Genomic DNA, 57,145 nt, shown 5'->3' on the forward strand with positions numbered 1-57,145 from the left:
CCCGGATCAATTGCTTAACGTCTTCACCTCATCAGGCTCATAACCCCAAGGTCAGAGGTTCAAATCCTCTCCCCGCAACCAATATCACAAAAAAAACATCCGATCCTCAAACAGGCCACCGATCCGTTCGATAAACGATCAAACCTCTGCAGGCTCGCATACGACCCCATGACTTCTCTAGGTAGGCGGCATAGTGACCGCGAACGGCACCGCGATGACCTAAGGGTTGTTAGCAAGCCGTGTCACCGTAAGCGTTGCATCTGACCCCCTATTTGGCGTCTTCCAGCATGTGCATGCAACGTCTATATTGGCGCTACGCGCCAATACGGAAACTCATAATTATGTCCTTTCGGCTCACACCTGCCTTTCGAGATCGCCATGGAATACAGCAGCAGCCCGCTTAACTGCAGATGGTTTCGCTGGAAACATCGAAGCAGACTTCAACTAAATGTACTTTCCCACAAAGGGTCGATATCAATGACGAGCATTGGAGATTGAAGGTTTTTTGTAAATGAGGTGGGATCTTGTAATTGGAGGTCTGGGATTATGCCTTAGTGCGGTGGCCCTCAAGCCGATTTTGTTTCCCCCGCCACCTGATTGCAAACCAATTATGGCGCAGTTGACTTTCGCAGAGCAAGACAAAGGCTCCGCAAGGGTTTCGCTAAACGCTGCCCAACAAAAGCTCAAACAGCTTAGAAGTGATCAATCTGCGAATTCTTCGAAAAAATCTCGGGTCGAAGGTTTCTTACAGGAGCAAGACTTCGCTGATGAAATGAGAGCCTATGCGCACGCACTGTCATCCGTTGCTTCTGACTTCGATGAGCGTTTCGAAATTTTCCAGCCAATTACTGATAAGACATTCATAAATGTGGCGCGTGATCGACCTCAGCTCGTCAACGATTTCAAAACTGCACTCGCAGCAAAGAAGTGATTCCGGATACTTCCCGCGCTGCCCGTGAAAAACGTCTCGTATTCATGGAATTCGGTTACGAACCAATAGATTACCGGGTTTTTGACGCACTGCCTCGATATCCCGGTGAAGCTCGCGCTGTGGCTGATTGGTTGTTGCAAGCCGCCGGCGATCCAGGGCCTCATTCCAACTGGATGTGGAGGGATGGTAGCTGGAGCAACACCTATCGCGCATTTGGTGCGGATGAAGAGTTGTCTGAGTTAAATGCCAATCTCAGATAGTTGCGGATGAAATAACTCAGCAGGTATTGTTGATTGACCAGTTGGAAGAAAGGGTAAGAACGCAAACTGGAACTGAAAATGCAATGCAGACCCTCCTCGAAGAGTTTGAATGCTTCCTCGAATAGGATGCTGGATCTACTGCTTTGGTGTTAGTGCTCATTGTCCGGCCCAGTCCGATCCTTGGTAACAGCGCCAGTCGCTGCGTTATAGTATCCTGAAAGCGGATATCCGTCGGGTCAGCAAAGTGGATTGTTCGTCAAGTTCAGACGCGCGCGCAACCTACCACCAGGCGTATCATTCTTTCCGCCAGCGTCTTATCACATCCCCAAAAGTAAATTCGCGCCAAGGTTGCCATTGTCGTACTTGGCGATACAACTTCTATGTCCTTGACAATACCTTCAACAGTAATCGTCTGATCGTTGTCTGCTGCTAAGATTTCTTTCAACGTCTTTAAAAACTGGTACAAGAAACCTTGGATTGTGTGGTGAGTAGTCCGTGGCATGTATTGCGTTTTCCTTGTTGCGAGCAGCCAGTGCTCACTAAATCTGCCTAAATAAATTAGGAATTCCTCCGCCAACATTTAGGCGAAATATGTCGACGAACTTGCAATCCTCCCGCTCTGATTGCAAGGCCACCTCGGCATAACTACCGCGTCGGATGAAAATCTGCTTTGAGATCTTGTTAACTTTCAGTTTCGCACCCGCAGCGATTGACCGCATCCCACCCCTGCTTTTGGCCCACCCGGCGGAACCGGATGAGGTCTTCAAGCTGTTCCCGGTGCTCAGGAAAATAGGGAATCGGCGCGGCAGGGATTTGTCAGGGGCAACCCTTGTGGGAACAAAGGCGGAGTGGTGTTTGGCGCGCCATTTCCTTTGTCATGGAGGCCGTCTTTAAGAAATGACAATTCCAAACCGGGTTCGGGGTGAAAAAAGCAGAAAAAAATTCTGTAAATTCAAGCGTCTTCCATGAGCTACGGGAAACCCCCAATACCGGGACATGGAGCAATTCGTTAACTGTAACTCATTGATCGGATCACTTCGAACGATACCACTTTTCCCCTGTGAGGGGCTGGCTACATACCCCCTCGGCCGGCCCCTCAGCAAACGGCTTCGAACCGTTCCGATCCCCCTGGAATTGCTGTCAGGCAGTTTCCCCCAGCGACTGAAGTACATGTGTGACATGAGACGGAAGCTTTGACGACTCGCTATAGCTGGCGGTGTGCGGAATTTCGGCGACCGGTGATTTGCGATAGCCTTCGGTGAACAGCAGAAACGGCACTTGGGCACGATGGGCCGTTTCCGCGTCGACCTCGCTGTCGCCCACAAACAGTTGCGGACCAGCGGAGGTGACGGCAGCAAAACTGGCCTCAAGGTGCGCTGGATCCGGTTTACGGGTGTGCAAGCTGTCGCCACCCAGAACGGCATCGAAATGATGCGCCAGGTTCATGGCTTCCAGCACGTGACGTGCCGGGGCCTCGGGTTTGTTGGTGCAGACACCCAACACGCAGCCCATCTCGCGCAACTGCTCCAGCGCCTGCATCACGCCCGGGTAAACGACGGTTTTGTCACTAGCTGCTGCATTGTAGTGCGTCAGGGTTTGTCGGGTCAGGTCTGCATGACGGTCCATCGACAGGTCGCAATGCAGAATCACGCGCTCGACCAGTTTGGGCAGGCCGTTGCCCACGAACTGTTGGATTTGCTTCTGTGGAAGGGGCGCGACAGCGTTGTCCTGCAACATTCTGTTGGTCGCTGCCGCAAGGTCCGCAAGGCTGTCGACCAGCGTCCCGTCCAGATCGAACATGATTGTCGCGCTCATTGGCAGCCCTGTCTGATTGAAGTTTTGCACAAGACCTATCTTGCCTGATTTTTCGACGCAATCACTTAGGTTTGGAGATTTCGTCAGAACAGGCTTGACTTACCTGACTAAATTAATCAGATTAACCGAGGAGTGAGCAGCCAACCCCATTTCGGGTCAGCCAGATCAAGAAAAACGCGAACAGATCAAGGCATTTCGCCTGAGACCACTTGGAGTTGTCCTGATGAATATGCAGAACCCGAATCCCAGCCAATCCTACGCCGTATCCATGCTGCCCGCCCACAAGGCCGAAGACCTGACCAAGGGTGGAAACCTTGCTCATATCGAGCTGGGCGACCAATTGTATACCCTGCGCATCACCCGCGCCGGCAAGCTGATCCTGACGAAATGAGCGCGCCTTCCCCTCGGGGCGGGGCGGCCGTTGGCCGCCTTGCCGACCTGAGCCCTGTCGCAGCTGGCGCCGTGATGTATCTGCGGCTTTGGGGGGACGGTGCACAGGGTCGATCGGACGCCGCCAGTGACTTCGAAATTGCGCTGGGTACTGCGAGCGGACGCGCTGCGATGATGACGCTGGACCAGTTATGTTCGTTATGCGCGCACCACGGGCGTCGCCCCCTGATCCGTCATGGGTTGGGTTGTTCATGTCTGGGCGCGGATGAGAACTGTTTCGCGCAAATGATCGCCGCGGCCTCAGAAGGGGACCGCGAAGATGCAATGATGATGGCCGCGCTGATCGTGCGGTCGGATTTTGCGCCCGCATTGGCCTCGTTGTCCGAAGAGTTCGGACTGACGTTGCGCCGCATGACAGCCTCCGTTCCAATGCCTACAACCGGGCATCAATCCCCCGCGGCCGTGCTGCACTAAGTAGCAGGCAAGCGTAAAACCCCGGCCGCCCTCGCGCCGGGGTTTATTCTTTTCAGCAGCACCCGCATCCTGCGTGGTGATGATCGTGGTCGCAGGTCGGGGCAGGGGCGTAATCGCCGACCTCGGCCAGAACATCCCGCAGCGCCCATAGGATCATGTCCACGTCCTCGATCTCGATGGTCAGAGGCGGGCGGATTTTCAGGATGTTGTCCTTCGGCCCTTCGCTGCCGATCAGGATGCGGTGATCGCGCATCCGGTTCTTGACGTATTTGCAGATCTCGGTGCCCTCGGACCCGTCGGGGTTGATCAGTTCGACCCCCAGAAACAGGCCCATGCCGCGCACATCACCGACGCAGCCGAAGTCAGCCTCGATCTGGCGCAGACCATTCATCAGCCGCGCGCCCATATCGCGGGCATTGTCCTGCAGGCCCTCGTCATCGACGATGTCCAACACCTCTTTGCCGATCCGACAAGACAGGGTCGAACCGCCGAAGGTCGAGAAGAACTCGATCCCGTTGTCAAAGCTGCGGGCGATTTCCCGGGTTGTCACCAGCACGCCCAGCGGGTGGCCGTTGCCGATGGGTTTGCCCATGACGACGATGTCGGGCAGCGCGCCCTGATGTTCGAAGCCAAAGTAATATTCACCCAGACGACCCAGCCCGGTCTGCACTTCGTCGGCGATGCAGACACCGCCCGCAGCGCGGATTTTCTCATAAACGGCGGGCAGGTAGCCCTTGGGCGGAATGATCTGACCGCCGACCGAGGGGAAGGTTTCAGCGATGAAGCCGGCCACGCCTTGCCCCTTGTCCTGCAGAGCAGCAATCGCCGGATCGACCAAGTCAGCGTATTTCTGAGCACGCTCCGGATCGTCGCGTTTGAATGATCCGCGGTAGTCGTCGGCGACTTCAACCAGTTCCACCCACTCTGCCTGACCGATCCCGCCCGGCTTGTTGAACTTGTAGGCCGAGATCGCAACGGCCGCGTTGGTATTGCCGTGATAGCCGTGATCCGGTGTCACGATCCCCTTGGCCCCGGTATGGGCGCGGGCCAGCCGCAGGGCAAGTTCATTGGCCTCGGTGCCGGAATTGACGAAGAAGCAGACCTCGAAATGTTCGGGCAGTTTCGACAGTACCTTGTCAGCAAAGGCGGTCTGGGCCGGATGTAGATAGCGGGTGTTCGAGTTCATCCGCTTCAGTTGATCCGCCGCCACCGCCTGAACGCGTGGATGCGCGTGGCCGACGTGGGGCACGTTGTTATAGGCATCCAAATACGGCCGCCCCCATTCGTCGAACAGGTGGTGCCTCCATCCGCGTACCAGCATCACCGGATCGTCATAGGTCAGGCTGAGATTGCCGCCGAAATGATCGTGCCGCCCCTGCAGGATCGCCTGCTTGTCCGTGGGGCGATAGAACACTTTCTCATCCGGCAAGTTCAGCAACGCCGCCGGGTTGGGGCAGATGGCGTGCCACAGCTCCATCTCGTCCGGGTCGCCAACACCGGGCCAGTCGTTTTGCATGCCATCCGTGGTCAGGGCCAGTTGGAAATGCACATGCGGCGCCCAGCCGCCGTTCTGGCTGGCATCGCCCAGCCGCGCAAAGGCTGCGCCCTGTGCGACCGGATCGCCCGGTTTCAGGCGGTCACAGACCTCGGGGTCGAGATGACCGTAGAGCGTATAGAACGGGTCACCCTCGGGCGTTTCGTGATGCAGGATCACCACGCCGCCATAGTCCAGATGCGTGTCCCGGTTTTCGACCGCCTCAACGCGGCCGCTCATAGGCGCGTGCAGAACGGTGCCCGCAGGCGCAAACACATCCACCGCCAGATGCACCGTGCGCCGGTCCGAGGCCTTCCACGGCCCCTTGCGGAATCCGGGTTCGGCATAGATCAGGCGGGGTTCGTTGTAATAGCCCAGCCACAGCCCCTCACCGAATTCCTCGCCAACGCGGGCGGCTTCCTCCAGCGGCATGTGGAACGGGTTCTGCGGCCAGGTTGAATTTTCGACGGACAGCGAGCCCATGGGCACATCGCTCAGGTCCTGCTCGAACATCTGGGCGAACTGGCCGCGATGCTCGGACAGGTAGGCGGAAATGCGCTCGGCCCCGTCGGTGACAGGCAGGCCACAGGCGGCGCGCAGCCGGGCCGACATCAAGCCACCATTCACGCCCGTATTCTCAAGGAACCGCCAGGCCGGGGCTTGACTGATGGTCACGTAAGGATCATCCGGATTTTCCGCCGCCATCAGGGTCGAGTTCACGACGGATACCGCCAATCGCATCCGCAGCAACGGCCAGATCAGTTCGACCTCATCCGCGCGCAGCCGGTTGGCTGCGTGATACCCGCGTACCAGCGCCGCCAAAGCGCGCTCGGGTTTGGGGTGGTCCAGAACAATATAAGCGCCTGCAATCGCCAGATCGCAAATACGTGGCGCCGCGCACATGTCGCCCAGATCGATCAGGCCCGAGACGCTCTGGCGTTGCCCCAACTCGCCCTCGACCAAAATGTTATAGTCGTTGGCATCGTTATGAATGGCCTGCTTGTTCAGACCTGACAATTGCCCGGAAATCGCGACGAATTCTTCGCTAATACCGGTTAACAGCGCGCGGCGCGTGGGATCGGCAACCACATCCAACTGATCGGCGATCCAATCCGCTTGCGTCAGGTTCCATTTGAAATCCGTCCGGTGCAACCCGCCATGCGAAAACCGCTCCAACGCCTTGTCCGTCGCCCCCAAAACGCGACCCAATTTCAGGATCAACTCCTCGGATTTGGGCGCTGTTTTGGCATAACACTGCCCCGGCAGGCATTCGAGTAACCAGGCCAGCCGCATCTCTGCCTGCTGATCGGCAATTTCGGGCAGCAAGGCCCCGTTCAGGTCCGGGAACACCTGCGGGAACGGCAGGCCGGGTGCCTCGCTTGCGATATGCGCCAGCGCCTTAATCTGCAGGTCCACGAACTCGGCCTCGCATCCCGCGCGCATGACCTTCAGTACGTAATCCCGACCGTTCGTCGTCCGCACCATAAAGTTCAGGTCGTATTCGCCGTCCAAACGCTCCAATTTGGCGTCCAGCCCCCAATGCGTGCGCAGGGCATCCGCCCAAAATTCCGTCATGCCGCTCATACGATTTCCAGTCCCTTCATTGTCGGGGTCTCTTCATCTGGCTAAAAATATCCTCGGGGGTGAATTGGCCAAAAGGGCCAAGAGGGGGCAGACAGCCCCCTAACCCTCAGCCCAAAGCGCGCAAGCGCTTGATCAACGAGGATGTATCCCACCGGTTGCCACCCAGCTTCTGCACATCCTTGTAAAACTGATCGACCAGTGCAGTCACCGGCAGAGACGCCCCGGTCTCGTTGGCTGTCTCAAGGCAGATCCCCAGATCCTTGCGCATCCAGTCGACTGCGAAACCATGATCGAAATGATCGTCCAGCATGGTCTCATAGCGGTTCGCCATCTGCCAGCTGCCGGCCGCACCCTGGCTGATCACCTCAACGACCGAGCGCCCGTCCAACCCGGCTTTCTCGGCAAAATGCAGCGCTTCGCTCAGACCCTGAACCAGGCCGGCAATGGCGATCTGGTTGCACATCTTGGTCATCTGGCCCGCGCCGCTGTCGCCGATCCGACGGCAGATTTTGGAGTATACCTGCATGATTGGCTCGGCCGCATCATAGGCGGCCTGATCGCCACCACACATGATCGACAGCACGCCATTCTCGGCCCCCGCCTGACCGCCCGATATCGGGGCGTCTACGAAGGCGACGCCCTGAGCCTGTCCGGCGGCATAAAGTTCGCGCGTTACCTTGGCCGAAACGGTGGTGTGGTCAACGAAAGTCGTACCCTCAGCCATTCCGTGGAACGCGCCTTCTGCGCCGGTGCAGACGTTCCGCAAGTCGTCATCATTGCCGACGCAGGCCATCACGAATTCCGCGCCCTGTGCGGCCTCTTTCGGGGTGGTCGCCATGGCGCCACCGTGCTGGGCCACCCAGGCCTCGGCCTTCGCCGCGGTGCGATTGTACACGGTCACCTCATGACCCGCCGCCTGCAGGTGGCCCGCCATTGGATAGCCCATGACGCCCAGGCCCAGAAACGCAACTTTTGCCATTTGGTGATCCTCTCTGCTGTCCGGTCCTGTTTCACGCAGCAGGCCGGAGTGTTGCGCAGAGACAAAGCAAAGCTGCGCCCAAAGAGCAACCCCGCGTCAGGGCTTGCCGCCCAAATCCTGCAGGATCGGGCAATCGGGGCGGTCATCCCCGGCGCAGGCATCGACCAGATGACCCAGCGTGTCGCGCATCGCGTTGAGGTCGGCAATCTTGGCCTCGATCTGCGCCAGATGGGCCCGCGCGACCTTTTTGACATCGGCGCTGGCGCGGGTTTCATCCTCGTACAGAGCCATGAGGGTACGGCAATCCTCGATCGTGAAGCCCAGGGCGCGGGCACGGCCCAGAAAGTTCAGCTTGTGCACATCCTGCGCGCGAAACCGGCGATAGCCGTTATCGTCGCGCATCGGTTTGATCAGGCCGATATCCTCGTAATACCGGATCGTCTTGGCGGGCAGGCCGGTCTGGGTTGCGACGTCTCCGATATTCATGGTGTGACCTCTTGCGTTTTGTGGTCGTGCGGTGCCTCGGACAGGCTGGCGCGGACGCGGCGCAGGCGCAGCGCGTTCGACACCACAAAGACGCTGGACAAGGCCATCGCCCCGGCGGCGAGGGCCGGGGACAGAAGATGCCCGCTGAACGGATATAGCGCCCCGGCGGCCACCGGGATCAGCAGGATGTTATAGCCAAAAGCCCAGCCGAGGTTCTGGCGGATGTTGCGCATGGTGCGGCGGCTGATCTCAACCGCATTGGCAACACCGCGCAAATCGCCGGACATCAACACCACATCTGCGGTTTCAATGGCCACGTCGGTGCCAGTGCCGATGGCCACGCCGATATCCGCCGCTGCCAGCGCCGGGGCGTCGTTGATCCCATCCCCGACAAAGGCCAGCGTGCCGAACCGTTCGCGCAACGCGGTGATTGCGGCCAGCTTGCCATCCGGCAGGACCTCGGCCGTGACGTGGTCAATGCCCAGCCTGTCGGCCAGAGCCTGCGCCGTGCGGGCGTTGTCTCCGGTCACCATCGCCAGTGTCAGGCCCATCGCGTGCAGCCGCTGCAACGCTTGCCTTGTGCCGGGCTTGATCGGGTCCGAGACCGCAAGCAGCGCCGCAGCCTGGCCGTCGATGGCGACGAACAGCGGCGTGGCCCCTTCGCTGGCGCGCTGGTCGGCCTCGGCGGTCAGGTCAGCCAGATCGACGCTATGCTGCGCCATCAGACGGGGCGAGCCGATCAGCACGTCACGCCCTTCGACCGTTGCCTGAACGCCCAGCCCGGTCAGGGACTGGAACTCTGACGGTGAGGGCAGGTCCGACGGTCCTGCGCGGGTGATTGCTGTGGCAATCGGGTGCTCGGACTGTGCCTCGACCGCAGCGGCCAGACGCAGAACGGTGTCGCGGTCAAAGCCGTTTACCGCGGTTACGTTCTCCAGTTCGGGGCGCCCCAAAGTCAGCGTCCCGGTCTTGTCCAGCGCGATCACCTTGGCCTGCTGCAACTGCTGCAACGCGTCTCCCTTGCGGAACAGCACGCCCAGCTCTGCCGCGCGTCCGGTGCCCACCATGATCGAGGTCGGCGTCGCCAGACCCATGGCGCAGGGGCAGGCGATGATCAGGACCGACACACCGGTGACCAACGCCATCGGCAAGGCGGGCGCAGGGCCAAAGATCAGCCAGACCGCGATGGTCAGCAGGGCCACGGCAATGACCGCCGGCACAAACCAGGCGGTGACCCGGTCGACCAGCCCCTGAATCGGCAGCTTGGCCCCTTGCGCCTGTTCGACCATGTGGATGACCTGCGCCAGAACGGTGTCTGCCCCAACCCGCGTGGCACGAACGCGCAGCGCACCGGTGCCATTGACCGTGCCACCCACAACCTGATCAGCGGGGGATTTGCCAACAGGCACGGGCTCGCCGGTGATCATGCTTTCATCAACGTAAGAGGTTCCGTCCAGCACGTCTCCATCCACCGGGATCCGCTCACCGGGGCGGATTTGCAGGATATCCCCCACCATGATCTCGGCGATCGGGCGGTCGACGTACGTGCCGTCCATCTCGACCCGTGCGGTTTTCGGCTGCAGGCCCACCAGTTTGCGTATCGCGGCGCCTGTTCGGCCTTTGGCGCGTGCCTCCATCACCCGGCCCAGCAGAATCAGGACCACGATGACCGAGGCGGCCTCGAAATACACATTGGCGCTGCCCTGCGGCAGGATCTGCGGCGCAAAGGTAGCAGTGACCGAGAACAGATAGGCCGCGCCTGTGCCCAAAGCCACAAGCGCGTTCATGTCCGGCGATCCGCGCAGCAGCGAGGGGATGCCTTTCGCATAGAACACCCGCCCCGGCCCCAGCAACAGCACCGAGGTCAGCGTGAACTGAATGAGGTGACTGGTCTGAGTGCCGATAGTGGCGTGTACCCAATGGTGGAAGGCCGGGATCATGTGGCCGCCCATCTCGAGGACGAAAACGGGCAGCGCCAGAATGGCGGCAATTATCGTGGCGCGGGTCTGCCCGTGCGCTTCTTCGGTTTTTGCCTGATCGGTCGGTGTGTCGGCGCTATTGGCCACACGGGCTGGGTACCCCGCATCCTCGGAAAGTCTTGCCAGCGCCTGCGGATCGGTTGCGCCGTCAACATAGGTGACCGTGGCGCTTTCCGTGGCCAGATTGACCTGCGCCTCGACCACGGCGGGATCGGCAGTCAGAGCGCGCTCGATCCGGGACACGCAGGAGGCACAGTTCATGCCGCCAATCTTCAGCGTCGTTTCCCGTGTCGTTGCCGGGTAACCGGCGCGGTTCAGCGCTTCGGTCAGCGCGCCGATCTGGCCGTCATATGTAACCTGCGCGGTTTCGGTTGCAAAATTGACCGAGGCCTCCGACACCCCCGTCTCGTCGCGCAGCGCGGTTTCCACCCGCCCCACGCAAGACGCGCATCCCATGCCCGAGATTTTCAGCTGAATTGTCTGCGGCGTAGCCATCCGACTCATCCTGTAGAGAACTTCTCCCTCCAGATGGGGGTTCCAGTCACGGGAAGGTCAAGGGGGCACGACAGATTTCTGCAATATTTCAGAGGTCCAATAGCTGATCCAGCAACAGGGAATCGTACGTCACAGGTGGGGAACTGCGGACAGATTGCGGCGAGGCAAAAAAGGCCAGCGTCAGGGTCGTCACCAACAGCAGCGCGCCAATCAGACAAAGGCTGGCAATGTTCAACGCGGATCGCAGCATGGAGTGCTCCTTGTGTCTGGTGTGACCTGCCCGGTCAGGGGATCAGGACCGTTGGGCCAGTTGCTGTTTCAGTTTTTCGTTTTCCGCCTGAAGCTGCGCCAATTGCTGCCCCAGCGCGTTCAGATGCGGGCGCAGTTCGGCCTCGGTAAAACGCGGGGTGATGTGGCGCGGGCAGTTCCAGTCCAGCGCCTCGACCCGGATGAGCGTGGCGCGTTCGGCGGCGGCTTCGGCGCCTTCAGGGTACAGGCTGGCCGTCGCGGCCTCACCTTCGGTAAACGTGACCCGGCCCAGTATCTTGAGGCGCCGCTGATTGGCATAATCCATCAGGATCAGAGCAATCCGGTCATTACCGTCAAGATTCCCGCGCGAGATATACTGTTTATTGCCGGAAAAATCGGCGTATCCGATGGTTTGCGGGTCCAGCACCTTCAGGAACCCGACCGGCCCGCCGCGGTATTGAACATAAGGCCAGCCGGTCTCGGACACGGTGGATTGGTAAAACCCGTCACGCGCTTGGATGAACGCCTTTTCGGCCGGTCCGATCTGATGCCCCTGCTGCGGGCCGCCTTCGATGAACTTGGCGTAGGTTTTGGCCGAGCCCATCCTTTCCTGATGTGCCCGGACGGCAGAGGTAAAGGTCAGTTCGGAAAAGGCGCGTGGCATGGCTTGTCCTCTCACGGTCCCGGTCAATTGCCGGGGCGGCCTGTGGGCTGGTCTATCACGTCAAAGCGGCTGCTATCAGCGCCAGGGTCAAAAGAACGGGGACGTACTGAGGGGAGAAAAGGCTGGCATGGCGTCTCATCTGATCGCTCCAAGGTTTACAGATCGGTACATCGTGCGCCTAATGTGTACTGATCGGTAAACTTTTGCAAGTCTTATTTTGAAATTTCGCCCGGGCTCTCTCGGAGGTTGAGATTTTAGCTATCGCCCATTATGTACTGATCTGTACACTCAGGAGCCCGCCTATGCGCCCGAACAAACGAGAAGAACTGGTCCGCAAAGCCCTGCAAGTCTTTTACCGCGATGGCTTTCACGCCACCGGTATGGACAAGCTGGTGGTTGAAACGGGTGTCTCCAAAACCTCGATGTACAAGCACTTCCGCACCAAAGAGGATCTGATCCTTGCCGCGCTGCAGCTGCGGGATGAAAGCTTTCGCAGGGATTTCCTGCGCCGTGTCAGCGAGTTGTCGGATACTCCGGCGGGGCAAATGATCGCAAGTTTCGATGCGCTGGGCGAGTGGTTCAGTGAAGACGACTATCGCGGCTGCATGTTCATCAAAGCCGGGGCGGAGTATCAGGAAGACGATCATCCGATCCACAAACAATCGGCGAAACACAAGCAGATCATGTTGGACTATTTCGCGGATTTGGCCCGTCAGGCGGGCGCGCGCAATCCAGAGCATCTGGCCTGTCAGATTGTGTTGTTGCAGGAAGGCGCGATTGTCGCGGCGGTGTTTCTAAAATCCTGCAATCCGGCGCAGAATGCCAAGGCGGCGGCGCAGATTCTGCTGGATAACGCGCTGGTCTGAATCGGACCTGATCATCAAAACGACGTTGCGTTGCACCGCCTCGGGGCGGATTGGATTGCGACACCTCCAAAGCTAGGCTGATAGCACAGAGGCAAGGGGAGGGTTCGTATGCCGCTTTTTACCACCACCGCCGGTTGGGTGACCGAAGAGCATCAGATGTTTGCCGAAATGGCGGATCGGTTCATGGCGGATGAGCTGGTGCCAAATCTCGAACGTTGGAACGAGAACGGGGTCGTCGATCGTGACATGTGGCGCAAGGCCGGGGAAATGGGGTTGATGGCAGGTGCGATCCCCGAATCCTATGGCGGTGTCGGCGGTGGCGTCGGGTTTGATGCGGTGACGCTTTATGCGCAGGCCTCGCACGGGGATTCCGGCTGGGGTTATGCGATCCAGTCCATTGTCGTTCACTACATCAACACCTATGGCAGCGAGGATCAAAAGCGGAACTGGCTGCCGCGTCTGGCCTCGGGCGAGATGGTCGCCGCGCTGGCCATGACCGAACCCGGAACAGGTTCGGATGTGCAATCCATTCGGACGACCGCGGACAAGGATGGTAATTCCTATCGGCTGAACGGATCCAAGATTTTTATCACCAACGGCCAGTCGGCGGACCTGATCCTTGTGGCCTGCAAGACCGACAAGGCGCAAGGTTCCAGCGGGGTATCGCTGATCGCGGTCGAATCCGAAGGGGCAGAGGGTTTTCGCAAGGGGCGGAACCTGAAGAAGCTGGGCATGAAGGCCAATGACACGGCCGAGCTGTTCTTTGAAGACGTCAAGGTGCCGATGACCAATCTTCTCGGCGCGGAAGAGGGGCAGGGCTTTTATCAGATGATGAAGCAGCTGCCGTGGGAGCGTCTGACCATCGGCATCGGGGCTCTGGGCGCGATAGATTTTGCCATCGCTGAAACGGTGAAATACACGCAGGAGCGCAAGGCGTTTGGTCAGCGGGTGATGGATTTCCAGAACACCCGTTTCAAACTGGCTGAGTGCAAGACAAAGGCCGAGGTCCTGCGCAGCTTCGTCAATGACTGCATTGCTCGGTTCGAGTCGGGAACGCTGGATGCCGCCACCGCCTCGATGGTGAAATATTGGGGGTCGGAAGTACAGAACGAGGTCATGCACGAATGCCTGCAACTGTTTGGCGGTTACGGGTTCATGATGGAATACCCGATTGCGCGTCTCTACGCGGATGCGCGTGTTCAGATGATTTATGGCGGTACCAATGAGATCATGAAGGAACTCATCGCCCGATCATTGGACACTTAACCAAACCGGGGCTTCTCCCGCCCGTCGTCGAAGTTTCTGGCGAAACATCTCCTCCCGTTGGGCCAGGCAGGCGCGGGCGCAGCCCGCGCCTGCCTGGCCCCCTGCCGTCCGCAGGACGCAAGGCCGAAGGTCGCGCAGGAAATTCTGACCCTGATCTTATACGTCGCTCGCTTGGTCAATCTGCGCTTGCAGCCACGTACGAAACGATTTGAGCGGTTCGGATTCCGCGCGGGATTGCGGCCAGACAAGATAGAAGTCCCCAAGGCTCACCCCGGGGCCGCGCCACGCCGGCACCAACCGACCCGCCGCCAAGTCGGACTCGATCAGGTAGCTGGGCAGCAATGCCACGCCCAGCCCGTGAATCGTTGCCTGCCCCATGGTCGAGAACTGGTCGAACAGCATGCCGCGTATGCCGGTGGTCTCTTGGCCTTGCGTGGCGAACCATCTTTCCCAGGCGTCTGGGCGCGTCTCGAGGTGCAGCAAAGGGGCATCTGTCAGCCAGCTGATGTTATAGGCGTCATCGGGCAGAAGGTCGGGTGAACATACCGGCAATACGTCTTCACGCATGATGCGCAAGTAGTTCACACCGGCCCAGTCGCGCTGGCCAAAGTGAATCGCGGCGTCGAAATGTTCGGTCTCAAAGTCAAACGGCCGTAGCTGCGTATTCAGATTCACCGTGACCTCCGGGTGGCGGCGCGCGAAATCCTGCAGGCGCGGGGCCAGCCAGTGCATACCGAAGGCGGGCAGGATCGACAGGTTCAGCGACCCTCCGGTGGGGTTGGCTTTCAGCTTCAGAGATGCCTGCGCCAGTTGGTTCAGCGCAGTGCGCGCGACCTGCACGTATTCTTTCGCCGCCGGCGTCAGGTGCAACCGCATCTGGCTGCGCTGGATCAGGTCCACGCCCAGTTGCTCCTCCATCGACTTGAGCTGACGGCTGATTGCACTTTGCGTCAGGGAAAGCTCGTTGGCTGCGGCCGAGGCGCTGCCAAGGCGGTCGACGGCCTCTAGCGCCAACAAAGAGGGGATCGAGGGCAGGAACCGGCGCGGCGCGATCATATGATGAATCCTCATACCTTTCGAATGGAATATCACTGGCATTTGCCGGGCGCCAGCCCGATACACATACAGGCTTTTCTTTTGGGTGACCGGTCAGGAAACCACGTGCTATCCAAGATGAAATCGCCCACCTGAAGACATGAAGACCGGGGAACAGGCCATGGATCGCGCTCAGATCGTTCACGAAAACTTCCTGACGCGGGTTGCGAAAGGTGACTTCCCCGATGGTGCAGCTCCGCGCCCGGGTCTTAGCAACGCTGACGCGGTATCGCTGTTCCGCTCTCAGGTCCTGAGCCGGGCGCTGGATCGGACCAGTCGCGCGATGCAGAAGGCGGGGCAGGGTTTCTATACGATCGGCTCATCCGGGCATGAGGGGATGGCGGCGGTTGCCCACGCCCTGCGCCCAACCGATATCGCGTTCCTGCACTATCGCGATGCGGCGTTTCAGATTGCTCGGGCCGAGCAGGTGCCGGGTCAGCAGATCGCCTGGGACATGCTGCTGAGTTTTGCGTGCTCGAAAGAGGACCCGACCTCGGGCGGGCGGCACAAGGTTCTGGGCTCCAAGGCGCTGATGATCCCGCCGCAGACCTCAACCATCGCCAGCCATCTGCCCAAGGCGGTGGGCGCGGCCTATAGTCTGGGCGCAGCCCGGCGGCATGACCCTGAACATCGGGAATTGCCGGTGGATGGGATTGCCATGTGTTCCTTCGGGGATGCTTCAGCCAACCATTCCACGGCGCAAGGAGCGATCAACACCGCGGGTTGGACGAGTGTTCAGTCAACACCGCTGCCTCTGTTGTTTGTCTGCGAGGATAACGGGATCGGCATTTCGGTAAAAACGCCGAAAGGTTGGATACAGGCGTCGATGGAGCATCGTCCGGGGATCAGGTATTTTCAGGCAAACGGGCTGGACATCTATGAAACCTATGCAGTGGCAAATGAGGCCGCCGAATACGTACGGACCCGCCGCAAACCGGCCTTCCTGCACCTTAAAACCGTGCGCCTCTACGGCCATGCGGGCGCGGATGTGCCGACTACCTACCTGTCGAAATCCGAGGTCGAAGCCGATGAGGCTAACGACCCTTTGCTGCATAGTGTGCGCCTGCTGGATCAGGCCGGTGCGTTGTCGCCAGCGGAAGCGTTGAAAATCTACGAGGAAACCTGTGCCCGCACGGATCGTATCGCGGCCGAGGCAGCAACGCGCCCGCATCTGGCCAATGCCCCTGAGGTGATGGCCAGCCTGATCCCACCCAAACGTCCCTGCAAACCCACCAACGGCCCCAGCGCCGAGGTTCGGTCCAAAGCCTTTGGCGGGGACATGCGCGCGATGGATGATCCTCAGCCCATGAGCCGCCTGATCAACTGGGCGCTGACCGATCTGATGCTGGAACATGGCGAGATCGTCTGTATGGGCGAAGACGTGGGCCGCAAGGGCGGCGTCTATGGCGTGACCCAGAAACTTCAGCAACGGTTTGGCCCGGACCGGGTGATTGACACTCTGCTGGACGAACAATCCATTCTGGGGCTGGCCATCGGCATGGGGCACAACGGCTTCATTCCGATCCCCGAAATCCAGTTCCTTGCCTATCTGCACAATGCCGAGGATCAGATCCGGGGCGAGGCCGCGACGCTGCCGTTTTTCTCGAACGGTCAGTTCACCAACCCGATGGTGCTGCGGATTGCGGGGCTGGGTTATCAGAAAGGGTTCGGCGGGCATTTCCACAATGACAACTCTCTGGCCGTGTTGCGGGACATTCCGGGTGTGATCATTGCCTGCCCCTCCACCGGGGCGGACGCGGCGCAGATGCTACGCGAATGCGTGCGGCTGGCGCGGGAAGAGCAGCGCGTGGTGGTGTTTCTGGAACCCATCGCCCTCTACCCGATGCGTGACCTGCAGGACGCGCAGGATGGCGGGTGGATGACCACCTATCCCGCGCCGGACCAACGCATCGCGCTGGGCGAGGTTGGTATGCAAGGGGACGGCACCGATCTGGCCATCGTGACCTATGGCAACGGACATTACTTGTCTCAGCAGGCCCTGCCCGAATTGGAGGCCGCTGGCGTGAAAACCCGGATCATCGACATGCGCTGGCTTGCGCCGCTGCCGGTCGATGCGCTGCGCGAGGCCACCAAACCCTGCACGCATATTCTGGTCGTGGACGAATGCCGCCGCACCGGCAGCCAGTCCGAGGCGCTGATGACGTTCTTTGCCGAGGAAAGCCCCGATACGCCAACCGCCCGCGTTGTGGCCGAGGATTGTTTCATCGCCACCGGCCCGGCCTATGCCGCTCCGCTGCCGTCAAAGGACGGTATTGTCGCCGCCGCGCTGGCTCTGACCGGAGGCCGCGCATGACCCGTACCGCTGTCGTCATCTGCCCGGGGCGGGGCACCTATAACAAACCCGAACTGGGCTACCTGCACCGCCATCACGCGCAGCGGATGGACCTGTTTCGCGGTTTCGATGCCATCCGTGCCGAGGCGGGGCAGGAGGCCGTCACAGCGCTGGACGGTGCAAGCCGCTATACGGTCAGCAAGTATTCCCGCGGTGATGTGGCCTCGCCCCTGATCTATGCAGCCTCGCTGGCGGATGCGCAGGCCGTGGCAGAGGGCATCGAGGTGGTTGCGGTCACCGGCAATTCGATGGGGTGGTATATCGCACTGGCCGCAGGGGGCGCCCTGTCACCGCAGGACGGGTTCCGCGTGGTGAACACGATGGGCACGCTGATGCAGGACCAATTGATCGGTGGGCAACTGGTCTATCCGTTTGTGGGCGACACTTGGGAAAATGATGCCGCCCAAAAAGTTGACTTGCTGGCCGATGTGGCACGTATCAACGCGTCTGACGGGTGTAATCTGGCGCTGTCCATTGATCTGGGCGGGATGCTGGTTCTTGCGGGGAATGAGGCGGGCCTCAAGGCGTTCGAGGCCGCGCACCCCACAATACAGGACCGTTTCCCGATGCGGCTTCCCAATCACGCGGCCTTTCACACCGCGTTGCAAGCCCCCGTTGCGGCCGAAGGGCGGGCCCGTTTGGGCGCCGAGATGTTTGGCCAGCCAGAGCGCCCCCTGATCGACGGGCGCGGCAAGATCTGGTGGCCGGGCGCGACGGACACGCAGGCGCTGTGGGAGTATACGCTGGGCCATCAGGTGACCGAGACCTATGACTTTACCCGCGCGATCCAGACCGCAGCGCGCGAATTTGCACCTGACCTGTTCATTGTGACCGGTCCGGGCGCGACGCTGGGCGGTGCGGTGGCGCAATCGCTGGTTCTGGCCGACTGGCACGGCATGTCCGACAAGGCCGCTTTTCAGGCTCAGCAGGACGCGCAGCCTTTCCTGATCGCAATGGGCCGCGACGATCAAAGGGCGCTTGCAACCGGCTGATCCAACCCAGATGATCCGCGCAAATTCAAGGAGCCCCGCGTGAGCGACCATGATAAGTCCCTCTGGCTGAAAACCTGCCGCGAGCATGTCAAAAGCCTGCCCCTGAGCGGCGATATGACCGTCGATCTGGCGGTGATCGGCGGGGGCTATACGGGCTGTTCCGCCGCGCTGACGGCGGCGCAGTCCGGGGCATCGGTCTGCCTGCTGGAGGCGCAGGAAATCGGTCATGGCGGTTCGGGCCGCAATGTCGGGCTTGTGAATGCCGGGCTGTGGTTGCCGCCCGACGACATTCGCCGGTACTTGGGGAACGAGGCCGGAGATCGTCTGATTAGCCTGCTGGCCGCCGCACCCGGTGACGTGTTCGATCTGATCGAAAGGCATGACATCAACTGCGCACCGGTGCGGAACGGAACCCTGCATTGCGCCCATTCGGCCAAGGGACTGCGGGATTTGCAGGCCCGCCACGCGCAGCTATCCGCCACGGGTGCTCCGGTTGAACTGCTGTCCGCTCACCAGACAGCGCAGCGCACCGGCAGCGCCGCGTTCCAGGGCGCTCTGTTCGATCCCCGCGCGGGGACAATCCAGCCGCTCAGCTATGTCCGCGGCCTTGCCCGTGCCGCCGCCGAGGCCGGAGCGCATATCGCGACCCAAAATCCGGTGCAGTCCATGCAGCACAGCGATGGTGTTTGGACGCTGAAAACCTCTAAGGGTACGGTGCGGGCGAAATCGGTGCTCCAGGCCACCAACGCCTACCATCAGAGGCTAGAGGCATCAGCCCCTGAATATGTGCCGATCTACTACTTCCAGTTCTCGACCGCCCCTCTGTCGGACAATCTGCGCGCCAGCATTCTGCTGGGCGGCGAGGGGTGTTGGGATACCGGCCTGATCATGACCTCGTTCCGGATGGACGCCGAGGGGCGCTTGATCATCGGTGCCATGGGCGATCTGGGGCAGGCGGGCCGCGCCGCCCATACCGCTTGGATCAGACGCAAACTGGCCGAACTTTTCCCGCAGCTGGCCGACCAGCCGCTGATCGAGGGGTGGCACGGGCGGATTGCCATGACCTCGGACCATCTTCCCAAGATCACGCAGATCGGTCCCAACGCTCTGTCTGTGCATGGGTATTCCGGGCGCGGTATCGGCCCGGGCACCGTTTTTGGCCGCCTTATGGCAGAGAGCCTGCTGCAGGACGATCCGTCGCTGCTGCCCGTCCCGTCGGTCGCGGATTATCACGAAAGCTGGACCGGTCTGCGCCGCGTCTATTTCGAAACCGGCGCGGCGCTGACCCATTTCGTCAAGGCGCGGCTCTGGTCACGGTGATTTAGTCCTGCAACGCTGCGGCAACGGCCTCAATCCGATCACGCAACCAGCGATGGGCCGGATCGTTGGTCGAACGCTGGTGCCAAACCATGTAAATCGAAACCTGCTCACACTCGAACGGCAAGGGCGCGCAATCCAGCGCCGCCAAGGGCCCATGTTTCATCAGCAAAGTGTCGGTCGAGATCAGATCGCTGCCCTTCACGAAAGACGGGATTGCATTGAAATGCGGCAGGGTCACGGTGGGTGGCCGGATCTGGCTTTGATCCACGCCACGTATCACCGCGCGAGAGCTGCGCCCGTCGGCAAAGCGCACCTCGACATGTTCGGTTTCGCAATAACTCTGCCAATTGTCCGGAGGCGTGCGCCGCGCGGCATCGTAAAAGATCATCAACGGGCTGATCAGCACGCGTTTCTGGAAGATATCCGGCCCATCGGGCGGCAGCGGCGTCAGCATCAGTTGACACCGATCGCTGCGTAGCAGATTCGGATCAGGGACGCCCGACGGGATGAAACCCAACCGTAGCCTGACGCCCTCGGCCCGAAATGCGCGTAACAGTGGGGGAAAGATCAGATCGCGCGGCATGTCGTTGGTGGCAATCTGGATGCTGATCTCTTCGGCCAGTGGGTCGAACGGGCGGTCGTCAGTCAGCGCGCGCATCCCGTCCAGCACCTGTTGAACCGGTTCTTTCAGGGACAGGGCGCGCTCGGTCGGCGTCAGGCCCTGACCCGAGCGCACGAACAGCGGATCACCCAGCACCTGCCGCAGCTTGGCCAGCGTATGGCTGATCGCCGATTGCGTGACACCCAGACGGTCAGCCGCTTTCGAGACCGAGCTTTCCTCGAGGATAATCAGAAAGGTGCGCAGGACCTTGCCGTCAAGATCGGTGAAATCAGTTTTACTCATACTATCTATGATTAGTCATGAATGGATTTGCGGTCCAGCGCGCATTAGGTGACAGTCATCATCAGGAGGCACGCGATGGGGATCCGTTTTTTCTCGGACAAGAACCGACCGGTTCATATGGGTAAGTTCCCGCTGGAGCGGTTGGCGCGGCAGGCATCCATGCCTGACGTGTCTGCGGTGAAGCCGATGCGAACGCTCAGCTTTCATCGCCCCGACCGGCCCGAGAGCATCGTCAACGCGATGGGTGAGTTTCAGGCGATGATGGACACCATTCGCGACGGGTTCGTGAATCCGGTGGTCTCGGAGATTCCGACCGACCCGGCGGAGCGCGCCAATCACCTGAAGGCGTTTGGCTACTTCAACGATGCTTCGATGATGGGGTGCGGCCCGCTTCCACCCGAGGCTTTGCTGCCCGCCCCCCGCCGCAACCCCGATATCGACCGTCTGGCCCATGCACTGAAAACGCGACAGACCAAGACGCTGGCCTCGGGCATCGACCTGATCATGGCTGACCTAAAGGACAGTATGGAAGCCGCGCCCAAACCGATGGACAGGCATCACCACGCCATCGTCTTTCTGTACGAACACAACCGCGATCCTGATCCCGGGGAACCCGGCGCAGAGTGGATCGGCGACGCGCAGGATCATCGCGCCTGCCTGCTGGCGACCGAGAATGCGGTGGTGATCGCCAATTATATCCGCCTGCTGGGCTTTGACGCGCGGGCGCATACGGCCATGTCATCCGAGGTCGATCTGGGCAGGCTGGCGGTAGCGGCGGGTCTGGCCTCGGTCGAGGACAGAGACCTCGTCGCCCCGTGGTTGGGCAGGCGGTTCGGTCTGGCTGCCGTGACCACCGAGATGGAGATCGCACACGACCAGCCCCTGCAGCCGATGGCGCAGCAGCCTTGGTTCCGGACCCAGGGTCCGGCGTGGTGGCTGGGTGCGGGCTTTGCCAAGAACGCGCTGAATCGTGACGCTTACGCCAAGCGGCGTTACGTGGACGGGGCGCATCCGTTCGAGAACCTCAAACGAGTTGAAGCGCCAACCACTTACATCGACGAGGAAAACGTCGCCCGCGTGCCCAAACGCGCCGATATGTTCGCGCGGGCGCAGTTCGGCGATATGGGCAAGCATCTGCAAGACGCGGCGAAGGGCGGGTATTACGTGCGCAAATCCGCGCCGAGTTTCGCGCAACGCCGGGCGCTGGGCGCGTTCGTGTTGCTGCAGGACGGTGGCAGCGCCGATGCGACGCCGCTGACCGACGCCGCGCGCAACGCCGCGAGTATCAAGGCGGCGACTTACTTTCTTGGCGTCGATGCTGTGGGCCTTAGCCGGTGCCCTGAATGGGCGTGGTATTCCCATGACGCGACGGGCGAGGAGATCACTCCACCCCACGATCAGGCCATCAGCATGATCATCGATCAGGGCTATGAAACGATGGAAGGCGCCAGCGGCGACGACTGGATCAGCGTCGCCCAGTCAATGCGCGCCTATCTGCGCTTTTCCCTGCTGGGCGGGGTGATTGCGCAGCAGATCCGAAACCTCGGCTACAAGGCCAAGGCGCATACGGTGATGGATGGCGAGGTATTGCAACCTCCGCTGTTGCTGCTGTCCGGGTTGGGTGAGGTCAGCCGGATCGGTGAGGTGATCCTGAACCCCTATCTCGGCCCGCGCCTCAAGTCCGGCGCGGTGACGACGGATATGCCGATGGAACACGACAAGCCGATTGATTTCGGCCTGCAGCGCTTTTGCGAGGCGTGCAACAAATGTGCGCGCGAATGTCCTTCGGGCGCAATCACCGCCGGGCCGAAGCTGATGTTCAACGGCTATGAAATCTGGAAATCTGACAGCCAGAAATGCGCCACCTATCGGGTGACCACTCCGGGCGGAGCAATGTGCGGGCGCTGCATGAAGACCTGCCCTTGGAATCTGGAGGGTATCTTCAAGGAGCGCCCCTTCCGATGGGCGGCGATGAACATCCCCCAGGCCGCGCCTGCGTTGGCGAAACTGGATGACGCGGTTGGCAATGGTGGACTAAACGACGTCAAGAAATGGTGGTGGGATATCGAATTGCAGCCGGATGGCGCCTATCGTCCCACCAAGCATCCACTGAACCGGCGGGGCTTGCAAACCGATCTGGAGCTGAAGTACGAGGACCAGACGTTGGCCGTTTACCCCGCCTATCTGGCGCCACACCCCTGGCCCTATCCCTTTGCCATGGATCGCGAGGCCGGGATCGCCGCCTATCAGGCAATGGTCACGGCCGATGAATACAAGGCCCGCAAGGCGGCGGGCGATCCGTCGGTCATCCACCGCTATACCATCGCCGGAGACGCGCCGGTGATGCGGGTCGAGCTGACCAAGGTCGACAAGATGACGGCGGATGTAACCAAATACGAATTCTCGACCCTCAATGGCGCACCCTTGCCCGAATGGACGGCAGGCGCACATCTGGATGTGCTGGTTGCGCCGGAATTCCTGCGGCAGTATTCCATGTCCGGCGACCCTACGGACCGCGCGACCTATCAGATCGGTGTATTGCGCGAGGATGAAGGCCGCGGCGGGTCGGCCCTGTTGCATCGTATCTTCAACGAGGGGCGCAAGGTTTTCATCTCGAAACCGATCAATCATTTCGAACTGGATGAGACCGCCACCAAAACATTTCTGATGGGGGGCGGCATCGGCATCACCCCGATGATTGCTTTCGCTCATCGTTTGCACGCCTTGGGCAAACCGTTCGAACTGCACTATTCCGCCAGCACCCGCGCCGGGGCGGGGTATCTGGGCGATCTGGCCGCGATGCCCTGGGCGGACCACGTGCACTACCATTTTTCGGACGAAGGTACGCGCGCTGATCTGGACGTGATCCTGTCCGGCTATCAGGACGGCTGGCATGTCTACACCTGCGGCCCGGACCGCTATATGGACGGCGTCATGCAGGCGGCGGAACGGCAGGGCTTCACCGAGGACGCCCGGCACCTTGAATACTTCTCGGTTCCCGAACAGCCGGAATATGAAAACCACCCGTTCACCCTGAAGCTGGTGCAGTCCGGGCGTGAGTTGACGGTCCCAGCCGAAAAAGACGCCGCTCAGGTGCTGAAAGCGGCGGGCATTCACGTGGACGTGAAATGCGCAGATGGCATCTGCGGGGTCTGCAAATGCGGTGTGGTTTCCGGCGAAATCGAACATCGCGATTTCGTTCTGTCCAACAAACAACGCGAGAGCGCTATCATCCTGTGCCAAAGCCGGGCGGCGCAACCCGATGGTGTGATCGAGCTCGACCTCTGACACAAGGTCGGGAAACGACATCCGGTTACGCGAAAATTGGTCGCTCCTGCCATGGACGCCGGGGGGTTGCTGCACTAACGTCCCCTGCGAACCCCAGTCTACCCTGATCAACAGGTGCGAGGTAACTTCATGGATTATCACAGCCCCGCCAGCTTTGCCGAGGCGTCAGCTCTGGCTGCAAACGCAAAGGGCATCACACGGTTTCTGGCAGGCGGCACGGATGTTCTGGTGCAACTGCGCTCGGAACTGGTGACGCCCGATACGCTGATCGACATCAAGAAAATTGACGGCGTACGCGACATCACCCGCAATGCCGATGGCGGCTGGACGCTGGGTGTCGCTGCTACTGGCGCCGAGATGAGCGAACATCCCGATCTGGGCCGCGACTGGCCCGGTGTGGTCGAAGCGATGGACCTGATCGGCTCGACCCAGGTGCAGGGGCGGGCGACGCTGACCGGCAACCTGTGCAATGGCTCTCCGGCGGCGGATTCGGTGCCTGCAATGGTGGCGGCGGGTGTCACGGTCATCGTTACCGGTCCGGACGGGGACCGCGAGGTGGCCGTAGAGAACATCCCAACCGGACCCGGCAAGACGTCGCTGGCGAAGGGAGAGGTCATCTCGGCAGTCAACATCCCGGCGCGGGGTGAGAACGGCGGCGACGCCTATCTGCGGTTCATTCCACGGACCGAGATGGACATCGCCGTTGTCGGCGTTGGAGTGAACCTGCGTCTTGTGGGGGATACCATCGCCGAGGCCCGCGTCTCGCTGGGTGCTGTTGCCCCGACTGTTCTGCTGGTCGAAGACTGCGCCAAGGCGATCATCGGCAGCACGCTGGATGATGCTGCGCTGGACGCTTTGGCCGCTGCGGCGTCCGCTGCCTGCAACCCGATCGACGACAAACGCGGCACCATCGCATTCCGCACCGAGGTCGCTGGTGTTCTGGCTAAGCGCGCCGCGAAAATCGCCTATGCCCGTGCCAAGGGAGAACACGCATGAGCAAGTTCCACGTCTCCACCACCGTGAACGGTGACTCGGTTGAATACCTGTGTGACCCACGCGAAACCCTGCTGGACTGTCTGCGCGACAAGCTGAACCTGACCGGCGCGAAAGAGGGCTGCGGCACCGGCGATTGCGGTGCCTGTTCGGTGACCGTCGATGGCCGTCTGGTCTGTTCCTGCCTGATGCTGGGCGTTGAGGCCGACGGCAAGCAGATCGAAACCGTCGAAGGCATCGCTGATGGCGACGTTCTGCATCCGCTGCAGCAAAAGTTCATCGAACATGCCGCCCTTCAGTGCGGAATCTGCACCCCGGGCATTCTGGTGGCGGCCAAGTCGCTGTTGGAGAAAAACCCCAACCCGACCGAGGAGGAAACCCGGTACTGGCTGGCAGGAAACCTCTGCCGCTGCACCGGCTATGACAAGATCATTCGCGCCGTCATGGAAACGGCGGAAGAGCTGCGGGAGGCTTCGTAATGGCACTTGACGATCGCAAATCTGAGTTCACTTTCGTTGGCACCCGCCCGGATCGTCCGGATGGGTTGGACAAGGTCACGGGCCGCGCCAAATTCGGCGCCGATGCCTATGCGCCGGGGATGCTGCACGGGGCGATCCTGCGCTCGCCGCACGCCCATGCGCGGATCGTGAAAATCGACACCTCGAAGGCCGAAGCACATAAGGACGTCAAAGCCGTCGTGACGCGCGCGGACTTTGCCGATGTGCCGTTCAAGCCCGGTTTGGAAGGCGAGTTCTGGAACGTGCTGGAAAACGTCATGGCGGGGGAGAAGGTCTTGTATGACGGGCATGCGGTGGCTGCCGTTGCCGCCACCTCGGCGCTGGCAGCACGTGACGCGCTGAAACTGATCGAGGTCGAATACGAGGTTCTGCCCCACGTCACCGATGTGGACAAGGCGATGGCGCCGGACGCCCCCGTGATCCGCGAAGGTGCTGCGGATTATTCGGTGCCCGAGGGGATGCACCCGAACGTCGTGCGGTACCACGAAAGCGGTCACGGCGATGTTGAGGCAGGCTTTGCCGAGGCCGATCTGGTCATCGAAGACAGCTTTGCCACCGAGGCGACCCATCAGGGTTATATCGAACCGCACGCCTGTCTGGGGATGCTGGGCAATGACGGCAAGGGTGAGCTGTGGTGCACCACCCAAGGCCACTGGATCGCGCAGAAGACCTGCGCCGCTTTGCTGGGGATCGAAACCTCGCAACTGCGTGTCACCGCGTCCGAGATTGGCGGTGGGTTCGGCGGCAAGACAACCGTTTTCATCGAACCTGTGGCGCTGGCGCTCAGCCGCAAGGCCAATCGCCCGGTCAAACTCGTCATGTCCCGGTCCGAGGTGTTCCGGGCCACGGGGCCGACCGCCTCGGCGTCGATGGATATCAAGATCGGGATGAAGAAAGACGGTACCATTACCGCCGCACAGGGTGTCTTCCGCCTGCAGGGTGGGGCGTTTCCCGGTGCACCGGGTGATTTTACCGCCATGTGCGCCTTTGCGCCGTACAACGTGACCAACGTCAAGCAAATCGGCTATGACGTCATGGCCAACCGCCCGAAACAGGCCGCCTACCGCGCGCCGGGCGCTCCAATGGGTGCGTTCGCGGTCGAATCCGTGATTGACGAACTGTGCAAGAAGCTTGACCTCGATCCCATCGATGTCCGTCTGAAAAACGCCGCACACGAAGGCACCAAGGCCAGCTATGGCCCCCGGTACGAACGCATCGGTCTGGTCGAAACGCTTGAGGCTGCGAAGGCGCATCCGCATTACTCGGCCCCGCTGAAACCGGGGCAGGGGCGCGGGGTTTCCTGCGGGTTCTGGTTCAACCACGGCGGTGAGACCAGCGTTTCGCTGGCCCTGTCCGAGGATGGCTCGGCGCAGCTGATGGTCGGCACGCCGGATATTGGCGGCTCGCGGGCTTCGATGGCGCTGATGGCGGCCGAGGTTCTGGGTATTCCTTATGAGAACATCCGTGTCACCATCGCTGACACGGCAACGCTGGGCTATAACGACGTCAGCCACGGCTCGCGCGTGACCTACGCGTCGGGTCTGGCGACCATCAAGGCGGCAAAACACGCGGTCGAGAAACTGTGCGAACGCGCGGCGGCCAGTTGGGGCATTCCAACCGAGGCCGTGAAATGGGAAAACGGGTGTGCTGTGCCTTCGGGCCCAAATGCAGGTGACTTCGACCCGCGCCCGCTGGCAGACATTACCGCACATATGGGTTCAACCGGTGGTCCGATCTCGGGCCATTTCGAAGCCACCCCCGAAGGGGCAGGCGTGTCCTTTGGTACCCATATCGTCGATGCCGAGGTTGACCCGGAAACCGGTAAAACCAGCGTCACCCGTTACACGGTCATTCAGGACGCAGGCAAGGCGATCCACCCGACCTATGTGGAAGGCCAGTACCAGGGCGGCGCGGCGCAGGGCATCGGCTGGGCGCTGAATGAGGAGTATATCTATGGCGACGACGGCCGGTTGCAGAACTCGATTTTCCTCGATTACCGCATCCCGGTGGCCAGTGATCTGCCGATGATCGACACGGTGATTGTCGAAGTGCCCAATCCCGGCCATCCGTTCGGTGTGCGGGGCGTGGGTGAAACTGGGATTGTTCCGCCCCTGGCCGCCATCGCCAACGCGGTGTCCCACGCGGCGGGCGTTCGGATGAAGCAACTGCCGATGTCACCGCCGCGCATCCTTGCGGCGCTCAAGGACAATGGTTGAGGTCCACCTCTGGTCCGGCCTCCGGTCTCTGACCGGGGGCCTGCAGGTGGTGGAAGTTGAGGCCAAAACCACCGGCGAACTGTTGCGGGAACTGGTGCGGGTGCATCCGCAACTGCAGGGGCCGGTTGATGCGGGTGTGTCCATCGCCATCGACGGGCGCGTGATCGCCAGCGGGCTAACCGAACCGATTCCCGAGGGCAGCGAGGTCTACCTGATGCAGCGTTTGCGGGGCGGTTAAGCCTCGGGCGACCACGGTTCGCGGTCGACCAAGCGGTCGGCTTCGGCGGTGATATCGTTCATGTGCTGCTCAAGGCTTTGGCGCAGCTCTTCGATCTGTTTTTCCGAGGCCTTGCGCGGCACGGTTTCGGTCCATTCGCGGCACAGAAACACACCCTTGTTCCGCCAGGGTCGGGGCATCAGCAGGCGATCCCATGTGCCTGCCTCGCTGCCATGCTGCGCGGAAAAGGTGATCCCGAATATCCGTTTGCCCGAAGTGCGCGCCCAGACCAAAGGTACCGTCGACAGCACCCGTTCCGGTCCACGCGGGCCATCGGCGGCGATGCCGATGGAAATCCCTTGCTTCATCTTGCCCAGCACTTCGCGTGACACGGCAACGTTGCTTTTGTGTTTGCTGGCCATGGCAATCGTGTCCATGCCGAATAGCTTTTGCACGCGTCCGACCATACTGCCTGCCCGCGCAGAGGATGTGATCGAGCAAATACGCCCCTTGTCCAGCGGAAAGAAATAGGGCGATTGCGCCAGCCTTTGATGCCACAGCACCACGATGACCGGTTCACCTTGTTCGGCCAGTTGGTCCAGTTCCTCGTACCCGATGCGCTGCCAGCTTGTGTTGCGATTGACCATCCGGATATAACTCGCAATCCGTCGAGCGGCCCAGTTCAGAACGGCTTCGCTGTCGGCGATCTTTTTGCGGATACTCACGGTTGGGGTCCTTTGTGCTGACCAAATCGTGTCTTATAGAACTCAACGCCGCGCGCAACTTGTTTGTCAGGTGCATTAGTCGCGCGGAATCTGAAAAAGCCTCTTGAGTCCGTCGCGCGGCTGGCATATCTGAGGCGCACCTTAGGGGTATAGCTCAGTTGGTAGAGCGACGGTCTCCAAAACCGTAGGTCGCGGGTTCGAACCCTGCTGCCCCTGCCATTCCAAACAATCTTATGGACTTAGCTGCGCGCACAGGGGCAGTGGTTTTCCGTGCTGTGTGAACCGGTCCTGCTTTGATGCTGAAAAACGCCCAAACTCAGACAGCTTCAGCGCGCCGAGATCACCCTGCTTGTTCGTCAGGCCAGCAAGGCCTGGTCTCCGATGGTTGTACTATGCCGGGTCGGCATCGTTTTCGCGTCCCGGCCGTCGATCGTCAGGGCAAGGTCCTTGTAGAATGCCTTGCTGTCGAACCACCACCGATGGGATTTGGTCCTGTTGCGTTTTCCTTTGGGGACATCGCGCTTGTACTGATGGTCGCAAAAGAGGTCCCATTGCCCCTTTGAGGTCAGCTTGGGCATTCCCGCGCGACCGACACGAGGCCTTCCGCCATTCACGATGCCGCTGGAAAGTGCCAGAACCTTGTCCATGCCGCTGTAGTAATTGGTGAAGCGCTTGCTGCGTTTTTTCAGTACAAGATCCCCCCACGCCCCTTTTTCAAACCAGGCCGCCTCTACATCTCCCGAAACGAACATGACCTGATCCGCAGACCAGACCTTATTGCCCGGTCCCGCGGAATCACCGAAATCGGAAAAAGCCCGCAGCACGACTAAAGCGCCCATCGAGTGCGCAATAACGTGGACCTTGGGTCTGGGAGACATTCCCAACAGTTCCAATATACCGTCGCCAACGAAATGGGGGGCGACCGCCTTGGCATCGGCCCGGTCCCGGTCATAGGTGTGAAGTGATCCATCGCTGGGCCAGTCAAACGCGATGACCGCGCCTTTGTACCCGTTGGACCTGACGCCGGATTCTATTTTCTCCAAACGATCCAGCATGTCCTTCTGGCTTGTGTTGAAGCCGTGAACATAGATCAAGACGGATGTGTCTCCGCCCTGCTGGCGCACAAGGTCCAGCCATTTCGCCTTTTTGACTATGCTGCCCTTGCGAATGCTGCCATCCGCGTTCTTCTTAGTAATATTGACATATCTCGTTTTAGCCGCTGGCTTCAGAGTGAACTTTTTCTTCTTGGAATTGTATGTGCGGCGAGAAAAAAACAGTGCCATGTCATGAACTCCATTTTGTTTAATGCCTGAATTCTGGCACGAACTGCTGTTTCTGCAAAATTCCCGACCTTGTAGGTCGCCGTTGGGAAAGCCACCAAGCACCGCGCCGCAGGTTACTATTTCGGTGGGCGCGATCCGGCCAATCCCGGTTTCCTCTGTCACCGGAATGGCATAAGGTCCCGTCCATTACGAACACGCGGATGGGGATACATGTCGCGCTTTGATGGATACTTCCTGCGGCAATTGCTGATTCTGTTCGGCTTTTTCACGCTGGTTCTGGTCGGCGTGTTCTGGATCACCCGATCTGTCAGCCTGTTTGACCGCGTGATCAGCGGCGGCCAATCGGCGATGGTCTTTCTGGAATTCACCGCCTTGACCCTGCCCACGCTGATCCGGACGGTGATGCCGATGGCGGTGTTCGCCGCTGCCGTCTATGCCACCAACCGCCTCAGTCGCGAAAGCGAGATGACGGTGATGTTGGCCACCGGTTCAAGCCCATGGCGTCTGGCGCGGGCCGTCGTTCTGTTCGGTCTGGTGGCCGGGTTGATGATGGCCGTCATCAGCGTCTTTCTGCGCCCGGCCTCGGTCGAGCAGCTTGAGCAGCGCCAGGCCGAGGTTGCCGGTGACGTCACAGCGCAATTGCTGAACGAGGGCGAATTTCTGCACCCCACCTACGGCGTCACGGTCTATATCGGCGAGATTGATCTGGATGGCACCCTGTCCGAAGTCTTTGTCTCGGACCGGCGCGATCCGGTGAACCCGGTCAGCTATTCGTCAAAGACGGCCTATCTGGTCAACAATGACACCGGTATCCACCTTGTCATGCTGGACGGGATTGCGCTGCGTCTGGATCAGCAGGGCCTGACCTTGTCCTCGACGCTGTTCGAGGACGCCTCGTATGACATTTCCCAGCTGACCAACACCAACAATATGGCCAAGCGCAGCCTTGAGGCCATTCCAACGATCGAGCTTATGCGGGACCGCGATGCGATCAGCGCCTCGGAAGAGTTCACCAAAGGCGAGCTGATCGACGAGCTTCACCAGCGGTTCTCCTGGATTGCCATTTGCGTCGCCGTTGCCATGGCCGGATATGCGACCCTGATGCTGGGAAGCTTCTCACGCTTTGGTCTGTGGCCCCAGATTCTGGGCGCCTTTACCATTCTGGTTCTGCTTGAGGGCGTGCGCGGCTTTGTTTCGCCTGTTGTGATCGAAGATCCGAACATGTGGGGTTTGCTGTACCTTCCGGCCATCATAGGCATCGCCATTTCGTGCCTGTTCCTGCTGATCGCCGGGCGGCCATTGGTGCGTAGGCGGTACAGGGAAGCGCCGGGTGCGCTGACGCGGGCTTAGACCGCCGCGCGCAGGTCGGTCAGACAGGTCAGGATGCCCGCGCTGGTGGCGCTGCCACGGCGGGTCACCAGATACAGGGGCAGCATCAGGTCGATGGCTCCGGCCACCGGGGTCAACTCACCTGCGGACAGGTGATCCCGTATGACATATTCCGGGAAATACCCCGTCCCGCCCCGCCGCAGAACATAGCGCAGGGCCATCAGGCAATTGCCCAGAAACAGAGTCTGACCCGCCGCCTGTCGCGCCGCCGAGCGCACGTGATCCTGATACACCTCGCCCAGTTCGAGATTGACGAAGACTGGGTCGCCCGTGCTCGGCTTCTCAACCAGCATCAGGCGTTCGGGGTTCAACTCGTGCGCCTGAATGCGCGGGGCGGTGGGCTGTTCATGCGTCAGTGCCGCGTCCAGAACCTGAGTGGCGACCGCGTCAACCATGTTCAGGTCATGGTCATAGTTCAGCGTCAGCAGAAGTGGCCCAAGGCTCTTTTCGAACCGCACGGCCAGATCTACCAGCAACGGGTCCCAGATGCTCAGCTGTGCACCAAGACGCAGCGCGACCCGGTTCAGCGTTTGCGCGGGCAGATCATGCGAGGCAAAGGACCACAGCGACAGCATTTGTTCCGCATAGGGCCGGAATTGCCGCCCGAAATCGGTCAGGCTGGTCCCCCCGGCGCCGCGCGTGAACAGCGGCTTGCCGGTTTCCTCTTCGATCAGGCGGATACGGGCGCTGACGGCCGTCTGGGTCACGTTCAGCTTGCGGGCCGCGGCGTGAAAGCCACCGGTTTCGGCCACGCACAGAAAGGTCTCGATTGCCTTGAGTTGCATTCTGAAAGTATTTTTTCATCGCAATGATAAAATCAATTCATTTTTTTGAGTATTCGATCCGGGCTAATCTGACGCCAACAGATCAGCCAAAGGACTGCGCCATGCTGGACAAAAGCCACAAACCCACCTGGACCAGTTTTGAAGAGGCCACCAAGGCCGACTGGGACGCTGTCATGCAATATGAAGAGGCGTATAACGCCGCTCTGCCGGACCGGATTCTGGACGCAATCCGCTCGTTAGACGAGGACTGGACGCCATATCCGGTCAACCGCTACCAGCACAGCCTTCAGGCCGCGACCCGCGCCTATGAGGATGGCGCGGATGAGGAACTGGTGGTGGCCGCGCTGATCCATGACACCGGCGATATCCTGTCGCCCTACAACCATGGTGAGCTGTCAGCGGCAATGATGAAGCCCTATGTCAGCGAGAAAACTTATTGGATTCTCAAGCATCACTGCGTGTTTCAGGGCTATTACTACAATCACCATCTGGGCGGGGACCGAAACGCGCGCGACAAGTACCGCGACAGCCCGCATTGGGAGGACTGCCGCCATTTCTGCCATGAATATGATCAGAAGGCGTTTGATCCCAATTATCCGACCAAACCGCTGGAATTTTTTGAACCTATGCTGCGCCGCATCCTGAACAAGGGCGAAGGGCATATGGAACTGAACGAAACGTCAGAAAGTTAACAGGCGGCCATCAGACGATAGACGATCTGAGCTGCGGTAAAGTCCCAGGCGGCATTGCCGTCCGGGGCCAGCTCGACCACGTCGAAGCCGACGCATTTGCGGCCCTTCAGGGCGTGTTCGACCAGCCGCAGCGCCTGATAGTACCCCAGCCCACCGGGGACCGGCGTGCCGGTGGCGGGCATTTGGGACGGGTCCAGACCGTCGACGTCAAAGCTGACATAGACCAGCTCGGGGAAATTCTCGGGCAGGTCGACGGCGTGAACGTTGCCGGTGACCAGTTCCTCGGCATCCACATGGAACACGTGGTTCTTCAGGCGGCTTTTGGCCTCTTCGGTGGAAAGGGCGCGGACGCCGAATTGTGCCAGGCGAACACCTTCCTCGGCCAGCAGGTGCATGACCGAAGCGTGCGAGTGTTTTTCACCCTGATAGGCATCGCGCAGGTCAGCGTGCGCGTCGATCTGGACGATGCCAATCGGCTGACCTAAGGCACGCGCAACGCCCATGACCGCGCCGTAGCTGAGCGAGTGTTCTCCGCCCAAAGTGACCGGCACTTTGCCCGCGCGGATGGCGGCCTCGGTGCGTTGGGCAAGGCGTTCCATGATCTCGGACAGCGATGCGTCGCAATCCACGGGCTCTTCGGTGAAGATGCCTTCGACGCAAGGCTCGGCATGGCCAGTGATGCGTTCCAGTTCGTTGCTGGCCTCGATGATGGCTTCGGGGCCTTTGGCGGTGCCCGAGCCATAGGACACGGTGCGCTCCAACGGCACTGGGATCACGCGGAACCGGGCGTCCTTGGTGCGCTCAGCAGCGGTCAGTTCACTGTCGAGGAAAATGCTCATGAGAGTCTGTCCTTAAAGTCGTCATAGCCGAATTGTTTGATGATTTTCAGCTCGTCCGTTTCGCTGTTCCACAGGGCGATGGTGGGCAGGGGAACGCCGTTGAATGTGTTGGTCTTGACCATGGAATAATGCGCCTGATCGAGGAAGGCGAACCGCTGGCCGATCTCCAGCGGCTTGTCCCACGTATAGTCGCCGATCACATCACCCGCCAGACAGGACGGGCCGCCCAAACGGTAGGTGTGGCCTGACGTGGCCTCGTCCATCAGAGCGGGGCGATAGGGGGCTTCGATCACGTCGGGCATGTGGCAGGTGGCCGAGATATCGGTGATCGCAAGGTTCATGCCATTGGTCGGCAGGTCGAGGATTTCTCCGACCAGAATGCCTGCGTCCAATGCGACCGCCTCGCCGGGTTCAAGGTAGACGTCGATGCCGAATGTTTCGCGGATGGATTTGATGAAGGTCACAAGACCCTCGCGGTCGTAGTCGTCGCGGGTGATGTGGTGACCGCCGCCGAAATTCAGCCATTTGAGCTGGCCCATGAAAGGCAGGAGTTTTGGTTCAACAGCTTCCCACGTGCGCTGCAGCGGCTCGAACCCCTGTTCGCAGAGCGTGTGCATGTGCAGGCCGTCTACTCCGGTCAGGGTCTCGGTGGTCAGTTGACTGACCGGGGTGCCAAGCCGTGAGCAAGGCGCACAGGGGTCGTATTTGGGGACCTCGCCCTCGGAATGTTCCGGGTTGATCCGCAGGCCGACCTGAACACCAGCTGCTTGGACTTTCGCGAGGAAGCGGTCCTTCTGGGCGGGCGAGTTAAAAATGATGTGGTCGGACAGCGACAGGATTTCGTCGATGTCAGCGTCCTTGTAGCCTGCGCAGAAGGTGGCGACTTCGCCGCCGTATTCTTCGCGGCCCAGACGCGCCTCGTAAATGCCGCTGGCGCAGGTGCCGCCGAGGTGCTGCCGCACCAGCGGGGCAAGTGAGAACATGGAGAACGCCTTGAGCGCGCTCAGCACATGTGCGCCGGAGCGGGTTCCGATTTCGGAGAGGATGGTCAGGTTCCGTTCCACGGCCTTTTCGTCGACCACAAAGCACGGCGTGGGCACACGGCTGAGGTCGAAATCGCGGAAGGCTCCAGCGTCACCGGCTTGGGTGGTCATCATGTCGGACATGTCCGGCGTCTCCGATTGGTGGAGAGGCCGGGGGCGCTGCCCCCGGACCCCCGGAGTATTTAGGAAAAGATGAAGATCAGAAGCTCACTGGCCCATCGAGTTCGTGGACCTGCCATGGCAGGCCGTGTTCGTTCAGCATATCCATGAAGTCATCGGGGTCGAGCTGTTCCATGTTCCACACGCCCGGCTGGGTCCAGTTGCCTTTCAGCACCTGTGCCGCGCCGATCATGGCCGGAACGCCTGTGGTGTAACTCACGGCCTGGCTGCCGACCTCGGCATAGCATTCTTCGTGGTCGCAGATGTTGTAGATGTAATAGGTCTTCTCGCCCGAGCCGTCTTTGACCTGACCCGTGGCGATGTCGCCGATGCAGGCCTTGCCCTTGGTTTCCGCGCCCAGATCGCCGGGGTCGGGCAGCAGGGTTTTCAGGAACTGGATCGGGATGATCTCCTTGCCGTCATGCATCACCGGGTCGATGCGGGTCATGCCGACATTTTCCAGCACCTTGGCGTGGGTGATGTAGGCGTCTCCGAAGGTCATCCAGAAACGGGCGCGCTCGATCTCGGGGAAGTGGGTGCTGAGCGACTCAAGTTCCTCGTGATACATCAGGTACATGTTCTTGGGGCCGATGGCGGGGAAGTCGAATTCGACCTTGTGGGTCATGGCGGGAGAGTGTTTCCACTCGCCACCTTCCCAATGGCGGACTTCGGCCAGCACTTCGCGGAGGTTGATTTCCGGGTTGAAGTTGGTCGCGAACTCCTGATCGTTGCTGCCGCCATTTGCGTCCAAAACGTCGATCTGGCGGATGGTATCCAACTTGTGCTTTTTCAGCCATTTGGCGAAGACGCTGGTCACCCCCGGATCGAAGCCCGAGCCGAGGATAGCGGTCAGGCCGGCCTCTTTGAACCGTTCCTGATAGGCCCATTGCCAGTGGTATTCGAACTTGGCCTCGTCCTCGGGCTCGTAATTCGCGGTGTCAAGATAGTTGATGCCGGCCTCGAGGCACGCATCCATCAGCACCAGATCCTGATAGGGCAGGGCGAGGTTGACGAGAATCTCGGCGCCGGTTTCCTTGATCAGCTTGACCGTGTCTTCGACCTTGTAGGCGTCGAGTTCGGCGGTTTTTATATCAACGCCGACGCGGTCCTTGACCGCCGCAGCGATGGCGTCGCATTTCGATTTCGTGCGGCTGGCCAGCGTGATCTCGGTGAAAATATCCGAATTCATCGCCATCTTGTGCACGGCTGCGTGGGATACGCCGCCTGCGCCGACAACCAGTGTTTTGCCCATGGTGTGTCTCCTTTTTATTCGTAATAGGTGTAGCCGTTGATCGAGTCGCGATAGGCGCTCATCAGGGTTTTGCGGTCTTTGGCTTTCAGAGTACCGGTCGAGATCGCCTCGTCCACCATTTTGCGGAAGGCGGCGACGCAGTCCTGCGGGTCGAACTCGACATAGGACAGGACCTGGCTGATCGTGTCGCCCTCTTGTTCGTGCAGCAGGTCAAAGCCGCCATCGGCGCGCAGATCGATGGTGACGACATTGGTGTCGCCGAACAGGTTGTGCAAATCGCCCAGAGTTTCCTGATAGGCGCCGACGAAGAAGACACCCATATAGTATTCGTCATCTTCGGGTAGGGAATGCACCGGCAGGCTGGGTGAGACGCCATCGGCCAGGATGAAGCGGTCGATCTTGCCGTCGCTGTCGCAGGTGATGTCGGACAGAACCGCGCGGCGGTCCGGTGTCTGGTTCAGGTTCTGCAGCGGCACGATCGGGTGCAGTTGGTCGATGGCCCAGACATCGGGAAGGGATTGGAACAGCGAAAAGTTGCAGTGATATATATCGGCCACTTTCTCAAGCTGGTCATCGACGTCGGTTTCCAGTTCGTCGCTGGCCGCCAAGGCTTTGATCCGGGCCATCAGTGACAGGTAAACCCGTTCACCCCGGGCCATCTGGCGCAGGTCGACATAGCCGCGGCGGAACAGGGCGCGCAGCTCGTTGCGATAGAAATTGGCATCGTTCCAGCATTCCTGCAGACGGTCGCTGGACAGGTATCCCTGTACCGCCGCCAAATCCGAAAGGATATGGTGATCATCAGTTTCGACCGCCGGGGCAGTTGCCGCGTCATAGAGCGTGCTTTCCAGCACGTTGAACACCAGCATGGACGACGTAGCCACCACGGCGCGCCCACTTTCAGTAACCAGTGTCGGGTGCGCGACTTCGGCTTCGTCCATCGCGTAGGCCACGGTTTCGACCACGTTGGCGCAGTATTCCTCGACCGTGTAGTTGATCGAGTTCTCGGCGGCTTTTTTCTCGCCGGTATAGTCCACACCCATGCCTCCGCCGAGGTCCAGATGGGTCAGCGGCACGCCCTCGCGCGTCAGTTCGGTGTAATACCGGCAGGCCTCGCCCACGGCACGGCGCACATCGTTGACGTCTTGCACCTGCGAGCCCAGATGCGAATGCTGCAGTTTGAGGCAATGCAGCAAGCCCGCGTCTTTCAGCTTGTCCACCGTCGCGACCAACTGGTCGGTGTTCATGCCAAAGGCGGACCGGTCGCCCGAGCTTTCCTCCCATTTGCCGCTGATCTGGTTGGTCAGTTTGACCCGCACGCCGATCAGGGGTTCGATGCCCAGCTGGTTATAGACCTCGATCACCGTGTCGGCCTCTTTCGGGCTTTCCAGAACGATGACCGTATTGAAACCGATCTTGCGGGAAAGGATCGCCAACTGAATGAATTCGGCATCTTTGACGCCGTTGCAGACGATCAGGGCCTGGCGCGACAGACGGTGGGCGAGGGCGATCACCAATTCCGGTTTGGACCCTGCCTCCAGCCCGTATTGGTATTTCTTACCAAACTCGACGATGCGGTCGACCACCTGCGCCTGCTGGTTCACCTTGATCGGGAACACGCCGCGATACTGGCCCTTAAAGCCGACGCGGGCGATGGCATCGTGAAAGCTCTGGTTCAGATGCGCGATCTCATGCTCTAGATAAGAGCTTACGCGCAACAGCATCGGCGCCTTGATGCCCCGGTCGTCCAGATCGTGCAGAATGCCGGGCAGGCTGATCGCATCGGCCTCGGGGGCCAAAGGATTGCGCAGACCGATCTCGCCATCCCCTGTCACCTCAATGAGGCCTTTGCCCCATTTTTCAACCCCGTAGATGGAATGCGGTGCGTCGGGCGTCTGTTTCAATCAAGTCGGTCCTTAACGTAGGGGTGCCAGTTTAGCGCCCGCCAATACGGCAGCAGATTGATTCGTCCAAGTGTAATCTATGTGACTGGATTTGCCGAATTCACGCGACCGGGCGAATTGGGATCAGGTGATTGTCCCATTGGCAGTCCGGTCGCGCGGAAATCTGGACCTCGGCGGTCAATTCGCCGACGATTCCGGTGCCGGTGGTAAAGACGAAACCGTTGGGTCCGGGACCCAAGCCGCAGACGTCTTCCAGCGGGAATGCACCGGCAAGCTGGCCGCTTTTCACGGTGAACCGGTGCAGGGCATTGCCACGGGGGCAGGTGATGGCAACGGTTTCGCCCGCGCCTGAAAAGGCGATGCTGCCAGCATAACCTTGCAGAGCGCTTTGGTCCGCGTCGAGGGCCGACAGCAGGCGCGGTGCCTCGCCGCGACGGTGCAGACCCAGTAGCGGCGGATGTTGCGCCTTGTCTCCCTGCCATTGCATAGCAAACGCTACCAGCCCGTCCCGGCGCACTGCCAGGTGTCGGATCGAGTTCTTGTGTAGGGCCTGCGGCAGTTCCACCTGTTCCAGAACCGCCCCGTTCAGGTCCAGATAGGACAGGCGCGGTTTCATGGTCGGCAGGTTCAGTTTTGTACGCCCCATGTCGGGGTGGGTTTCGATGCCGCCATTGGCGATGACCAGAGTCTGACCATCGGGCATCAGCCGCATGTCATGGGGACCAATGCCGCCTGATGGAAACTCGCCCAAGCGTCTGTAGTCAGCGGCGTTCCAGATGCCGATCACGCCCTCGCCGGCTTCATAGTCGTTCTCGGTGGTGAAGAGCCGGGTGCCATCGGGTGAGAAAACACCATGACCAAAGAAATGACGGCCTTGGGGGGCGCTTAGCTGGGTGAGCTCGGTGCCTGTGGCGCAATCAATGACCAGTGCGAAAGTGCCGGGGCGGCGCGCGAAGGCTACCGCTTGCGCGCGAACGGGGTGGGCCGCAGCCGCATGGCCGCGCGCGGGCAGGGGGAGTGAGAACAGGATATCGCCGCCCGTACCCAGCCCGGCCAGACGGTAGCTGCCATCGGGAAATAACGCCGCTGCCAGATAGTCCGGCGCGCCGACCGAGGCCCAGCCGCGTAGGGGCGCTAGGCTGCTTGCGGCCAATCCGGCCAGAAAATGACGGCGGTTTGGCATGGGTCAGTCCCCGTCCAGTGAGTTGAATCCGGCGCTGATACCCAGTGTCGGGCCAAGCTCGGTCGAGGCGATTTGGCGGATATCGTTGATCGACTGCTGCAATGCCTCGACCCGGAACCGACCCTGCGGATCGGCTACGCCTGCAAGTGCCGGATCATCCAGCGCCTGCGCGCGGTTGATGGCCTTGTCGAACGCGCCATCCAGATCAGACGCGATCTGCGGGTGATCTGCCGACAGGTGCGCCGCCAGATGGCGCAGTGCGATCAAAGACAGCTCAACATGGCGCAGGGATCGTTCAGAGCGGCGGGCTTCGGCGCGGTTCGGGCGGGGGCGGTCAAAAGTGCCCATCGGGCGGCCAAGGCGGGTGTCGCCGGTGAATTCCAGACCGGTGACCAGCGCCTTGTACAGCTCTTGCATCGCTTCGTCGCCGGACCGATAGGGGCTGTTTTCGCCCGGTTGTGTCAGCGCCGTTGCAAAGCTTGTCCAATCGTCCTTCATCGCGCGGGCGTTCAGATCGATATCTGTGGCGATGGCCTGTATCAGAGCGCAGCGGTGGATGTCGTTGCCCTGATCTGCAAAGCGCGGATCGTAAAGCATCTGTTCCAGCGCAAAGAACCCCCTTGCGGCGATCGAGGTTTCGGCAAAGGCTTCGGGGGTTTCGACGGCGTCGTCTTCGGCGGCGATCAGACCGGACAGGGCCTTGGGCGTGAATCCTTTGGTATCCGGCCAGAACGCCAGCGCAAAGGCCCGGTCGCCGGTTTCCGAGGGGCCAAACCGCAGATGGCTGACCGAAATCCAGCCGTCAAAGGCCGTGTGATAAGCCGCGCGCAAATCGGGCGACGTCGCGGCGCAATCGGTGCGCGCCGCCTGTGCCAGTGCCCCTGTCGTGTCCGCAAATGCAGCGAAGCCGGGTAGGACATGGTCCTGAACCGTAGCGGTCAGGATCGGACCCCGGTCCTGTGCCAGCGCAGGGAGGGGCAACGTCAAGGCCAGAGCAAAGGCAAGCAAACGCATGGGTCAGAGGCTTTCGAGAAAACGGATCAGGGCATCGCGGTCGGGTTTGGGCATCGCCACAACCGTATCGCGGGCAGCCTGAGCCTCGCCCCCGTGCCACAGGATGGCTTCGAGCAAGGTTTGCGCGCGGCCGTCATGCAGGAACTGAGTATGGCCCGAAACCTGCCGGGTCAGACCGATCCCCCACAGCGGCGGCGTGCGCCATTCGCGTCCGGTGGCACGGGCTTCGGGGCGGCCATCGGCCAGCCCTTCGCCCATGTCATGCAACAGCAGGTCGGAATAGGGCCAGATCAGCTGAAAACTATGCTCGGGCCGGTCTTCCATGCGATGGGTGACGAAAGCGGGTGTGTGGCAAGAGACACAGCCGGTGTCGTGAAACACCTGCTTGCCGCGTAATACTTGCGGATCGTCCACATTCCGACGCGCCGGAACGCCCAGATTGCGGCTGTAAAAGGCCACCAGATCCATGCCCAACTGGTCAACTTCAAACACGCGGTCGTCGCCATCGCCATGCCGAGCGTTCACACAAGCCGCTTGCGCGTCGGTGCAGTCACCATGACCCGCAGGGTAGAGCGGGCTGGAAATGCCGATGTCGCCGGAAAAAGCCGCCGCCGATTGCTCCATGATCGTGGGCATCCCCGCCTTGAGGCCGAACCGGCCCATCATCGGCGCGCCAAATTCCTTTGACCAGACGATGTTCGGGCGTCCGGAAATGCCGTCCCCATCCGCGTCATCGGGATCGGCATTGGCCAGCAAATCCTCGACCGGGACCGCCTCGAGCAGGCCCAGGCCGATCATCTGCGGCGCCACCCGCGGGCTGAGCATGGCCCCGGGGTGCAGCGGGCCGTATCCCAGATCTGCCGCCTGATAGGTCGGCTTGCGTAGGGTTACAGTTTCGCCATCGGACAGGGTCACGGCGACATCTTCATAGGTAATGTCCAGCCGGTATTCCGCCGCGTGTCCGGGCAGGGCCAGATCCTGCATCTGGCCGCCATAGTTCGGCTCGGGTTGGGTGGCGATATAATCCTCGATCTCGTCATAGTCGTCACCGCCCGGGATCGAGACGCGCAAGAACATGGAGGTCGCATTGTCGCCGGGTCCGGCGGGCGTATGGCCGCGCCCGTCCTTGATGTGGCAACGTTGGCACGAGCGCGCATTGTACAGCGGCCCCAACCCGTCCGAGGCCAATGTGGACGCGGGCGAAGACACCCAGATTTTCTTGAACAACCCGTTGCCGACTTTGAAGTCCAGCTCCTGCTCAAAGCTCAGGTTGCCGGAGGGTTGCGAAAACGCATCGGCATCTGTGCGGGCGCGGACTGTGGCGGCCCCGGCGGGCAGTTCCTCGAACCGTTGCGGCGCGCTGAAATCTTCCGGTGCCACGATGGCATTGGCGATCCGGGCGCGCTCATCCTCGGTTCTGGGGTCGAAATTGAGGTGGTGATCCTGCAGATCGGCTGCGAGGGGAGGGGTGGCCGCTAGGGCGGCCACCGTCAGGATGGCAAGGTTACTCGCCTTCGTCCATTTTCGATGCGTTGAGTTGCGCATAATTGGCTTCGCCAATCCTTTCGTACAGGTCGAGCTGCGTTTCGAGGAAATCGATATGCCCTTCTTCATCCCTGAGCAATCCTTCGAACAGCGACATAGAGACGTAGTCGCCCGCCTCGCGGCAATAGTCGCGTGCCTCGGCATAAAGCGCGCGGGCATCAAGTTCCGCGGCGAGGTCGCATTCCAGTGTTTCTTTGGGGGTCTGGCCGATTCTCAGCGGGTCCAGATTCTGCAGGTTGGGGTGACCTTCCAGGAAAATGATCCGTTCGATCAGCTTGTCCGCATGCTCCATTTCTTCGATGGATTCTTCGCGGCTTTTCTTGGCCATATGGCCCAGGCCCCAATCCTCCTGCAGGCGGTAGTGCAGCCAATATTGGCTGACCGCGGTCAATTCATGCCGCAGAGATTTGTTTAGATATTCTATGACTTTGGCGTCGCCCTTCATCCGTATTCTCCTGTGTGGCTCCGGTGCGCAAAGCACGGAGTTGCATGGGGACTTCCAGATTATCGTTTGATCGCATTGTGTCTAGAAAAAGCGGCATGCAGCCACCACAATCCGCTGATTTTCCAAGGGCATGGTAGATCTTGCCCGGGGTGATCACTGTATCCGGGTCGGACGTGCGCATCCAGTCTATGGCGGCACGGATTTCGTGGTCAGATATGTTGGTACAGTGACAAACGATCATAGCGAATCTAGGCTCGATAGGTTTCTTACTTAATTAGTAAGGTACTTTGTTTCTGTCCAGTCACAAACTTGCGTGGTCAGGAGGCCGGAAGCATGAGTTCGCCACGCTTCCGGCCGGAGATGAGTTTATTGGAAGACCGCGTTAGGGTTGTCCAGGCTGTCCGAACCTTCAATTTCGATCTGATCCAGTTCCAGCGCGTTGACGATCCGCTCGATGGTCTTGGTCTGGTCAACCAGCCCGTCGACGCCACCCATGATCAGCAACTCACCGCCTTCATTGCCGCGTTCCAGCATCTGGTCATATGCGAAACCGGCTTCGGCGGTCGATTTCAGACGACCCAGCGCCTGCATGGTGTTGGCCAGCTTGACCTTCATTTCAGCGTCCAGTGACGGATCGGAAGCGATCACCAGATCCGACAACGACGCGCCGCTGACCGGGGTGCCGTCGATACGGGTGTAGCTGCCCAGATAGACGTTCTGAATACCCAGCCCATCATAGTAGTGGCTGTTATGGGTGTTGTCCGAGAAGCAATCATGCTCTTCCTCGGGGTCGTTCAGCATCAGGCCCAGACGCATCCGTTCGCCGGCCTGCTCGCCATAGGACAACGAGCCCATGCCGGTCAGGATGGCGCTTACACCTGCGGTTTCATCTGCGGACAGCGCGGCGCGGGCCTCGCCGCCTTCAGCCCATTGAGCTGCCATCCATTCCAGGTCGCTGACCAGCAGCTCTGTCGCGGCATTCAGGTACTGCGCACGACGGTCGCAATTGCCGCCTGTGCAGTCGTCACCCTGGACATAGTCGGTGTACGAGCGGTTGCCCGCACCGGCACCGTGGCCGTTCATGTCCTGGCCCCATAGCAGGAATTCGATGGCGTGATAGCCGGTGGCGACGTTTGCCTCGATCCCGTCGGCTTCGTGCAGGGTTTCGGCCAGCAACTCGGGGGTGATCTCGCTGGCGTCGATGGTTTCGCCGGACAGCTCAAAGCTGGAGTTGGCGACCACGTTCAGCGCGGCGAACTCGTTCTCGTCCGTCGGGCCACCATAGGACGCGTCGACATAGTCGATCAGACCCTCGTCCAGCGGCCATGCGTTCACTTTGCCCTCCCAGTCGTCAACGATGGTGTTGCCGAAACGGTAGACCTCGGTCTGCTGATAGGGCACCCGCGCGGCGACCCAGGCGGCACGAGCTGCGTTCAGCGTGGCATCCGACGGTTCGGCGATCAGGGCGTTCACGGCCTGTTGCAGAGCTTTGGCCGCGATCAGGCTGTCATCGAATTTGGCTTCGGCAATGTTCGCATAGGTGGTCAGAACATCACCCTTCGACGGGGCGTCGGCGGCAACGGATGCGGATGCGATGCCAAGGGTCAGGGCGCTGGTAGCGGCGAAAAATCGGGTCATGAAGGCGACACTTTCCTGTCAGGTAAAATTTCACAGGCGCCGCCTTTGCGACGCATACTTCCTGATACCTGAGTTATTTAGTCGCCTATGTCAACCTGAGTTTTATTCTCGGATTAGCTGATCCTTGCTCTCCCCTTATTTGGCGGGGTCGCGTGGTCCGGGCCGAGATTGCGCCAATTTAGAAACATACTAAAATAAACCCCGTGATTCCCTGGTAGGTGGTGCCTGTTTATGAGAAGCGCAGCTCTCGCCCTGACTCTGATCCCTGTAGTCGCCCTGTCGCAGACGCAAGCGGGGATTGAGCATGAACATGGCGCGGGTCATCTGGACATCGCTGTCTCAGGGGCCGAGCTGTCCTTGTCGCTTGTGGTGCCTGCTGCGGATATCGTCGGATTTGAGCGCCCGGCGCAAACCGATGAGGACCGGGCCCTGGTCGCCGGAGCGATTTCCGATCTGTCCAAACCGCTGGAATTGTTTGTCCTTTCGGAAGACGCCGCCTGTTTCACGGCAACTGCCAACGTCACGCTATTGGCAGAAGGACTTGGTCCCGAAGCCGGAATCGCCCCGTCCGAAGATCAGGACCAGCACACCGAATTTCAGGCCGACTACCAGATACAGTGTCAGACGGTTGACGTGATTGACGCCATCGGTTTTGCCTATTTTGAGCGTTTTCCGAACGCTTTGAAACTGGTTGTAAAGATCGAACAGTCCGGCAGAATCCAACTGCATGAGGTCACGCGATCCATGCCGAACCTGCCGTTGTAGGCAACCCGCGCAGTTTTTCTTGTGGTCGTTATGTGCTGCCGCCCCGTGCCGGGGCAGTTCAGGCTTCGATGCCGACGAAAAGAGAGCCTCTCAACTGTTGTGCACCGGGTCGCCTTCCAACCTTTGAGTGCCCACATCCGTCTGACGCGTCGAGATGTGTGGCAGCGGCTTAGGAACAGAAACTCGCAAGCCAACATCGCCGGAGACTTGGCCTACGCGAAATCAGTTTCTCGCGTTGGGCGGTTTGCAGCCCAAACCCACCAATGCTGCACGATGCATCAGCGTCGGCTTGCGTTGTATTGTGTTGGAAACAGGGATAGGTTCCCGGCGTGAAGTTTGCTCGAGCCATAACTGCATTGCTGCTTGTCGCTTTGTTGGTCCTGATGACAGGGCTCGGCGACCGCGCGCATGCGATGTTTGAGAACTGCAATGGTGGGCATTGCGCATATCACCTGCACATGTCTGCAGGCGACCACCATGCCGGCCATGCTTCAGTCGCGCCAGGCGAAGGTGCACCGCATCAGCCAGACGGCGCGGCGCACGAAGGATGCAACCCGTTCCTATGCAATGTCATCGCGCTTGCGACTCCGGCTTCCGAAACCAAACTCAACCAATCGGCGGCCGTTTTGGCATGGCAGGTTACAAGCCTCTCGACGCTTGATGAACCGGACAACCCGGACAGGCCACCTAACCCTTGAAACAGATTTCCGACGCTGTTCACGGCAGTGAACACGTTCCAGTGTGCTGCAAATTATTTGCGGCCCCACTCTGTTACACAAGGTTAGGACCAGTACATGAACCGAAAATACCTCGTAATCGGCGCATGCGCCGTGGCAGCCGTCGCTGCCTATATCACTCTGCGCCCCGCCCCAGTTGACGACACCGCGCAGTCGGCACCTGCCGAGGGGGCTGCGATGGTGGCCATCCAAATGCCGCCTATCGAAGGAAATGCGGCGATCGGACAACGTATATTCGAAACCGCGTGCGCCGCGTGCCACGGAACTAACGCGGTCGGCGTCGAAGGCGCCGGGCCGCCACTGATCCATGTCATCTATGAGCCCAGCCATCACGCAGACGAATCCTTTCAACGCGCGGTCGAAGTGGGCGTCAGAAGCCATCACTGGCAATTTGGCGATATGCCGCCAGTTGAAGGCCTGACCCGTGGCGACGTGGCGATGGTCATCGACTATATCCGCGAAATCCAGCGCGCCAATGGAATAGACTGAGGAACCTCCGAATGAAGAAGCTCGCTACAATTTCATTGATGTCCACGCTTGCCACAGGCGCTTTTGCCCATTCGAACGTAGATACCACCACACCCGAAAACGGCGCAACAATTGCCGAAGTGCCTGCTGAGATCAGTTTCAATTTTGCGGATGATATTTGCCTGACAAAAGTTGACATGGTCCATCAGGATGTTCATGCCGTCACGCTCGATCTGGGAGATCAGACCAGTTTTGGCCGCACGTTCAGGCTGCCGCTTCAAGGCATGGGTGAGGGCACCTATCGCATCGAATGGCGGGGCCTGGGTGCGGACGGCCACGCCATGCAGGGCGAGTTCACGTTCACAGTGGATTGACCATGCCCGATATCTGGGGAATAGGCGTAATTCTGTCCAAGCTGATGCTTTATGTCGGCATTGGTGGTGCGGCTGGTCTTTTGATCATCCGGGCTGCTTTTGCTGATATTGTGTCACCCCTCAGCGACAGGATGCGTGTGCAGGTCGCGCTGTTGGCGGGGCTTGCGCTGGCTGCTTCTGTCCTTGGTTTCATGCTGCGCGGGGCCGCCCTGACGGGCGGAGCCGATGGCATGACCGATCCGGAAATGCTGGGTCTGTTGTGGCAGACCCCGGTTGGCGACGTTCTCGTGTTTCGGATCATTGGGACGGTTTTAATCATCGGGGGCGTGTTTTTCCCTCTCGTCGGGCAATGGATCGCGCTTGCCGGTGGAATGCTCGCCCTGTGGTCCTTTGCCCGGATCGGGCATGTCCCGGAATTGGAGGTAACAGGCGTTCGTTTCCTGTTGCTTCTGCACCTGTTGGGGATTGCGTTTTGGATCGGCATCCTCGGTCCGCTGCATTTCTTGTCGCGACAGCCGGAACATCTGGGCAATGCAGCCACGTTGGGGCATCGGTTCGGGCAGGCAGCTTCGGTTTTAGTTCCCGCATTGATTTTGGCGGGGCTGCTGATGGCCTGGGTGTTGCTGGGTGATCTATGGGCGCTGACGACAACAGGATACGGGCAAACGCTGCTGATCAAGCTTGCACTTGTCGGCGCAGTCCTGACGCTGGCAACCGCAAACAAACTCTACTTCGTTCCCGCCATGCAGGCGGGGGACGAAAAAGCCGCGCGCCATTTGGCGCGATCCATTGAAATCGAAACTGCGGTCATTCTGGTGGTGCTTGCGGCCACCGCGACGCTTACCAGCGTTCTGACCCTGCCGAATTGAGGAAATCCATGAACAGACGAGACTTCCTGATCACATCAAGCGCGGCGGCACTGGCTCCGCGCATCACTTTTGCATCGGCATCCGTGGAGTTGGTTGCAAAGCCGGTCATGGCACAAATCCTGCCCGCGCGCGATCCGGCGACCCCGATGCTTGGCTTTAACGGCAATACACCCGGTCCGGTACTTCGCGCCCGTCAGGGCGGTACATTTGATGTTCGGTTCCTGAACCGGATCGGTGAAGGCTCGGCGGTGCATTGGCATGGGATGCGCATTGACAATGCGATGGATGGCGTGCCGGGAATGACCCAAGACGTTGTCGATACGGGCGCAGAGTTTAAATACCGCTTTCAGGCACCCGATGCGGGGACGTTCTGGTATCACTCGCACAACCGATCGTGGGAACAAGTTGCCAAGGGTCTCTACGGCCCGCTCATCGTTGACGAAATAGCGCCACCCGATGTGGATCACGATCTGATCGTAATCATTGACGACTGGCGCATGACCGAAAGCGGCACGCTCGCCGACGGTTTCGAGAACATGCACGATCAGGCGCATCAGGGGCGGCTGGGCAATTATGCCCGTGCGCTGGTAGAGCCAAATACGCCGGTTCGGCGCGGTGACCGCGTGCGTTTGCGGTTGATCAACGTTGCGACAGACCGGATATTCCCGATTGAGCTTGAAGGTGTCGACGGCAAAATCGTTGCTTTCGACGGTATGCCCCTGCCGCGCCCGCAAGTGGTTTCCAACCTGGTTCTCGCACCGGCTCAGCGTGCAGATGTCATTGCGGATGTCACGTCAGCCGGTCAGATCGCTTTTGTCTTTCCAACGCGCGACGATCCCTACCTGCTGGGTGAAATCCCGGTTGAGGGGGTGAATACCATGCGGCAACCATCCGGGATTCCCGCACTGCCACCAAATGAGCAGAAACAGCCGGATCTGGACACTGCCGTGGTTCTGACGCTTACCATGCAAGGTGGGGCGATGAGCCGCCCCGCAAGCACGCAAACAGATATTTGGGCGTTCAACGGGCAATCCGGCCTGACGGATACACCGTTTCACAGGTTCGAACGCGGACAAACGGCGCGCATTCATCTGGTGAACGACACCCGATTCCCGCATGGCATCCATCTTCACGGGCATCATTTCTTTGAGGTCGGGACGGACGCCAGCTTGGGCGCATTCCGCGATACAACGCTTGTGGATGCAGGCGGAACCCGCGACATCGTTTGTGTGTTCGACAATCCTGGCAAATGGCTGCTGCATTGCCACATGCTGGGGCATCAGGCGGCGGGCATGAAGACATGGGTGGAGGTCGCATGAGACGCATTCTGACCCTCGTTGCCTACTGTATCGCGACTGGCGCATTTGCCGGCCACGAACTGGACGGTCGGGATTTGACCAATGGGCAGGCTCTATACGCCGAACAATGCGCATCCTGCCACGGGGCACATCTGGAAGGTCAGCCCAACTGGCGCACACCCGACGAAAACGGCGTCCTGCCTGCCCCGCCCCATGATGAGACGGGCCATACGTGGCACCACGACAATCAGCTGCTGTTCGACTACACCAAACTTGGTGGCGCGCAGACACTGGCAGCACGCGGCATCAAAGACTTCAACAGCGGTATGCCGGGTTTCGCGGGCGCGTTGACTAACGATGACATATGGGACGTTCTGGCTTATATCCGCTCTACCTGGCCCGACGATGTTCAGCAAATGCAGGCCAGCCGCAACCTGCCGCACGAGTAAAACCGGGGCTGCTGGTGCAGATTGCGGTATTGCCAAGCCGGTACGTCGCGCACACGCATCGGACGGCAATGCCGTCGTGACGTAGATGTCCAACAGGATTTGTAGCGCTAAAAATGGATGGGTGTAACGCGCGAAGTCACAAAGAGCGCGATCAGCAGGATCACGTAGGTGCCAAGGACCCAGAGGAACATGGAGTGCAAAGGCAGCGTCTTCATGCTCATGCTGTGACCGGGCATTTCCTCCATTTCGCCATGGGACATACCATCCATCTCTGAAGACACGTGACCGTTGCCGGGCGCCGGACCATCGGCCCCCGGTAGGGTCATGCATCCGTGTTTCAGGTGATTTGCGACCAGCCAGTAATTGACCGGGTATGCAACAAAACCGCCGACAATTGTTGCCAGGCTCATACGAAACCAGAAAGTCGGCGAGAGCGGATCTTCTGATTCAGGCCAAGCCGCCGCCAAAAGGACCATTGTCGGAATCATGCCGGTCATCACCATGTTCATCGACACGGTCTCTGCGAAAAACGTCTTTCGGACCGCTTGCGAGTAACTTCCATACATCGAAAGCATCATCAGAGCCTGAAAGATGAAAAGCCCCGAGACGAAACCGAATATGTATTCGACGGCGATGTCCCATCCATTCGGTAGCGCGAGGAAATGAACCAGGATTGCAGCAACAATGATTCCTGTGGCGTCTCCTGCCAAACAGTGCATTTCGCTGTTGACCCCTTGTTTCCACGTCGCGCGCGTAAAGCGGTCATGCCCGCCCGGAAACGGTCGGCGGCAGGTGGTCAAATAAAAAAACAAGCCGACTGGCCCCGTGTAGACCGTCACAAGAATCCAGGCCATGCGCTGAACCCAACTGGTCACGCCATTGCTTGCCGAATCCCAAACAACGAAACTCACGCTGGCGCCGGTCAACAAAAACCATACAAGCATCGCACCGTTGAGCACATCGAACTCCCTAAATTGCGAACCCTGCCAATGGCACGAAGTATCGGCGCGGAAGCGAACTCAGGCAATACGAGACACATATTGCGATCAATGGGTAAAGGATCTTGCGCAAGCCGGTTATTTGGCGGCTTGGATCGCTCGTCTTCGATGGCCGAATGATAAGGAATGGCTGCTTTGGGAATACTGTCTTTGGCGGGGCGGCAGCTTCTGGATAACTTGGGATTGCTGAACGTCATTTCCACACTCAATGCGTTAGGCGGCTATCTATAGGATGCGCGAACCAACGAGATCGTCTGGGACCAAATTTTGTGGATTGATGGTAGCGGAGGAGGGACTTGAACCCCCGACACGCGGATTATGATTCCGCTGCTCTAACCAACTGAGCTACTCCGCCATGAGTGAGAGGCGATTTAAGGGAGGGGCCGGAGAGGGTCAAGAGGGAAAAGGCGGTCACAGCCGGATTCTTTTTTACCCCGATCAAACCGCCTTGGGCTTGGCGCGGGCGGCTTCGGCGATCCGGCGGATGAACGCGGCACAGGTGTCCGGCTTGGTGATCAGGATCATGTGACCCGCCCCGTCGATCCGCTCGTTGCTCAAGCCGAACTGTGCCATCGGATCGCCTTGTGTCCGAGGTGGCAGGATTGCGTCCTGCGTTCCGTACAGAATCCCTCCGGGCACGGTCAGCCCACCATATCGCGCCATCTGCGTCTCAATGCTGGCTTCAATGCCCAAAACATCCTGCGACCCGGTGATATAGGCCGAGGGCCGCAGCCCCAGCGCTCCGCCAGCGCGGTCGAGGAAATCGGCAGGCGCAGGTTCAGGGGCGAAAACAACACCTAACGTATGCGGTGCGGTTTTGGCAGCCAGCGGAACGGCTAGGGTGTTGCCGATCAGGCTCCGCAGCCACTCGGTACGAATCTCCAGCGGTTTGAAGACCTGCGGCGTGGATGGCAGCTTGTGCGTCAGAGGCGCCAGCAGGGCCAGGGCCCTGACCTTTTCAGGTTGGTCCAGCGCCATCGCCAGCGATACCGCGCCGCCCAGCGAATGGCCGACCAGAATCGCGTCAGTGATGCCCTTGGCGTCCAGAAGCTCCTGTATCATCCGCCCCTGTTCGGGCAGGCGCCCCAGATTGGCCGAATCCCGGGTCGAATACCCGCAGCCAGGCCGGTCGACTGCAATGACGTGGTAGTCATCGGTCAGAATATCGACCAGCGCATAGGTGAAATGCTGCAACTGTCCGGTCAGGCCGTGGATCATGACAATGGTCTGGTTTGACGGATCACCCCGCTCGACATAGTGAATGCTGCCTCCGTTTACGGGGATGATATCGCCCAGCTGCGGGACTCGCTTTTGGCCATCAGCGGTCAGTTTTCGGGTCCACAGGCTCATGCCGATGAAAAACGCAACGATCAGAACGAGGATAATCAAAAAAGTCATCTCAGCGGTCTCCGCCTTGGGGTGGGGCAGGGTGGTAATGTTCCAGCCCGGACCGGGCCATACGCTTTTCATACTCGGATACGGTGCCCGGCCAAAGTGTTGTATTGCGGCCCTCGTCGTCCTGATACCAGGAAGAACACCCGCCCGCCTGCCAGACACTGTCTGTGTGTCGGTCTCGCATCTCTTGCGTAAAGGCCGCCTGTTTGGATGGGTCGGGGGTGATGGCGTGCAGCCCTTGGCGGTGCATCTGATCCAGCACGCGGCCGATATGGCGGACTTGGGCCTCGATCATCAGCACGACCGAGTTGTGCCCCAACCCGGTATGCGGCCCCAGCAGGATGAAGAAGTTCGGAAACCCAGTGATGGCGGTACCCAGATTGGCCTGCATACCCTCGGCCCAGGCAGCGCGTAGGGTCAGTCCGTCCGCGCCGGTGATATCCAGACGCTCGGCCATGTCGGTCACATGAAAACCGGTGCCCCAGATCAACACGTCCGCGTTGACCCGACTGCCATCCGACGCAATGATCTGATCGCCGTCAATTGTGGCCACCCCGTGCGGAACCACCGTCACGTTGTCCCGCGCCAAGGTCGGGTACCAGTCATTCGAACTGAGGATACGTTTGCACCCGATCCGGTAGTCCGGGGTCAGGCGTTGGCGTTCTTCGGGGTCGGTGATCGCCTTCTCAAGCGCATGGCGCCACATCTTCATGGCGAAATTCACCATCCGCTCTTCGCCACGAAATACGCGGTGTCGGTATTCGAAGATCATGTAGATCAGCTTGCGCCTGAGACGCGGCAGCGCCGGAACGCGCCGATAGAGGTTGCGGACCCACGGCGCAATCGCCCCGTCCGGGCGGGGCAGGACATAGGGCGGCGTCCGCTGGAAGATGGTGACATGCGCGGCTGTTTTCGCAATTTCCGGTACGAACTGCACGGCTGAGGCGCCGGTTCCCACCACCGCGATGCGCTTGTTTGCGAGGTCCGTGTCATGGTCCCACTCGGCGGAATGAAAGCGTGGGCCAGGGAAGCTGTCGGCGCCGGGAGCATTGGGAATGCTGGGATAGTGCAGTGCGCCGATGGCCGAGATAAGAAACCGCGCCGTCCAGCGTTTCCCGTCGTCGGTTTCCACCTGCCAGCGGCTTCCGTCCCATCGGGCAGATTCCAGCCGTTGGTGGAAGTGGCACAGGTCATACAAGCCCTCATCACGGCAGACCTTCTGCAGATAGGTCTGAATCTCGGCCCCGCCCGCATAGGCGCGGCTCCAGTCCGGGTTCAGGTGGGTCGCCATGGAATAGAGGTGCGAGGGGATATCGCAGGCCACACCGGGATAGGTGTTTTCACGCCATGTTCCGCCGATATCCCCCGCTTTCTCAAGGATCGCAATATCGGTGATCCCGCACTTGCGGGCCTCCAGCGCCATGATCAGCCCCGAAAACCCGGCCCCGATGATCAACATGTCCGTGCTGCGCTCCATGGGCCCGCCCCTCCCAAAGCGACCGTTATGGTTCGGTCAGACTATATGCCGGAAAGGGTTTGTGAACAGCCTCCCGTAGGGTCGGGGACGGGTGTTCGATCAGAGTTTTGCCATCGGACCCGACCTGGCTGTGCTGTGCTCTGGCGGCATTCCCGATGTGCAGGTGCTGTGCGGCGCGCAAGGCGGGCGACTGATCAGCTGCGGTGGTTTGAAATGCGCCCGGAAATCATGATCCGGGTGCAAGATCAAGCATCGCATGAGCCAGGCTAAGCCATGTGTTAGATTTTTTCCGCGCAAAACCCTGAGTTCAGTGCGTTAAAAGTGTATTTTTTAATCACGTCTGGGGGTAGTGTCGCAAATCTACCGAATATGTCGGTTCCAAAGGGATCAGCCGGAAAACGCCGATATAGGCAGGAAAACCAGCAAATGCATCGTTTGGGTGGCAGTTCGGCCATTTTGCCCAAATGGAACGAACAGGGACCTGCCCCGCCAGAGGATGATGATGCACCTCAGGGGATCGGGTCGAAGACAAGATCAAGATTGGAAGCTCGCGTAAAGATGAGTTCAATCCAGCTATACAGTCAACACGGAGGAAAACATGTCGCTACCCGAACCATTTACGGATGTTGAGATAGAAACGGCCGATGCCGGTTTCTATGAGAATTACAGCGTCCCCATCGCGCTGATCAGTAAGGCCATCATGGTTGGACTGGTGCTTTGGGCACTTGTCTTCCCGGCCAATGCCAACAGCACGCTTGGAAGTTGGAACAGCAACATCCTGGCAAGCTTTAACAGCTTCTATGTTGTTATCGTCGGACTATTTTTCTTCTTCCTCGCCGTTGTCGCCATCATCCCGGCCACCGGACGGCGCGTCATGGGAGCCCCGGGTGAAAAGCCTGAGTTCTCTAATTTCTCATGGTTTTCGATGATGTTTGGCGCTGGTCTGGGCGTGGGTCTGATGGTTTTCGCCACGGCCGAGCCGCTGGGCCTGTGGGGGTCGAACCCTGTAACCGTTGCAGGTGACGTTGTCCCGAACGAGCCGGAAGCAATCCAGTCAGCTTACCGCTACACGTTCCTGCACTATGGTTTCCATGCCTGGGCGATTTATGTGGTGACGGGTCTTTCGCTGGCCTACTACGCCTATACGCGCAATATGCCCCTGACTATCCGGTCTGCTCTGACACCCTTGTTCGGGCGTCTGATGAACGGGTTCCTGGGCCATGTCGTTGACGTTCTGGGTGTTGTGGCAACTATCCTCGGTGTGTCGGTGACTATCGGTTTTGGCGTCAGCCAGTTCATCGATGGCGTCTATGCAATCACCGGAATGGGATGGGTGATGGACCTGGGCGGTGATGTTCCAACGCCCAGCAAGGTTGGCCTGATCGCAGGTCTGGTTGTCATCATGACACTGTCGATCATTTCGGCCGTATCCGGTGTTGGTCGGGGCGTTAAGTACCTGTCGAACCTGAACCTGGTACTGTCGATCATCCTGCTGGGAACGTTTATTGTGTTCGGTTCCTTCGTCTTTGCCATGACCACCTATGGCTCGGCGATGGTCGACTACATCATCCATTTCGTTTCCATGAGTTTCGGTGCCTACGGCCCGATGTCTGCGGATGCTTTTGCCGCTGGTTTGCCTGAGGCTGCACAGGCCCATGCTGATGATCTGATCGGCGGTGCGACCAACGCCTGGGGCAGCTTTGACGGTTTCAAAAGCGGTCTGGAAGGCGCAGCTGCTGAACTGGATGAAGAAACCCTAGCCGCGGCCTATGCTGCGGGTGAACAAGGCCGTCAGTTCGGTTGGCAATCTGGCTGGACCACGTTCTACTGGGCCTGGTGGATTGCGTTCTCGCCCTTTGTCGGCCTGTTCCTGGCGCGCATCTCCAAGGGCCGTTCCGTGCGCGAGTTCATCCTGGGCTGCGTGTTCGCACCGGCGCTGGTGTGCTTTGCCTGGATGACGGTTCTGGGTGGCACCGCGATTGATCTGGAACTGGCCGGTCAGGCTGAAGGTGCGATCATTGGTGCCTCAAACACCAACAAGCTGTTCGTGACGCTGTCCTACATGATCGACGGTGGGCTCTTGTCCATGCTGAACGTTATGTGCGTGATCCTGATCATGACCTTCCTGGTGACCTCGGCGGACTCGGGTATTCTGGTGATGAACACCATCATGTCCGGTGGTAGCCAGGAAACCGGCGTCAAACATCGCATCATCTGGGGTGTGATCCTTACGGCTGTGATCGGTGCGCTGATCCTGGCGGCGGGTGAAAACAACCCGATGGACGCCTTACGCAATGCGATGATCATCGGCGCACTGCCCTTTACCATGGTGATGGGCCTGATGATGGTTGCCCTGACTAAGGCCCTATACCGCGACAGCCTGCGCGACAAGCACGGGGTTGAGACACAGGCGGCCGAATAAGACCTCGTCAAAGATCAAATCAGGCGCCGCCCCTATGGGGGCGGCGTTTTCTGTTTCAAAAGCGGTGTCGCTTCCTGCAAGCAGATATCGCAATCAGTGAGGTGAAATGTCCGCGAATCCCCCAATCTGGGAAGCAAGATTGGAGGATTGCCCGTGAACATTCGAACCGCGTCCCGTGCTGGTGGCCGTTCAGCCCGCCGCGCCCTGCGCACCGCCCCGAACTTTGAAATGCTGCCCGGCCTGACCCGCGGTATCCCCGTGTGCGAGGTGATGGACGGCAGTCAGGTTGAACGCATCGACAGCGCCTCGATGGACATTCTCGAAAATGTAGGGGTCCAGTTTCGCGACCCCATAGCGCTTGGGGACTGGAAAAAGGTAGGCGCCAGGGTCGAGGGTGAGCTGGTCTATCTCGACCGCGGACTGGTGCGCGAATTGATCGCCACGATCCCCGGCGATTTCACCTATCACGCGCGGGACCCGAAAAAGAACGTACGGCTGGGCGGGCCGCATTCGATCTTTGTGCCGATGACCGGAGCGCCGTTCCTGCGCGATCTGGACGATGTGCGCCGTAACCCGACGCTGGACGATCTGGCGATGTTCCACAAGCTGAGCCACATGCTGCCCGCGCTGCATTCCAGTGCTCATCACATCGTCGAACCCTATGATCACCCGATCAGCCAGAGGCATCTGCGGATCACCTATTCCTCGATGAAACATTCGGACAAAACGTTCATGGGCATGACCACTTCGCCCAAAAACGCCGAGGATGTGATGGAAATGTGCGCCATCCTGTTCGGCGCGGATTTTCTAGAGGACCACCCCGTCACCACCGGCAATTGCAACGGCAACTCGCCGCTGGTCTGGGACGAAACCATGCTGGGTGCGATGCGCGCCTTTTGCCGCCGCAACCAGCCGGTCCTGTGCTCTCCTTTCGTGCTGGGCGGGGCGAACACGCCTGCCAGCGTTCCGGCCACGGTGGCGCAACTGAACGCCGAGGCGCTGAGCGCGCTGGCCTACACGCAGGTCATCCGCAAGGGGGCGCCTGCGATCTATGGCCATTACCTGTCGACCGTGTCGATGAAATCCGGTGCACCGATGGCGGGCACGCCCGAGATCAGCCTGATGAACTTCATGATCGGTCAGATGGCACGCTATTACGGCGTGCCGTGGCGGACCTCGAACACGCTGGGCGGGGCCAAGACGTTCGACGCGCAGGCGGGGTACGAATCCGCCACGACGCTGCAGGCGGTCGTTCACGCCGGTGCCAACTATATCTGGCACAGCGCGGGCTGGAACGAGGCCGGGATGCATTGTTCGGTCGCCAAGTTCATCGTCGACGCCGAGCAGTGTGCCATGGCCTATCGTATGGCCGAGGGTCCGAAATGGCACGATTTCGATCAGGCCATCGCGGCGGTGCCCGATGTCGGCCCCGGCGGGCATTATCTGGGCCACCCGCACACGCAGGACAACTTTCAAAGTGCCTTCTTCATGCCTGAACTGTTCGACAACAACTCGATCGAACAATGGCAGGCCGAAGGCGGCGTTGAGATCACCGAACGCGCCCTGAACCGCGCCCGGTCGTTGCTGTCCGAATACCAGGAACCCAAGCTGGATGAGGCCAAGAATGAGGCGCTGCTGGACTACATCGCCCGGCGTGAGCGGGAAATCCCGGCCGCTGACGAACTGAACCAAACCTACTGAGGAATTCTCCCTGCAACTCACCTGCCCGGACCATCGGGCGGGTTTTTTATCCAACCGGAGGGAAGATGGATCTGAACGGAAAATCCGCCCTGGTGACCGGGGCTGCCGGCGGGATCGGCGCCACCCTTGTACAGCGCCTGCGTCAGGCGGGCGCGCGGGTCGCGGTGGCCGACCGTGTGACCGAAGGGATCAAAGCAGAGGCCCATCTGTCCGGCGATCTGCTGGACGTATCTTATGCCGATGCGCTGCCCCGCAATGCAGCCGAGGCCTTGGGTGGTCTGGATTTCGTCATCAACAATGCAGGCGTCATTGCGCGCGGTTCGGTCACCGAAACATCGGATCAGGACTGGGCGCTGTCGCTGGGCGTAAATGTCGAGGCCCCGTTTCGTATCTGCCGGGCTGCAATCCCGATCCTTGCCGCGAACGGA

At 60.1% G+C, this 57,145-nt stretch carries 51 protein-coding genes and 2 tRNA genes (1 of these 53 cut by a window edge); 26 read left to right on the forward strand and 27 right to left on the reverse strand.

The window, feature by feature from the left end; genetic code table 11:
• The first annotated feature begins 511 nt into the window (after positions 1 to 511).
• The gene (locus ACOQFT_RS14410) at positions 512 to 931 is read left to right on the forward strand and encodes a hypothetical protein (protein ID WP_421598585.1); all 420 of its coding nucleotides are present in this window, start codon (positions 512 to 514) and stop codon (positions 929 to 931) included.
• Positions 932 to 1,453: 522 nt separating this feature from the next.
• On the opposite strand, the gene ACOQFT_RS14415 is transcribed toward ACOQFT_RS14410, so the two are convergent.
• Together ACOQFT_RS14415 and gph are read right to left on the reverse strand one after the other, a co-directional pair.
• Positions 1,454 to 1,693 (reverse strand): hypothetical protein, encoded by a 240-nt coding sequence (locus ACOQFT_RS14415; RefSeq protein WP_421598586.1) that lies wholly within the window; start codon positions 1,691 to 1,693, stop codon positions 1,454 to 1,456.
• A gap of 638 nt (positions 1,694 to 2,331) precedes the next feature.
• Complete coding sequence (gene gph / locus ACOQFT_RS14420) at positions 2,332 to 3,006, reverse strand: phosphoglycolate phosphatase (protein ID WP_421598587.1); 675 nt, start codon at positions 3,004 to 3,006, stop codon at positions 2,332 to 2,334.
• A gap of 223 nt (positions 3,007 to 3,229) precedes the next feature.
• On the opposite strand from gph, the gene hemP reads away from it, so the two are divergent.
• On the forward strand, positions 3,230 to 3,397 hold the full coding sequence (hemP, locus tag ACOQFT_RS14425) for a hemin uptake protein HemP (RefSeq protein ID WP_170332270.1): 168 nt from the start codon (positions 3,230 to 3,232) through the stop codon (positions 3,395 to 3,397).
• The gene (locus tag ACOQFT_RS14430; protein ID WP_421598588.1) at positions 3,394 to 3,870 is read left to right on the forward strand and encodes a hypothetical protein; all 477 of its coding nucleotides are present in this window, start codon (positions 3,394 to 3,396) and stop codon (positions 3,868 to 3,870) included. Before hemP ends, ACOQFT_RS14430 begins: the two co-directional genes overlap by 4 nt.
• Before the next feature lie 52 nt (positions 3,871 to 3,922).
• On the opposite strand, the gene ACOQFT_RS14435 is transcribed toward ACOQFT_RS14430, so the two are convergent.
• The 6 genes from ACOQFT_RS14435 to ACOQFT_RS14460 all read right to left on the reverse strand — a co-directional run bounded on the left by ACOQFT_RS14435 (position 3,923) and on the right by ACOQFT_RS14460 (position 11,840).
• Positions 3,923 to 6,988, reverse strand: a complete 3,066-nt coding sequence (locus ACOQFT_RS14435) for an aminotransferase class III-fold pyridoxal phosphate-dependent enzyme (protein WP_421598589.1) — start codon at positions 6,986 to 6,988, stop codon at positions 3,923 to 3,925.
• A 106-nt stretch (positions 6,989 to 7,094) separates the two neighbouring features.
• Positions 7,095 to 7,967: an NAD(P)-dependent oxidoreductase gene (locus tag ACOQFT_RS14440; protein WP_421598590.1), complete on the reverse strand. Its 873-nt coding sequence runs from the start codon at positions 7,965 to 7,967 to the stop codon at positions 7,095 to 7,097.
• Between the two features lie 96 nt (positions 7,968 to 8,063).
• Complete coding sequence (gene cueR / locus ACOQFT_RS14445; RefSeq protein ID WP_170447593.1) at positions 8,064 to 8,453, reverse strand: Cu(I)-responsive transcriptional regulator; 390 nt, start codon at positions 8,451 to 8,453, stop codon at positions 8,064 to 8,066.
• A complete protein-coding gene (locus tag ACOQFT_RS14450) occupies positions 8,450 to 10,927 on the reverse strand; it encodes a heavy metal translocating P-type ATPase (RefSeq protein ID WP_421598591.1) in 2,478 nt (825 codons plus the stop codon). Before ACOQFT_RS14450 ends, cueR begins: the two co-directional genes overlap by 4 nt.
• A gap of 88 nt (positions 10,928 to 11,015) precedes the next feature.
• Positions 11,016 to 11,177: a hypothetical protein gene (locus ACOQFT_RS14455; protein WP_421598592.1), complete on the reverse strand. Its 162-nt coding sequence runs from the start codon at positions 11,175 to 11,177 to the stop codon at positions 11,016 to 11,018.
• A 42-nt stretch (positions 11,178 to 11,219) separates the two neighbouring features.
• Positions 11,220 to 11,840 carry a pyridoxamine 5'-phosphate oxidase family protein gene (locus ACOQFT_RS14460; RefSeq protein ID WP_421598593.1) on the reverse strand — a complete coding sequence of 207 codons (621 nt, stop codon included), beginning with the start codon at positions 11,838 to 11,840 and terminating at the stop codon, positions 11,220 to 11,222.
• Between the two features lie 302 nt (positions 11,841 to 12,142).
• Between ACOQFT_RS14460 and ACOQFT_RS14465 the strand changes: the two genes are divergently transcribed.
• Positions 12,143 to 12,706 (forward strand): TetR/AcrR family transcriptional regulator, encoded by a 564-nt coding sequence (locus ACOQFT_RS14465; RefSeq protein ID WP_421598594.1) that lies wholly within the window; start codon positions 12,143 to 12,145, stop codon positions 12,704 to 12,706.
• A gap of 108 nt (positions 12,707 to 12,814) precedes the next feature.
• On the forward strand, positions 12,815 to 13,972 hold the full coding sequence (locus ACOQFT_RS14470) for an acyl-CoA dehydrogenase family protein (RefSeq protein WP_421598595.1): 1,158 nt from the start codon (positions 12,815 to 12,817) through the stop codon (positions 13,970 to 13,972).
• A 156-nt stretch (positions 13,973 to 14,128) separates the two neighbouring features.
• On the opposite strand, the gene ACOQFT_RS14475 is transcribed toward ACOQFT_RS14470, so the two are convergent.
• Positions 14,129 to 15,028: a LysR substrate-binding domain-containing protein gene (locus ACOQFT_RS14475; RefSeq protein WP_421598596.1), complete on the reverse strand. Its 900-nt coding sequence runs from the start codon at positions 15,026 to 15,028 to the stop codon at positions 14,129 to 14,131.
• Positions 15,029 to 15,188: 160 nt separating this feature from the next.
• Here ACOQFT_RS14475 and ACOQFT_RS14480 point away from each other — a divergent pair, with 160 nt between their 5' ends.
• The 3 genes from ACOQFT_RS14480 to ACOQFT_RS14490 are packed head-to-tail and all read left to right on the forward strand — an operon-like array spanning position 15,189 to position 19,732.
• A complete protein-coding gene (locus tag ACOQFT_RS14480) occupies positions 15,189 to 17,381 on the forward strand; it encodes a dehydrogenase E1 component subunit alpha/beta (protein WP_421598597.1) in 2,193 nt (730 codons plus the stop codon).
• A complete protein-coding gene (locus ACOQFT_RS14485) occupies positions 17,378 to 18,412 on the forward strand; it encodes an ACP S-malonyltransferase (RefSeq protein ID WP_421598598.1) in 1,035 nt (344 codons plus the stop codon). The genes ACOQFT_RS14480 and ACOQFT_RS14485 overlap by 4 nt, the downstream gene beginning before the upstream one ends.
• A gap of 39 nt (positions 18,413 to 18,451) precedes the next feature.
• On the forward strand, positions 18,452 to 19,732 hold the full coding sequence (locus ACOQFT_RS14490; RefSeq protein WP_421598599.1) for an NAD(P)/FAD-dependent oxidoreductase: 1,281 nt from the start codon (positions 18,452 to 18,454) through the stop codon (positions 19,730 to 19,732).
• A gap of 1 nt (position 19,733) precedes the next feature.
• Here the strand turns inward: ACOQFT_RS14490 and ACOQFT_RS14495 are convergent, their stop codons facing one another.
• On the reverse strand, positions 19,734 to 20,636 hold the full coding sequence (locus ACOQFT_RS14495; protein WP_421598600.1) for a LysR family transcriptional regulator: 903 nt from the start codon (positions 20,634 to 20,636) through the stop codon (positions 19,734 to 19,736).
• A gap of 75 nt (positions 20,637 to 20,711) precedes the next feature.
• On the opposite strand from ACOQFT_RS14495, the gene ACOQFT_RS14500 reads away from it, so the two are divergent.
• The 5 genes from ACOQFT_RS14500 (at position 20,712) to ACOQFT_RS14520 (ending at position 27,889) form a co-directional block, all read left to right on the forward strand.
• The gene (locus ACOQFT_RS14500; protein WP_421598601.1) at positions 20,712 to 23,924 is read left to right on the forward strand and encodes a reductive dehalogenase; all 3,213 of its coding nucleotides are present in this window, start codon (positions 20,712 to 20,714) and stop codon (positions 23,922 to 23,924) included.
• Positions 23,925 to 24,053: 129 nt separating this feature from the next.
• Positions 24,054 to 24,920 carry an FAD binding domain-containing protein gene (locus ACOQFT_RS14505; protein WP_421598602.1) on the forward strand — a complete coding sequence of 289 codons (867 nt, stop codon included), beginning with the start codon at positions 24,054 to 24,056 and terminating at the stop codon, positions 24,918 to 24,920.
• Complete coding sequence (locus ACOQFT_RS14510) at positions 24,917 to 25,396, forward strand: (2Fe-2S)-binding protein (protein ID WP_421598603.1); 480 nt, start codon at positions 24,917 to 24,919, stop codon at positions 25,394 to 25,396. Before ACOQFT_RS14505 ends, ACOQFT_RS14510 begins: the two co-directional genes overlap by 4 nt.
• The gene (locus ACOQFT_RS14515; protein WP_421598604.1) at positions 25,396 to 27,651 is read left to right on the forward strand and encodes a xanthine dehydrogenase family protein molybdopterin-binding subunit; all 2,256 of its coding nucleotides are present in this window, start codon (positions 25,396 to 25,398) and stop codon (positions 27,649 to 27,651) included. Before ACOQFT_RS14510 ends, ACOQFT_RS14515 begins: the two co-directional genes overlap by 1 nt.
• The gene (locus ACOQFT_RS14520; RefSeq protein ID WP_421598606.1) at positions 27,644 to 27,889 is read left to right on the forward strand and encodes a MoaD/ThiS family protein; all 246 of its coding nucleotides are present in this window, start codon (positions 27,644 to 27,646) and stop codon (positions 27,887 to 27,889) included. The genes ACOQFT_RS14515 and ACOQFT_RS14520 overlap by 8 nt, the downstream gene beginning before the upstream one ends.
• On the opposite strand, the gene ACOQFT_RS14525 is transcribed toward ACOQFT_RS14520, so the two are convergent.
• On the reverse strand, positions 27,886 to 28,593 hold the full coding sequence (locus ACOQFT_RS14525; protein ID WP_421598607.1) for a lysophospholipid acyltransferase family protein: 708 nt from the start codon (positions 28,591 to 28,593) through the stop codon (positions 27,886 to 27,888). The genes ACOQFT_RS14520 and ACOQFT_RS14525 overlap by 4 nt on opposite strands.
• 143 nt (positions 28,594 to 28,736) lie before the next feature.
• Between ACOQFT_RS14525 and ACOQFT_RS14530 the strand changes: the two genes are divergently transcribed.
• A tRNA-Trp gene (locus ACOQFT_RS14530) sits at positions 28,737 to 28,812 on the forward strand.
• Between the two features lie 137 nt (positions 28,813 to 28,949).
• Here ACOQFT_RS14530 and ACOQFT_RS14535 read toward each other — a convergent pair.
• Positions 28,950 to 30,038 (reverse strand): alpha/beta hydrolase, encoded by a 1,089-nt coding sequence (locus tag ACOQFT_RS14535; RefSeq protein WP_421598608.1) that lies wholly within the window; start codon positions 30,036 to 30,038, stop codon positions 28,950 to 28,952.
• A gap of 48 nt (positions 30,039 to 30,086) precedes the next feature.
• On the opposite strand from ACOQFT_RS14535, the gene lptF reads away from it, so the two are divergent.
• Entirely contained in the window at positions 30,087 to 31,226 is a 1,140-nt protein-coding gene (gene lptF, locus ACOQFT_RS14540; protein ID WP_421598609.1) for an LPS export ABC transporter permease LptF, read from the forward strand.
• On the opposite strand, the gene ACOQFT_RS14545 is transcribed toward lptF, so the two are convergent.
• Entirely contained in the window at positions 31,223 to 32,050 is an 828-nt protein-coding gene (locus ACOQFT_RS14545; protein ID WP_421598610.1) for a LysR family transcriptional regulator, read from the reverse strand. The genes lptF and ACOQFT_RS14545 overlap by 4 nt on opposite strands.
• Before the next feature lie 101 nt (positions 32,051 to 32,151).
• On the opposite strand from ACOQFT_RS14545, the gene ACOQFT_RS14550 reads away from it, so the two are divergent.
• A complete protein-coding gene (locus ACOQFT_RS14550) occupies positions 32,152 to 32,742 on the forward strand; it encodes an HD domain-containing protein (RefSeq protein WP_421598611.1) in 591 nt (196 codons plus the stop codon).
• Here the strand turns inward: ACOQFT_RS14550 and speB are convergent.
• From speB to ACOQFT_RS14600, 10 genes are all read right to left on the reverse strand, one after another.
• On the reverse strand, positions 32,739 to 33,581 hold the full coding sequence (gene speB, locus ACOQFT_RS14555; RefSeq protein WP_421598612.1) for an agmatinase: 843 nt from the start codon (positions 33,579 to 33,581) through the stop codon (positions 32,739 to 32,741). The two genes, ACOQFT_RS14550 and speB, sit on opposite strands and share 4 nt — an antisense overlap.
• Positions 33,578 to 34,747, reverse strand: coding sequence for a carboxynorspermidine decarboxylase (nspC, locus tag ACOQFT_RS14560; RefSeq protein WP_421598613.1), 1,170 nt, complete (start codon positions 34,745 to 34,747; stop codon positions 33,578 to 33,580). Before nspC ends, speB begins: the two co-directional genes overlap by 4 nt.
• A 76-nt stretch (positions 34,748 to 34,823) precedes the next feature.
• Positions 34,824 to 36,035, reverse strand: a complete 1,212-nt coding sequence (locus tag ACOQFT_RS14565) for a saccharopine dehydrogenase family protein (protein WP_421598614.1) — start codon at positions 36,033 to 36,035, stop codon at positions 34,824 to 34,826.
• A 14-nt stretch (positions 36,036 to 36,049) separates the two neighbouring features.
• Positions 36,050 to 37,939, reverse strand: a complete 1,890-nt coding sequence (speA, locus tag ACOQFT_RS14570; RefSeq protein WP_421598615.1) for a biosynthetic arginine decarboxylase — start codon at positions 37,937 to 37,939, stop codon at positions 36,050 to 36,052.
• A gap of 100 nt (positions 37,940 to 38,039) precedes the next feature.
• Complete coding sequence (locus ACOQFT_RS14575) at positions 38,040 to 39,122, reverse strand: DUF1513 domain-containing protein (protein ID WP_421598616.1); 1,083 nt, start codon at positions 39,120 to 39,122, stop codon at positions 38,040 to 38,042.
• 3 nt (positions 39,123 to 39,125) lie between these two features.
• Positions 39,126 to 40,136, reverse strand: a complete 1,011-nt coding sequence (locus tag ACOQFT_RS14580; RefSeq protein WP_421598617.1) for an imelysin family protein — start codon at positions 40,134 to 40,136, stop codon at positions 39,126 to 39,128.
• A gap of 3 nt (positions 40,137 to 40,139) precedes the next feature.
• Positions 40,140 to 41,681, reverse strand: coding sequence for a di-heme oxidoredictase family protein (locus ACOQFT_RS14585; RefSeq protein ID WP_421598618.1), 1,542 nt, complete (start codon positions 41,679 to 41,681; stop codon positions 40,140 to 40,142).
• The gene (gene bfr / locus ACOQFT_RS14590) at positions 41,641 to 42,126 is read right to left on the reverse strand and encodes a bacterioferritin (RefSeq protein ID WP_421598619.1); all 486 of its coding nucleotides are present in this window, start codon (positions 42,124 to 42,126) and stop codon (positions 41,641 to 41,643) included. Before bfr ends, ACOQFT_RS14585 begins: the two co-directional genes overlap by 41 nt.
• On the reverse strand, positions 42,074 to 42,367 hold the full coding sequence (locus ACOQFT_RS14595; RefSeq protein WP_421598620.1) for a (2Fe-2S)-binding protein: 294 nt from the start codon (positions 42,365 to 42,367) through the stop codon (positions 42,074 to 42,076). The genes bfr and ACOQFT_RS14595 overlap by 53 nt, the downstream gene beginning before the upstream one ends.
• Before the next feature lie 125 nt (positions 42,368 to 42,492).
• A complete protein-coding gene (locus ACOQFT_RS14600; protein ID WP_421598621.1) occupies positions 42,493 to 43,764 on the reverse strand; it encodes an imelysin family protein in 1,272 nt (423 codons plus the stop codon).
• Between the two features lie 231 nt (positions 43,765 to 43,995).
• Here ACOQFT_RS14600 and ACOQFT_RS14605 point away from each other — a divergent pair, with 231 nt between their 5' ends.
• The 7 genes from ACOQFT_RS14605 (at position 43,996) to ACOQFT_RS14635 (ending at position 48,724) form a co-directional block, all read left to right on the forward strand.
• The gene (locus tag ACOQFT_RS14605) at positions 43,996 to 44,529 is read left to right on the forward strand and encodes a ZrgA family zinc uptake protein (protein ID WP_421598622.1); all 534 of its coding nucleotides are present in this window, start codon (positions 43,996 to 43,998) and stop codon (positions 44,527 to 44,529) included.
• A 329-nt stretch (positions 44,530 to 44,858) separates the two neighbouring features.
• Entirely contained in the window at positions 44,859 to 45,227 is a 369-nt protein-coding gene (locus tag ACOQFT_RS14610; RefSeq protein WP_421598623.1) for a hypothetical protein, read from the forward strand.
• Between the two features lie 96 nt (positions 45,228 to 45,323).
• On the forward strand, positions 45,324 to 45,755 hold the full coding sequence (locus ACOQFT_RS14615) for a cytochrome c (RefSeq protein WP_421598625.1): 432 nt from the start codon (positions 45,324 to 45,326) through the stop codon (positions 45,753 to 45,755).
• An 11-nt stretch (positions 45,756 to 45,766) separates the two neighbouring features.
• The gene (locus ACOQFT_RS14620) at positions 45,767 to 46,108 is read left to right on the forward strand and encodes a copper resistance CopC family protein (protein ID WP_421598626.1); all 342 of its coding nucleotides are present in this window, start codon (positions 45,767 to 45,769) and stop codon (positions 46,106 to 46,108) included.
• A 2-nt stretch (positions 46,109 to 46,110) separates the two neighbouring features.
• Entirely contained in the window at positions 46,111 to 46,977 is an 867-nt protein-coding gene (locus tag ACOQFT_RS14625) for a copper resistance D family protein (protein ID WP_421598627.1), read from the forward strand.
• Between the two features lie 8 nt (positions 46,978 to 46,985).
• Complete coding sequence (locus ACOQFT_RS14630) at positions 46,986 to 48,296, forward strand: multicopper oxidase family protein (RefSeq protein ID WP_421598629.1); 1,311 nt, start codon at positions 46,986 to 46,988, stop codon at positions 48,294 to 48,296.
• On the forward strand, positions 48,293 to 48,724 hold the full coding sequence (locus ACOQFT_RS14635; RefSeq protein WP_421598630.1) for a c-type cytochrome: 432 nt from the start codon (positions 48,293 to 48,295) through the stop codon (positions 48,722 to 48,724). The genes ACOQFT_RS14630 and ACOQFT_RS14635 overlap by 4 nt, the downstream gene beginning before the upstream one ends.
• 107 nt (positions 48,725 to 48,831) lie before the next feature.
• On the opposite strand, the gene ACOQFT_RS14640 is transcribed toward ACOQFT_RS14635, so the two are convergent.
• From ACOQFT_RS14640 to ACOQFT_RS14655, 4 genes are all read right to left on the reverse strand, one after another.
• Entirely contained in the window at positions 48,832 to 49,683 is an 852-nt protein-coding gene (locus ACOQFT_RS14640) for a DUF4396 domain-containing protein (protein WP_421598632.1), read from the reverse strand.
• 317 nt (positions 49,684 to 50,000) lie between these two features.
• Positions 50,001 to 50,077: transfer RNA gene (locus ACOQFT_RS14645), tRNA-Met, on the reverse strand.
• A gap of 83 nt (positions 50,078 to 50,160) precedes the next feature.
• Positions 50,161 to 51,120, reverse strand: coding sequence for an alpha/beta fold hydrolase (locus ACOQFT_RS14650; protein ID WP_421598634.1), 960 nt, complete (start codon positions 51,118 to 51,120; stop codon positions 50,161 to 50,163).
• 1 nt (position 51,121) lies between these two features.
• Positions 51,122 to 52,594: a flavin-containing monooxygenase gene (locus ACOQFT_RS14655; RefSeq protein ID WP_421598636.1), complete on the reverse strand. Its 1,473-nt coding sequence runs from the start codon at positions 52,592 to 52,594 to the stop codon at positions 51,122 to 51,124.
• A gap of 598 nt (positions 52,595 to 53,192) precedes the next feature.
• Between ACOQFT_RS14655 and ACOQFT_RS14660 the strand changes: the two genes are divergently transcribed.
• From ACOQFT_RS14660 to ACOQFT_RS14670, 3 genes are all read left to right on the forward strand, one after another.
• Positions 53,193 to 55,016: a BCCT family transporter gene (locus ACOQFT_RS14660; RefSeq protein WP_421598637.1), complete on the forward strand. Its 1,824-nt coding sequence runs from the start codon at positions 53,193 to 53,195 to the stop codon at positions 55,014 to 55,016.
• 153 nt (positions 55,017 to 55,169) lie between these two features.
• Positions 55,170 to 56,717 carry a trimethylamine methyltransferase family protein gene (locus tag ACOQFT_RS14665; RefSeq protein ID WP_421598638.1) on the forward strand — a complete coding sequence of 516 codons (1,548 nt, stop codon included), beginning with the start codon at positions 55,170 to 55,172 and terminating at the stop codon, positions 56,715 to 56,717.
• Positions 56,718 to 56,782: 65 nt separating this feature from the next.
• On the forward strand, positions 56,783 to 57,145 hold the 5' portion of the coding sequence (locus ACOQFT_RS14670) for an SDR family NAD(P)-dependent oxidoreductase (protein ID WP_421598640.1). 369 nt of this gene lie beyond the right edge of the window; the window shows 363 of its 732 coding nt (coding positions 1-363); it begins with the start codon at positions 56,783 to 56,785; the stop codon falls past the right edge of the window.

This window comes from Ruegeria sp. MALMAid1280 (assembly GCF_049195285.1).
GTDB lineage: Bacteria > Pseudomonadota > Alphaproteobacteria > Rhodobacterales > Rhodobacteraceae > Ruegeria.

Coding starts and splice junctions, on each gene's coding strand:
- ACOQFT_RS14515 (WP_421598604.1), top strand. CDS start 25,396: ATGGCACTTGACGATCGCAAATCTGAGTTCACTTTCGTTGGCACCCGC.
- ACOQFT_RS14630 (WP_421598629.1), top strand. CDS start 46,986: ATGAACAGACGAGACTTCCTGATCACATCAAGCGCGGCGGCACTGGCT.
- ACOQFT_RS14660 (WP_421598637.1), top strand. CDS start 53,193: ATGTCGCTACCCGAACCATTTACGGATGTTGAGATAGAAACGGCCGAT.
- ACOQFT_RS14655 (WP_421598636.1), bottom strand. CDS start 52,594: ATGGAGCGCAGCACGGACATGTTGATCATCGGGGCCGGGTTTTCGGGG.
- ACOQFT_RS14565 (WP_421598614.1), bottom strand. CDS start 36,035: ATGGGCAAAACACTGGTTGTCGGCGCAGGCGGCGTATCCCACGCAGCC.
- ACOQFT_RS14475 (WP_421598596.1), bottom strand. CDS start 15,028: ATGATCGCGCCGCGCCGGTTCCTGCCCTCGATCCCCTCTTTGTTGGCG.
- ACOQFT_RS14550 (WP_421598611.1), top strand. CDS start 32,152: ATGCTGGACAAAAGCCACAAACCCACCTGGACCAGTTTTGAAGAGGCC.
- ACOQFT_RS14435 (WP_421598589.1), bottom strand. CDS start 6,988: ATGAGCGGCATGACGGAATTTTGGGCGGATGCCCTGCGCACGCATTGG.
- ACOQFT_RS14410 (WP_421598585.1), top strand. CDS start 512: ATGAGGTGGGATCTTGTAATTGGAGGTCTGGGATTATGCCTTAGTGCG.
- ACOQFT_RS14505 (WP_421598602.1), top strand. CDS start 24,054: ATGGATTATCACAGCCCCGCCAGCTTTGCCGAGGCGTCAGCTCTGGCT.
- ACOQFT_RS14455 (WP_421598592.1), bottom strand. CDS start 11,177: ATGCTGCGATCCGCGTTGAACATTGCCAGCCTTTGTCTGATTGGCGCG.
- ACOQFT_RS14545 (WP_421598610.1), bottom strand. CDS start 32,050: ATGCAACTCAAGGCAATCGAGACCTTTCTGTGCGTGGCCGAAACCGGT.
- ACOQFT_RS14415 (WP_421598586.1), bottom strand. CDS start 1,693: ATGCCACGGACTACTCACCACACAATCCAAGGTTTCTTGTACCAGTTT.
- nspC (WP_421598613.1), bottom strand. CDS start 34,747: ATGTCCGACATGATGACCACCCAAGCCGGTGACGCTGGAGCCTTCCGC.
- ACOQFT_RS14440 (WP_421598590.1), bottom strand. CDS start 7,967: ATGGCAAAAGTTGCGTTTCTGGGCCTGGGCGTCATGGGCTATCCAATG.
- ACOQFT_RS14605 (WP_421598622.1), top strand. CDS start 43,996: ATGAGAAGCGCAGCTCTCGCCCTGACTCTGATCCCTGTAGTCGCCCTG.
- ACOQFT_RS14615 (WP_421598625.1), top strand. CDS start 45,324: ATGAACCGAAAATACCTCGTAATCGGCGCATGCGCCGTGGCAGCCGTC.
- ACOQFT_RS14460 (WP_421598593.1), bottom strand. CDS start 11,840: ATGCCACGCGCCTTTTCCGAACTGACCTTTACCTCTGCCGTCCGGGCA.
- ACOQFT_RS14450 (WP_421598591.1), bottom strand. CDS start 10,927: ATGGCTACGCCGCAGACAATTCAGCTGAAAATCTCGGGCATGGGATGC.
- ACOQFT_RS14520 (WP_421598606.1), top strand. CDS start 27,644: ATGGTTGAGGTCCACCTCTGGTCCGGCCTCCGGTCTCTGACCGGGGGC.
- ACOQFT_RS14510 (WP_421598603.1), top strand. CDS start 24,917: ATGAGCAAGTTCCACGTCTCCACCACCGTGAACGGTGACTCGGTTGAA.
- ACOQFT_RS14480 (WP_421598597.1), top strand. CDS start 15,189: ATGGATCGCGCTCAGATCGTTCACGAAAACTTCCTGACGCGGGTTGCG.
- bfr (WP_421598619.1), bottom strand. CDS start 42,126: ATGAAGGGCGACGCCAAAGTCATAGAATATCTAAACAAATCTCTGCGG.
- ACOQFT_RS14595 (WP_421598620.1), bottom strand. CDS start 42,367: ATGATCGTTTGTCACTGTACCAACATATCTGACCACGAAATCCGTGCC.
- ACOQFT_RS14635 (WP_421598630.1), top strand. CDS start 48,293: ATGAGACGCATTCTGACCCTCGTTGCCTACTGTATCGCGACTGGCGCA.
- lptF (WP_421598609.1), top strand. CDS start 30,087: ATGTCGCGCTTTGATGGATACTTCCTGCGGCAATTGCTGATTCTGTTC.
- ACOQFT_RS14600 (WP_421598621.1), bottom strand. CDS start 43,764: ATGACCCGATTTTTCGCCGCTACCAGCGCCCTGACCCTTGGCATCGCA.
- ACOQFT_RS14430 (WP_421598588.1), top strand. CDS start 3,394: ATGAGCGCGCCTTCCCCTCGGGGCGGGGCGGCCGTTGGCCGCCTTGCC.
- ACOQFT_RS14495 (WP_421598600.1), bottom strand. CDS start 20,636: ATGAGTAAAACTGATTTCACCGATCTTGACGGCAAGGTCCTGCGCACC.
- cueR (WP_170447593.1), bottom strand. CDS start 8,453: ATGAATATCGGAGACGTCGCAACCCAGACCGGCCTGCCCGCCAAGACG.
- ACOQFT_RS14575 (WP_421598616.1), bottom strand. CDS start 39,122: ATGCCAAACCGCCGTCATTTTCTGGCCGGATTGGCCGCAAGCAGCCTA.
- ACOQFT_RS14585 (WP_421598618.1), bottom strand. CDS start 41,681: ATGCGCAACTCAACGCATCGAAAATGGACGAAGGCGAGTAACCTTGCC.
- ACOQFT_RS14650 (WP_421598634.1), bottom strand. CDS start 51,120: ATGACTTTTTTGATTATCCTCGTTCTGATCGTTGCGTTTTTCATCGGC.
- gph (WP_421598587.1), bottom strand. CDS start 3,006: ATGAGCGCGACAATCATGTTCGATCTGGACGGGACGCTGGTCGACAGC.
- speB (WP_421598612.1), bottom strand. CDS start 33,581: ATGAGCATTTTCCTCGACAGTGAACTGACCGCTGCTGAGCGCACCAAG.
- hemP (WP_170332270.1), top strand. CDS start 3,230: ATGAATATGCAGAACCCGAATCCCAGCCAATCCTACGCCGTATCCATG.
- ACOQFT_RS14500 (WP_421598601.1), top strand. CDS start 20,712: ATGGGGATCCGTTTTTTCTCGGACAAGAACCGACCGGTTCATATGGGT.
- ACOQFT_RS14470 (WP_421598595.1), top strand. CDS start 12,815: ATGCCGCTTTTTACCACCACCGCCGGTTGGGTGACCGAAGAGCATCAG.
- ACOQFT_RS14620 (WP_421598626.1), top strand. CDS start 45,767: ATGAAGAAGCTCGCTACAATTTCATTGATGTCCACGCTTGCCACAGGC.
- ACOQFT_RS14485 (WP_421598598.1), top strand. CDS start 17,378: ATGACCCGTACCGCTGTCGTCATCTGCCCGGGGCGGGGCACCTATAAC.
- ACOQFT_RS14625 (WP_421598627.1), top strand. CDS start 46,111: ATGCCCGATATCTGGGGAATAGGCGTAATTCTGTCCAAGCTGATGCTT.
- ACOQFT_RS14465 (WP_421598594.1), top strand. CDS start 12,143: ATGCGCCCGAACAAACGAGAAGAACTGGTCCGCAAAGCCCTGCAAGTC.
- ACOQFT_RS14580 (WP_421598617.1), bottom strand. CDS start 40,136: ATGCGTTTGCTTGCCTTTGCTCTGGCCTTGACGTTGCCCCTCCCTGCG.